Origin of the sequence: Nocardioides iriomotensis (assembly GCF_004168035.1) — a bacterium.
Taxonomy (GTDB): Bacteria; Actinomycetota; Actinomycetes; order Propionibacteriales; family Nocardioidaceae; genus Nocardioides_B; species Nocardioides_B iriomotensis.
The window spans coordinates 1-56,025 of sequence record NZ_SDPU01000007.1; the positions used below are offsets into that span (position 1 = coordinate 1).

Genomic DNA, 56,025 nt, shown 5'->3' on the forward strand with positions numbered 1-56,025 from the left:
CGAGCTCGCCCGCGGCACCGACCCGACCCTCGACCTGGCCAAGCCCATGAACGGTCACGGCCGCGAGGTCGTGCTCAACGTCCACGTCACGCCGGACGCGATCACCGACCAGCCAGGCACCCATCTCGCGCGGGTGGACAACACCCGTTCCTTCGTCGACGCCGACCAGGTCCGCACCTGGTGCGGCACCCCCGGCACCACCATCACCGTCCGGCCGGTGCTCGACCTGGCCGAGCACCTGTCCGGCACCGCCTACGAGACCCCCGACCGGCTCGCCGAGCAAGCCACCCACGTCGACGGCACCTGCGTCTTCCCGTGGTGCTCGCGACCCGCGCGGTCGGCCGACTGCGACCACGTCCAGCCCCATGCCGAGGGCGGCCCCACCTGCTCCTGCAACATCGCCCGCCTCTGCCGCCGACACCACCGCCTCAAGACCCACACCGCCTGGCGCTACGAGGCCCTCGAGCGCGGCAGCTACCTGTGGACCAGCCCGCACGGACTCAGCTTCCTCCGCGACCGCACCGGCACGATCGACGTCACCGGACCCGCGAGTCCCGATGATCGCGCTGGTCCCGGCCGACCCGCAGGCGGACACCTCCTGCTCGTTCCCGACCCGTAGCGACCGTGGTCCGGCACGACCCCTGCCGATCTGCTCACTTCTTCTACGCCGTCCGTCCGATGCTCGCCGCCGCGCGCCCGTAGTTCTGTTGGTTGGTGCGTAGCTCGGTGGGGAGCAACTCCGGGATGCCGACGCGAGCAGGGTGGCGCCGGCTGGTCTCGGCTGTCGTCGCTCTCAGCGCCTTCGGCCTCGCGATCAACACGGCCACCAGTGGCGGGGCGCACGGGCACGTGCCCTCGTGCGGCGGCCACCTCCCCGCGTTCCCCGGTGCCGAGGGCTACGGCTGCGCGACGCCGGGCGGGCGGGGCGGACGCGTGGTCACGGTCTCGAACCTCGACGACTCCGGGCCCGGGAGCCTGCGGCGGGCCCTCGAGTCCCCCGGCCGGCGGTTCGTGGTCTTCGCCGTGTCCGGCACGATCGACGTGAGCTCGCAGATCATCGTCGACGACCCGTACGTCACCGTCGCCGGCCAGACCGCTCCCGGAGGCGGGATCACGCTCCGGGCGGGGCCCGGCAACGTGAGCGGACTGGTGGACGTGCGCACCCACGACGTGGTGATCAGGTTCCTCCGCTTCCGCGCGGGTGCACCGGACGGCGTGTCCGGCGAGAACCTCGACGGGCTCAACATCTGGGAGCAGGGCAGCCACGACATTGTCATCGACCACAACTCGTTCAGCTGGGCGGTCGACGAGAACGTGAGCACCTGGGACGACGCCCGCGACATCACGTTCTCCTGGAACATCATCGCCGAGGGGCTCCGGTACGCCACCCATCCCGAGGGCGAGCACAGCAAGGGCCTGCTGGTCAGCGGCGACGCGACGCGCAACATGAGCGTCCACCACAACCTGTTCGCCGACAACACCGCCCGCAACCCGCAGATCAGCGCCCCGGGGAAGGTCCAGGTCGTCAACAACGTCGTGTTCAACTACGTCGACTCGGCGCTGCAGACCTCGAACGCGCACGGGTCCCCGCACGTCGACATCGTGGGCAACTACTTCATCGCGGGGCCGGACAGCGACCCCGACCGGTACGAGATCGACGGCTACCCCGAGGGGCCCCAGGACACGTGGAGCATCCACCTGGAAGGCAACGTCGGTCCGCACAGCCGGACCATCGGCTCGCAGCGTGACCTGGTCACCCCGGAGGACCGCAACCTGATCGTGGACACCGCCCCACCCGGGCTCCCGACCATCACGACGGTCCGGGCCGAGCAGGCGTACGACGAGGTCCTGGCCCACGCCGGCGCGCGGGTCCCCTACCTGGACTCGGTCGACGCGCAGGTCATCGAGGACGTGCGCCAGGGCCGGGGCCGGATGGTCGACGACCCCTCCGACGTCGGCGGGTGGCCGTCGCTGCCGGCCGGGAAGCCGCGTCCCGACCAGGACCGGGACGGCATGCCCGACACCTGGGAGGCGAACGCCGGGCTGTCGGCCCAGCGCAACGACAGCGGAGGGGACGTCGACGGTGACGGCTACACCAACGTCGAGGAGTACGCCAACGCTCTCGTCAGGTCGGTCGCCCCGCAGGACGCGGACCTGCCGCAGCCCCCGGCGCGGTGAGCAGGTACGACGAAGGCCCCCTCCAACAGGAGGGGGCCTTCGGCGCTGCGGGGGGAAGCGAGGGTCAGTCCTCGTCCTCGACCGCGACGTTGCGGGTCTTGTTCGGGTCGACCTGGACACCGGGGCCCATGGTCGTCGACATCGTGACCTTCTTCAGGTAGCGGCCCTTGGAGCTGGCCGGCTTGAGCCGGAGCACCTCCTCGAGCGCCGCGGCGTAGTTCTCGGCCAGCTGGGCCTCGGAGAACGACGCCTTGCCGATGATGAAGTGCAGGTTGGCGTGCCGGTCGACGCGGAACTCGATCTTGCCGCCCTTGATGTCGGTGACGGCCTTGGCCACGTCGGGGGTGACGGTGCCGGTCTTCGGGTTCGGCATGAGGCCGCGGGGGCCGAGCACGCGGCCGAGGCGGCCGACCTTGCCCATCATGTCGGGGGTCGCGACGACGGCGTCGAAGTCGAGCCAGCCACCGCTCACCTTGTCGATGAGCTCGTCGCCACCGACGATGTCGGCGCCGGCCTCGCGGGCGGCGTCAGCCTTGTCGGCGTTGGCGAACACGAGGACCCGGGCGGTCTTGCCGGTGCCGTGCGGGAGGTTGACGGTGCCGCGGACCATCTGGTCGGCCTTGCGCGGGTCGACACCCAGGCGCATGGCGACGTCGACGGTCTCGTCGAACTTCTTCTTGCTGCCCGCCTTGGCCAGCTTGATGGCCTCGAGCGGGGAGTACAGCGCGTCCTTGTCGAACTGCTCGGACGCGGCGCGGTAGGTCTTGCTGCGCTGCATGGTCTGGTTCCTTTGCTTGTGTTCCAGGTGTGGTGCGGACCAGCGCGGTCCTTCCACAGTTGCGTCGGAGTACGTCGGTGGTCGACAGGGTCGACCACCGAGGGACTACTCCGTGGTGACGCCCATCGACCGGGCGGTGCCCTCCACGATCTTCATCGCGGCGTCGATGTCGTTGGCGTTGAGGTCGGGGAGCTTCGTCGTCGCGATCTCGCGCACCTGGTCCTTGGTCAGCTTGCCGACCTTGTCCTTGTGCGGGACGCCCGAGCCCTTCGCGAGACCGGCCGCCTTCTTGATCAGCTCAGCCGCCGGCGGCGTCTTCGTGATGAAGGTGAACGAGCGGTCCTCGTAGATGGTGATCTCGACGGGGATGACGTTGCCCCGCATGGCCTCGGTCTGCGCGTTGTAGGCCTTGCAGAACTCCATGATGTTCACGCCGTGGGGACCGAGCGCGGTACCCACCGGCGGAGCAGGAGTGGCCGCCCCGGCCTGCAGCTGCACCTTGACGAGCGCTGCGATCTTCTTCTTGGGAGGCATTGCTTTTCTCTTTCTCTCGTGTGGTCCTGACGGGGGCTAGCCCCCTGCCACGTCGTGCCAGCGGGTCCTCGCGGGCGAGGACCCGAGCCTCAGACCTTCTGGATCTGGTTGAAGCTCAGCTCGACCGGGGTCTCCCGGCCGAAGATCTCGACGAGGGCCTTGACCCTCTGGGACTCGGCGTTGATCTCGGTGATCGTCGCGTGCAGCGTGGCGAACGGGCCGTCGACCACCATGACCGAGTCGGACACGTCGAAGTCGGCGACCTCGACCTTCTTCTTGGTCGCGGTGGTGCCGCCGGCCGGGGCACCGCCCTGCTCGGCAGCCGCGGCCTCGACCTCGGCCGCGATGGCCGGGGCGAGCATGCTCTCGACCTCGTCGAGGCTCAGCGGCACCGGCTGGTGGCTGTGGCCGACGAAGCCCGTCACCGACGGGGTGTGGCGCACGGCCGACCAGGACTCGTCGGTGAGGTCCATCCGGACCAGGACGTAGCCGGGGAGCACGGTGCGCTTGACCAGCTTGCGCTGGCCGTTCTTGATCTCCGCGACCTCCTCGGTCGGGACGATCACCTCGTGGATGTAGTCCTCCATGTTGAGGGAGGTGATGCGGTTCTCGAGGTTGGCCTTCACCCGGTTCTCCATGCCGGAGTAGGTGTGGACCACGAACCAGTCGCCGGGCTTGGAGCGCAGCGACTCGCGGAACTCCTCGAGCGGGTCGGCGGCCGGCGCGTCGATCTCATCGGCGGCGTCGATCTCGTCAGCGGCGTCGGCGGCCTCGTCGACCTCGGCGGCGATCTCGTCCGCCGCGTCGGACTCGGCGGTCTCGGCGTCCTCGGCCGGGCCGTCGCTGAGCTCGTCGGCGTCGTCGCCGAGAACCTCGGTGGCCTCGTCGGCCGGCGAGGCGTCGAGCTCGTCGGTGGCAGCCTCGTCGACCTCGACGGCCGCGGGCTCCTCGACGCCCTCAGCGGCGTCGACGGACTCGGCGGACTCGGCGGTCGGCTGCTCGTCGTACGACTGCGACACGGTTATCCATTCACCTTCACTGTTGAAGAACTGCGGGTTGCCCGGCGGCCGGGACCCGGCCTGCGGATCAGCCGAAGACGGCGAAGATCAGCTTTCCGAAGCCCAGGTCGAGCAGGGACACGACCGTCATGACCACGGCCACGAAGACCAGGACCACGATGAAGTACGTGACCAGCTGCTCCTGCGTCGGCCAGACGACCTTGCGGAGCTCGGCCACGACCTGCCGGTAGAAGGTGGCAGGGCTGGTGCGCCTGTCGCGCGACTGGCTGCCGCCAGACGTCGACACCGAACGGCTGTCCGCCACTGCTCTGCCTCTCCACTCGACTTCCACTCGACCACAGGTCGGGTCGTCTCCGACTCCGCTCCTCGCAGGGCACGAGGGACTTGAACCCCCAACCTTCGGTTTTGGAGACCGATGCTCTGCCAGTTGAGCTAGTGCCCTACAGGGGTCCTCATCCGTGCCCTCAGCCCCGCCGCGTGGCGCGCCGGCAGGGTGCGCTTCCGCGGATCGTGGGCATGACAGTCAAGGGTGAGATCCACCAACGGTGAAGTGTACGGGGAAGGCCGAAGGGAAGTCGAACCGAGCGATCCGGCCCGGCGACCACGGGCCAGAACCCGGGTGCCGCCGCGACGGCCCGAGTGGAACGATAGGCGCATGAGCGCATCGACCGACGCCGCACGCCCCGCCACCAGCCGCCGGATCTCCGCCCGGGTCGGCGGTATCGCAGAGTCCGCCACGCTGGCGGTCGACTCGAAGGCCAAGGCGCTCAAGGCGGCCGGGCGGCCGGTGGTCGGCTTCGGCGCCGGCGAGCCGGACTTCCCGACGCCGGACTACATCGTCGAGGCCGCCGTCGAGGCCTGCCGGGTCCCCGCGAACCACCGCTACACCCCCGCCGGAGGGCTCCCCGAGCTCAAGAAGGCGATCGCGGAGAAGACGCTGCGCGACACCGGGTACGCCGTCGAGCCGGCCCAGGTGCTGGTGACCAACGGCGGCAAGCAGGCCATCTACGAGGCCTTCGCCACCCTGCTCGACCCGGGCGACGAGGTGATCCTGCCGGCGCCGTACTGGACCACCTACCCGGAGGCGATCCGCCTCGCCGGCGGCGTGCCGGTCGAGGTGCTCGCCGACGAGACCCAGGACTACAAGGTCACCGTCGACCAGCTCGAGGAGGCGCGCACCGACCGGACCAAGGTGCTGCTGTTCAACTCGCCGTCGAACCCGACCGGCGCCGTCTACGACCGCGCCGAGACCGAGGCCATCGGGCGCTGGGCCCTCGACAACGACCTGTGGGTGCTCACCGACGAGATCTACGAGCACCTCACCTACGACGGTGCCGAGGCGCCGTCGCTGCCGGTCGTCGTGCCCGAGCTCGCGGACACCTGCGTCGTGGTCAACGGCGTCGCCAAGACCTACGCCATGACCGGCTGGCGCGTCGGCTGGGTGATCGCCCCGCAGGACGTCGTCAAGGCGGCGACCAACCTCCAGTCGCACGCGACGTCCAACGTCACCAACGTCGCCCAGCGGGCCGCGATCGCCGCGGTGTCGGGCGACCTGGCCGCCGTGGGGACGATGAAGGAGGCGTTCGACCGGCGCCGCCGCACGATCGTGTCGATGCTCAACGAGATCGACGGCGTGGTCTGCCCGGAGCCCAAGGGCGCGTTCTACGCCTTCCCGTCGGTGAAGGGGCTGCTGGGCCGAACCTTCGACGGGGTCACCCCGACGACGTCGGCCGAGCTCGCCGAGCTGATGCTCGACAAGGCCGAGGTGGCCGCGGTGCCGGGTGAGGCGTTCGGGGCGCCGGGCTACCTGCGCTTCTCCTACGCGCTCGGCGACGAGGACCTGGTCGAGGGGATCACCCGGCTCCAGAAGCTGTTCGCCTGACCCGCGTGGGGGACTCGGGAGGCGGCCGCCCGGTCGCCACGCTACCCAAGGCGCACCTGCACCTGCACTTCACCGGTTCGATGCGGCACGGCACGCTGCTCGAGCTGGCCGAGCGCGACGGCATCCTGCTGCCCGACGCCCTGGTCGAGGACTGGCCGCCGCAGCTGTCGGCGGCCGACGAGAAGGGCTGGTTCCGCTTCCAGAGGCTGTACGACGTCGCGCGGTCCGTGCTGCGCACCGAGGACGACGTGCGCCGGCTGGTGCGCGAGGCCGCCGAGGACGACGTCGCCGACGGCGGGCGCTGGCTGGAGATCCAGGTGGACCCCAGCGGCTACGCCGCGCGCTTCGGGGGCATCACCGCCTTCACCGACCTGGTGCTCGACGCGGTGCGCGACGCCTCGGCCCGCACCGGGCTGGGCATGGCCGTGGTGATCGCGGCGAACCGCACCCGGCACCCGCTCGACGCGCGCACGCTGGCCCGGCTCGCGGCGCAGTACGTCGGCCGCGGCGTGGTGGGCTTCGGCCTCTCCAACGACGAGCGCCGCGGCACGACCACGGAGTTCGCGCCGGCCTTCCGGATCGCCGAGCGTGCCGGCCTGATGCTGGCGCCGCACGGCGGCGAGCTGCTCGGGCCCGAGCACGTGCGGACCTGCCTCGACGCCCTGGGCGCCGACCGGCTCGGCCACGGCGTGCGGGTCGCGGAGGACCCGGCCCTGCTCGACCGCGTCGTGGCGAGCGGCGTACCCCTGGAGGTGTGCCCGGTGTCCAACGTGGCGCTGGGCGTCTACAGCGACCTGACCTCGGTGCCGCTGCCCAGCCTGCTGGAGGCGGGCGCGACCGTCGCGCTGGGCGCCGACGACCCGCTGCTGTTCGGGTCGCGGCTTGCCGGGCAGTACGCCACCATGCGGGCCGCCCACGACCTCGACGACTGCACGCTGGCCGAGCTGGCGCGGATGTCGGTGCGCGCGTCGCGGGCGCCGGACGGCCTGAAGGCCGAGGTGCTGCGCGACGTGGACGCGTGGTTGGCAGAATCACCCGTATGACGACACCTCCGGGCGACGAGCAGCCCGAGCCCCAGCCGGGCGAGCCGGGTCAGCCGGGCCAGCCGGGTCCGCCGGGCCAGCAGCCGGACCCCACCCAGCCGCTCGGTTACTGGGAGCAGCAGGCGCAGGGCCCGCAGGGCCCGCCCCCGGGCCAGCAGCCGCCGCCGTCGTCGGGCTACCAGTACCCGCCGCAGCAGCCGTACGGCCCGCCGCCGCAGGGCTACGCGCAGCAGGGCTACGGGCAGCCGCCGTACCGGCCCGCCGACCACCCGCGCGCGACCACGGCTCTCGTGCTCGGCCTGGTCGCGATCGTGGGCGGCCTGACCTGCGGCCTGCCGCTGGTGGTCGGTCCGTGGGCGTGGGTGTTCGGCCGCGGCGCGGTGCGTGACATCGACCGCGAGCCGCAGCGGTACGGCGGTCGCGGGATGGCCATGGCCGGCTACGTCATGGGCGTGATCGCCACGATCCTGCTGGTCCTGGGCATCTTGGCGTTCATCGCGGTCCTGCTGTTCGCGGTCGCGATGCCGAGCGGCAGCTTCTCCGAGAGCGGCGTCCGGGCCTGACGTCGATCAGGCAGACGGCACGGGCAGGTCGCACCCGACCAGCACCGGCTCGTTGACCAGCCAGACCCCGAACCTCGCGAGCACACCCCGCTGCACCTCGCCGGCGAGGGCGAGCAGGTCGGCGGTCGCGGCGTCGCCCCGGTTGGTCAGCGCCAGCGTGTGCTTGGTCGACAGCGAGACCCGGTCGTTGCCGTAGCCCTTGCCGAACCCGGCGTGCTCGATCAGCCAGGCGGCGCCGGTCTTGACGGTGCCGTCCGGCTGCTCCCACGCGGGGGCCCCCTCCGGCAGGTCGGCCGGGTCGACGAACGGGTTGGTGAAGAACGAGCCGGCGCTCCAGGTGTCGTGGTCGTCGGCGTCGAGCACCATGCCCTTGCCGCGGCGCAGGCCGAGCACGGCCTCGCGGACGTCGCGCGCCGGCGCTCGTCCGCCCGGCTCGACGCCGAGGGTGCGGGCGAGCTCGGCGTAGCGCACCGGGGCCCCGAGGTCGCCGAGCGGGAGCTGGAAGGTGACCTCGAGGACGACGTACCGGCCGGGGTCCTGCTTGAACCGGCTGGTGCGGTACCCGAAGCCGCAGTCGGCCGCGAAGAACGTCTTGTAGGCCGACGCCACCCGGTCCCAGCAGCGCACGGACGCGACCGTGTCGGCGACCTCCTGTCCATACGCGCCGACGTTCTGGATGGGCGTCGCACCGGTCGAGCCGGGGATGCCGGAGAGCGCCTCGACGCCGATCCAGCGGTCCTCGACGGCGCGGGCGACGACGTCGTCCCAGACCTCGCCGGCCTGCACGGTGACGAACGCGCCGCCGCAGGTGTCACCGGCGACGGAGATGCCGCGGCTCGCGACCTCGACGACGGTGCCGTCGAAGCCCTCGTCGGCCACGACGAGGTTGCTGCCGCCGGCGAGCACCAGCACCGGGGTGCCGGCCTCGTCGGCGGTGCGGACCGCCTCGACGAGCGCGTCCCCGGTGGTGGCGGTGACCCAGTCGCGGGCCGGGCCGCCCAGCCGCAGGGTGGTGTGGTCCTTCAGCTCGGGCACGTCAGGCTTCCAGGACGGCCTTCGGTGCCCCCAGCACCTTGTCGTCGCCGCAGGTGACCTCGAGCGCGACCTGCACGCCCGCGTCGGTGACCTGCTTGACCGTGCCGTTGACGCGCACGACCACGCCCTCGTCGTCGTCGGGGACGACGACGGGCTTGGTGAACTTGCAGGACAGCTCGCGCACCTTGCCGGTGCCGCCGGCCCAGGTGTCGAGGGCGCGGGCGGCGAGCGCCATGGTGTACATCCCGTGCGCGATCACGCCGGGCAGGCCGACGGAGGTGGCCACGCGCTGGGACCAGTGGATCGGGTTGCGGTCGCCGCTGGCGCCGGCGTAGCGGACCAGGTCGGCGCGGGTGACGGTGTAGGCCTGCTCGGGCAGGACGTCGCCGGTCTGCATCAGGCCTCGCCCCCGGTGTCGTCGTTGTCGTCGGAGGGGCCGCGGTGCACCAGCGTCGCGAACGCCGTGCACACGGGCTTGCCGTCGGCGTCGGTGATCTCGCTGCGGGTGCCGATGATGTCGGCGCCGCCGATCTGGCGGAGGGTGTCGACGGTCAGCTCGGCGGTCAGCTCGTCACCGACCACGACGGGCCGGGTGTAGCTGAACCGCTGCTCCCCGTGCACCACCCGGTGCAGCGCGATACCGACCTCGGGGTCCTCCATCAGCCCGGTCATCGCGCCGAACGCGACGACGATCGGGAACGTCGCCGGCGCCGCCCCTCCGTCGTACGACGAACCGGTGGCGGCCGCGAACTCGCGGACCCGCTCCTCGGTCACGGTGTAGGCAGCCGTCGGCGGGAAGGTCCGGCCGGCGAGCGTGGGGTCGACTGGCATGGCGACCACGTTATCGGGGGCACCCGCCGCAACGCGAAGGAGCGGCACCCCCGAAGGGATGCCGCTCCTCGACGGTGCGGTGGTCGGTGTGACCGACGACTCAGCGGGTCTCGCGGTGCGCGGTGTGCTTGCGGCAGCGCGGGCAGAACTTGCTCAGCTCCATGCGGTCCGGGTCGTTGCGGCGGTTCTTCTTGGTGATGTAGTTGCGTTCCTTGCACTCCGTGCAGGCCAAGGTGATCTTGGGGCGAACGTCTGAGCTCTTGCTGGCCACGGTGTGCCTCTTCTTCGGATCGACTGCTGCTGATGTCTCTGTTGGTAGCGGGGGCGGGACTCGAACCCGCGACACCACGATTATGAGCCGTGTGCTCTAACCACCTGAGCTACCCCGCCACAGGGACGGGCACCGCGCAGGCCTCGGCTCACGCGACTTCCTACCCAGAGCCCCTTTACGGAATCGAACCGTAGACCTTCTCCTTACCATGGAGACGCTCTGCCGACTGAGCTAAAGGGGCAACGCCGGAAGAGAATACACAGGCCTCACGGGGAACATGAAATCGTGTCACCGGTGACCGCTTTCTACCTCCAGGACGGCCCCGACCGCTTCCTCTCCCAGCCGTCGACGGCGGGCCCGTGGGGCCCCGACAGCCAGCACGGCGGACCGCCCGCGGCGCTGCTCGGCCGGGCGATCGAGGGGCTGGTCCCGGACGGCTCGCGGACCGTGGGCCGGGTCACGATCGAGCTGCTCGGGCCGGTGCCCGTCGGACCGCTGCGGGTCTCCGCGACGGAGGTCCGGCCGGGCCGGTCGGTGTCGCTGGTCGAGGCCACGCTGTACGACGAGCAGCGGGACCGGCCGGTGGCCCGCGCGGCCGCGTGGCTGTTCCCGGCCACCGAGGACGGGCCGGGCAAGGTCGTCCCGCTGCCGCACGGCCCGGCCGACGGCGAGGAGAAGCCGCGGCCGGCGAGCTGGTCGGGCGGCTACCTCGACGCCGTCGAGTGGCGGTGGATCGTCGGGTCGGTCGGCGAGCCCGGTCCCGGTGTGGTGTGGATGCGCCCGCCGTCCGAGCTGGTCGCCGGCGAGCCGATCAGCCCGCTGCAGCGGCTGCTGGCCTGCGTGGACTCGGCGTCCGGGGCGTCGGCGTGCCTGGACCCGGCCGACTGGGGCTTCCTCAACACCGAGCTCACCGTGCACGTGCTGCGGCCGCCGGTGGGCGACTGGGTCTGCCTGGACGCGACCACGACGCTCGGCACCGGGTCGGTCGGCCTGGCCACGTCGTCGGTGCACGACGAGCTCGGGCTGGTCGCGCGCAGCGCCCAGGCGCTGCTCGTCGTGGCGCGGCGCTCCTAGTAGGTCCAGGTGGCGACGGCGTAGAGCACGCCGTAGGGGTCGTCGGCGTGCGACACCTCGGTGCGGGCCGGGTGGCCGAGCCGGGCGAGCAGGCGGAACGACCCGCGGCCCTCGACCATCAGCTCCCGGGCCAGGTCGACGTCGAGAGCCGTGAGGGCGGTCGCGTCCCCCTCGCGCAGCGCGCGCAGCACGGCGTCGTCGAAGCCGAACGCCCGCTCGTCGAGCATGCCGGGGCCCTTGTCGAGGCGGCGCGCGCTGCCCTCGGCCATCAGCAGCAGCACCTCGCGACCGGGCCGTGCGGCGAGCTCGTCGGCCAGCCCGGCCAGGTCGGCGTCGGCGGCGTCGGGCGGCAGGGCGCGCAGCGCGGCCGGACCGGTCCAGCCGGCCTCGTCCAGCAGGCGGCGGCCGACGCCCAGCGCCTGGGGCAGCCCGGGGCCGGTGCGGGCGGACGTCGTACCGAAGCGGCGGACGTCGACGGGTGCGCCCTCGTCGAAGCCGGGCTCGGCCGGGCCGACCACGACGACACCGTCGGGGGCCGTCGCGAGGGCGGCGGACAGCGCGGCGGAGCAGGCGGCGCGCAGGTCGGCCACGGGGTCGGCGATCCCGCCGAGCTCGCGCAGCAGCAGCGGCGGGTGCGGGACGACGACGGCGGTGGAGATCGTCATGCCAGGCCTCGCACGACGCGGGCGGGCGGCCGGTCGCCCTTGATCGAGGCGACCATGTCGAGCACCTGGCGGGTCTCGGCGACCTCGTGCACCCGGTACACCTGGGCGCCGTGCCACGCGCTGACCGCCGTCGCGGCGAGGGTGCCGACGACGCGCTCGCCGACGGGCCGGTCGAGCGTCTCCCCCACGAAGTCCTTGTTGGACAGGGACACCAGCACGGGCCAGCCGGTCGCGGCCATCTCGTCCAGGCGGCGAGTCAGCTCGAGCGAGTGCCAGGTGTTCTTGTCGAAGTCGTGCGCCGGGTCGATGAGGATGCTGCGCCGGTCGACGCCCAGGGACAGCGCGCGCTCGGCTAGCGCGACGGTGTCGTGGATGGCGCTCGCCACCACGTCGTCGTACGACGGACGGTGCGGCGGCGTGCGCGGGACCGCGCCGTTGGTGTGGGTGCAGACGATCGCGGTGCCGGTCGCGGCCGCCACCTCCGCCAGCCGCGGGTCGTGCCCTCCCCACGCGTCGTTGAGCACGTCGGCGCCGGCGGCGACGACCTCCTCGGCCACGTCGGCCCGCCAGGTGTCCACGCTGACCACCAGGTCCGGGAACTCCGCGCGGACCTTCGCCACGAACGGCGCCGTGCGGCGGATCTCCTCCGCGGCGTCGACCACCTCTCCCGGGCCGGCCTTCACGCCGCCGATGTCGACGAGGTCGGCGCCCTCGGCGACGACCTGGCGTACCCGGTCGAGGGCGCGCTCCTCCTCCCAGGTGGCGCCGTTGTCGTAGAAGGAGTCGCGGGTGCGGTTGACGATCGCCATCACGAGGAGGGCGGTGTCGTCGAACTCGCCGCGTCCGAGCTTGAGCACGCCCGCGACAGTACCGGCGGGTCCACGGCGCGCGGGACACGAGGGACTAGTCCCAAATGAGGAGGACAAAGCCGGGCCGACAGTGCATATTTTCAGTCACGGGGTCATCGGGGGCCACCGCAGGAACACGTCCGGACTCACCCTGTCCCGGCCGTACATCTTTCGGAGGCATCACATGAAGTCTGCTTACAAGGTCCTCGCCTACCTCATCGCGGCCCTGGTCGTGGTGCAGTCCGCCGCCATGGTCTTCGCCGTCGCCGGGCTGGGCATCTGGGTCGAGGAGGGCGGCGTGCTCGACGCCGCGACGATGGAGAGCGAGCCCACCTTCACCGGGGCGCTCGGGTTCATGATCCACGGCATGAACGGGATGATGCTGATCCCGCTGGTCGCCGTCGCGCTGCTGGTCGTGTCGTTCTTCGCGAAGGTGCCCGGTGGCGTCCGCAACGCGGCCGTCGTGCTCGGGCTCGTCGTGCTGCAGGTCGCGCTCGGCCTGTTCGGTCACGAGAACGCCTACATCGGCATGCTGCACGGCGTGAACGCGCTCGTGCTGTTCGCCGCCGCCCTGTTCAGCGGTCGCGCGGCCGCCAAGGCGGACTCGATGGCGGCACCGCGCACCGCCGCGACGGTCTGACCGCTCGCGCAGCACACGAGAGCGAAACGGCGGGGCAGATGAGCAGGAGTCGACTTCGGCTGTTGCTCGCCTGCCTCGCCGCGCTCGCGATCGTCATCCCCCTGGCCTGGATGTGGCAGGCCAGCCTCGTGCCCGCGACGTACTCCGTCATGGACATGGGCACGCTCGACTACGGCGGCGGGCCGGAGCCAGCGGCCGGCGCCATGGACCACGGGTCCTCGGGCGACATGGGCGACATGGGCGACATGGGCGACATGGACATGGCCGGGATGGAGCACGGCGCCACCACCAGCGTCGCGGACCTGGTCACGAAAGCCGACGGGCCGCCGGACGTCGCGGTCGACCTGGTCGCCGCCCAGGGCGAGGTGACGCTCGCGTCCGGCCGGAAGGTCCCTGGCTACACGCTCAACGGCACGTCACCGGGCCCGCAGATCGACGCCCGGCAGGGCGACCTCGTCGAGGTCACGGTCCGCAACGAGTCCGTCACCGACGGCATGACCCTGCACTGGCACGGCGTCGACGTGCCGAACGCCGATGACGGGGTCGCGGGCGTCACCCAGGACGCCGTCGCGGTCGGCGAGGAGCACACCTACCGCTTCGTCGCCGAGCAGGCGGGGACCTACTGGTACCACTCCCACCAGGTCTCGCACGAGCAGGTCATCGGCGGCCTCTTCGGCGCGCTGGTCGTGCACCCGGCCCGGGGCTCCAGGAACGCGGCCGACAGCGACACCGTCGAGGCCATGGCCGTCGCGCACACGTACTCCGGCACCCGCACGCTGAACGGCGAGGAGGGCGACGTGCCCTTCGTGGCCGAGCCCGGCCAACGCGTCCGGGTCCGCGTGGTCAACACCGACAACGGGCCGACGCAGGTGTGGGCGGGCGGTCCGTACGTCGTCCGCGCCGTCGACGGCTACGACCTCGTCGAGCCCACCCCGGTGACCGACCGGAGCGTCACGCTGACCGGGGGCGCGCGGCTCGACATCGAGGTGGCGGTGCCCGACGACGGGTCGGCGGTCCGGCTGCACGTCGGCGGCGCGACCGCCCTCGTGCTCGGCCCCGAGGGCTCGGTGGCGCCCGAGGTCACGCAGCCGACCGAGAAGCTCGACCTGCTCTCCTACGGCTCCCCCGCCGACCTGCCGTTCGACGTCTCCGACCCGGATCGGACGTTCGACTACGACATCGGCCGCCGTCCGGGGTTCCTCGACGGCCGGCCCGGCCTGTGGTGGACGGTGAACGGGAAGATGTTCCCCGACGTGCCGATGTACGTCGTGCGCGAGGGCGACGTCGTGGTGATGCGGATCCACAACGGCACCAGCGAGGACCACCCGATGCACCTGCACGGCCACCACGCCGTCGTGCTCAGCCGCGACGGGGTCGCCGCCACCGGCAGCCCGTGGTGGGTCGACTCGCTGGCCGTCGACCCCGACGAGACCTACGAGATCGCGTTCGTCGCCGACAACCCCGGCCTCTGGATGGACCACTGCCACAACCTCCCGCACGCCAAGGAGGGGCTGGTCGCCCACCTGATGTACGAGGGCGTCGACACGCCGTACCGCGTGGGCGGGGCCCTGGAGAACCAGCCCGAGTAGCCGGACGGCCAGACCTTCCGGATTCGCCGGACACGGGTCGCGGCCGGAGCTACAAATGAGCTCCACCCCCTTCTCGGTTTGGCTGTCGCATGTCGTCTCACCAGGTCCGGCCCGCTGCCGGTCGTCGTCCGTCCCTCACCGTCACCGCGCGGGTCACCGCCGCCGTCCTGCTCGGCCTCGCCGGCGGCTGGCTCGGCCTCAGCGTCGCCGGCTCCGTCCACCACGAGGTGGGCCCGCTCACCACGTCGATGCGGATCGTGCCGACGTGGGGCGGGGGCACCGTCGTCGAGATCGCCCCGCTCGGCGAGCTGCGGCTCGCCACCCACGCGGGCCCGCTCGGCATCCACGCCACCCTCGACGGCTTCGACGTCGAGGAGGCCCGGGCCCTGGTCACCAACCCCGAGCGGCTGAGCACCCTCAAGCCCGAGGCCGTCGCCGACATCACGTGGGCGGTGAAGATGGCCGTCCTGCGCGGGCTGGCCGCCGCCCTGGTCGGCGCCGTGCTGCTCGCCGGTCTCGCGTCGCGGCGGGTGCTGTCGGCCGCGATCGGTGGCGGCAGCGTGCTCGTCGCGGCCGCCTGCTCGCTCGCCGTCGCGGTGACGGGCTGGAACCCCAACGCCCTCGCCGAGCCCCGCTACACCGGCCTGCTGACCACCGCCCCCTCCGTCGTGGGCACGGCCGAGAGCATCGTCACCGACTTCTCGACGTACGGCGACCAGCTCGCGCAGATCGTCGGCAACGTCAGCGGCCTCTACTCCGCGACGTCGTCGCTGCCGCTGCTGCCCGACCAGGACGAGGTCGTCAAGATCCTGCACGTCTCCGACCTGCACCTCGCGCCGCAGTCGTGGGACGTGATCGCGACCGTCGCCGAGCAGTACGACGTGGACGTCATCGTCGACTCCGGCGACATCACCGACCACGGCAGCCGCGCCGAGAACCGGTACGTCGAGGAGGTCCGGCGGATGCCCGCGCCGTACGTCTGGGTGCGCGGCAACCACGACTCCGCCGTCACCCAGCGCGCGATGCGCCAGGTCCCCAACGCGGTCGTGCTCGACGGCAAGCCGCGTGAGGTGGCGGGCCTGACCTTCCTCGGGCTCGGCGACCCGACGTTCACCCCCGACAAGTCGCTCGACAACGACGAGCGCAAGGTCACCGAGGCGACCGAGGACCTCGCCGCCGCGGCCGAGAACCTCGGCGGCGTGGACGTCCTGGTCTTCCACGACCCCACCGACGCCTCGCTGCTCGACGGGCAGGCGCCGCTCGCGCTGTTCGGCCACAAGCACTACCGCAAGGTCGAGCGCGGCGAGACCGGCACGTTCCTGATGACGCAGGGCTCGACCGGCGGCTCGGGCCTGCGCGCCCTGGAGCCGGACGAGCCCACCGACATCCTCCTCTCGGTGCTGTACGTCGACCGGGGGACGAGCCAGCTCCGCGCCTACGACGACATCCGGCTCGGCGGGCTGGGCAGCGCCGCGGCGTCGATCAACCGGCACGTCGTCGACCACGCCGGCGACACCACCTACGTCGCGCCGCCACCCGTCGACGGCACCGGGGGCGAGACCGGCGCCACGGCGGTGCCGGGCGGGGCGGAATAGCCGAGCCCTCTCCCTGGTTCGTATAGTTGAATCTGAAACTATTAGACCAGGGAGCAGCGATGCAGTTCGGGATCTTCACCGTCGGCGACGTCACCACCGACCCGACGACCGGCACCACGCCGACCGAGCACGAGCGCATCAAGGCGACCGTCGCCATCGCCAGGAAGGCCGAGGAGGTCGGGCTCGACGTCTTCGCGACCGGCGAGCACCACAACCCGCCGTTCATCGCCTCGGCCCCGACGACGACGCTCGCCTACATCGGCGCGCTGACCGAGCGGATCATCCTCTCGACGTCGACGACGCTGATCACCACCACCGACCCGGTGCTGATCGCGGAGGACTACGCGAAGCTGCAGCACCTCACCGACGGCCGCGTCGACCTGATGATGGGTCGCGGCAACACCGGCCCGGTCTACCCGTGGTTCGGCAAGGACATCCGCGACGGCATCAACCTCGCGATCGAGAACTACCACCTGCTGCACCGCCTGTGGCGCGAGGACGTCGTCGACTGGGAGGGCAAGTTCCGGACGCCGCTCCAGGGCTACACCTCCACGCCGCGGCCGCTCGACGGCGTCCCGCCGTTCGTCTGGCACGGCTCGATCCGGTCCCCCGAGATCGCCGAGCAGGCGGCGTACTACGGCGACGGCTTCTTCGCCAACCACATCTTCTGGCCCGCGTCGCACACCGAGCGGATGATCAACCTCTACCGCCAGCGGTTCGAGCACTACGGCCACGGCTCCGCCGACCAGGCGATCGTCGGGCTCGGCGGCCAGGTGTTCATGCGCAAGAACAGCCAGGACGCGGTCAACGAGTTCCGGCCGTACTTCGACAACGCGCCGGTCTACGGCCACGGCCCGTCGCTGGAGGACTTCACCTCGCAGACGCCGCTGACCGTCGGCAGCCCGCAGCAGGTCATCGAGCGCACGCTCGGCTTCCGGGAGTACGTCGGCGACTACCAGCGCCAGCTGTTCCTCATGGACCACGCCGGGCTGCCGCTGAAGACCGTGCTCGAGCAGCTCGACATCCTCGGTGAGAAGGTCGTCCCGGTGCTCCGCAAGGAGTTCGCCGCGTTCAAGCCGGCGCACGTCCCGGAGGCACCCACCCACGCCTCCCGGGTCGCGGAGGCCGGCGGGCCGCGCGACACGACCGTGCACGCGGCGGGCGACGACGTGACCGGCCGCTCCCCCGCGGCGGTGACCCGATGACGCGCGTCGCCGTCGTCACGGCGGGCCTCGGCCAGCCGTCCTCGTCCCGGCTGCTGGCCGACCGGCTCTCCGACGCGACCGACCGCGCCCTCCGCCTGCAGGGCGAGCGGGCCGAGGTGACGGTGGTCGAGCTGCGCGACTTCGCGCACGAGATCACCGACCACCTGCTCACCGGCTTCGCTCCGCCGCGGCTGGCCGAGGCGATCGAGGCCGTGACGTCCGCGGACGCGGTCATCGCCGTGTCGCCGGTGTTCTCGGCGTCGTACAGCGGGCTGTTCAAGTCGTTCTTCGACGTGCTCGACGACGGCGTGCTCGACGCGAAGCCGGTGCTGCTCGGCGCCACGGGCGGCACCGCCCGGCACTCGCTGGCGCTGGAGTTCGCGCTGCGCCCGCTGTTCGCCTACCTGCGGGCGTCGGTCACACCGACCGCGGTCTTCGCCGCGAGCGAGGACTTCGGGACGGCGGGAGCGGGTACCTCCCTGTCGACGCGTGCGGACCGCGCGGGCCGGGAGCTCGCCGACCTGGTGCTGCAGCGGCCTCGCACCGCGCCGACGGACCCGTTCGACAACCCGACACCGTTCGAGCAGCTGCTCGGCAGCTGACCGGCGACCGACCGCCACGACTCTCGGGAGGCATCGCACCATGGCTTCTGGCACGTACGTCGAGGACGACTTCCAGCGCGACACGGACTACATCGAGGACCGGATCACCCGCGACGGCGCGGGCGATCGGGAGTGGCCGGTCGAGCCGAACCGCTACCGGCTGGTCGCGGCCCGCGCCTGCCCCTGGGCCAACCGCGCCATCATCGTGCGCCGGCTGCTCGGGCTGGAGGACGCACTGGGCATGGGCCTGTGCGGCCCGACGCACGACGAGCGCAGCTGGACCTTCGACCTCGACCCGGGCGGCGTCGACCCGGTGCTCGGGATCGAGCGGCTGCGGGAGGCCTACCTCGCGCGGTTCCCCGACTATCCCAAGGGGATCACCGTGCCTGCCGTCGTCGACGTGCCGACCGGCCGGGTGGTCACCAACGACTTCGCACAGATGACCCTCGACCTGTCGACGGAGTGGACGGCGCACCACCGCGACGGCGCCCCGGACCTCTACCCGGAGCCGCTGCGCGACGAGATCGACGAGGTCAACGCCTGGGTGTACGCCGACGTCAACAACGGCGTGTACCGCTGCGGCTTCGCCGGCAAGCAGGCTTCCTACGAGCGGTCGTACCGCCGGCTCTTCGGCGCGCTCGACCGGCTCGAGAAGCGGCTCACCGACCGGCGCTTCCTGGTCGGCGACACAATCACCGAGGCCGACGTCCGGCTCTTCACGACCCTGGTCCGCTTCGACGCGGTCTACCACGGCCACTTCAAGGCCAACCGCAACAAGCTCAGCGAGATGCCGGCGCTGTGGGGCTACGCGCGCGACCTCTTCCAGACCCCGGGATTCGGCGACACGGTGGACTTCGCCCAGATCAAGGCCCACTACTACGTCGTGCACAAGGACATCAACCCGACCGGCATCGTCCCCGCCGGTCCCGACCTGGCAGGCTGGCTGACGCCGCACCACCGGGAGCAGCTCGGCGGCCGGCCGTTCGGCGAGGGCACGGCGCCCTCCGCACCGCCCGCGGACGAGCTCGTCCCGCAGGAAGGACGCGCAGCCTGATGCCCACCACCAGCACCGTCGACGTCAGCACCCCCGACGGCACCGCCGACGCGATCCTGGTCACCGCCGACGGCCCGGGCCCGCACCCGGGCGTGCTGCTCTACATGGACGCGTTCGGCCCGCGCCCACGCCTGGCCGAGATGGCCGGCCGCATGGCCGAGCAGGGCTACACCGTGCTCGTGCCGAACGTCTTCCACCGGCACGGCCGCGCGCCCCTGCTCGACCTCAGCGGGCTGGCCGACCCGGACCAGCGGCACGCGCTGTTCGGCACGCTCGGGCCGTGGATCCGCGAGCTGACGCCCACGATGCTGGCCTCCGACAACGCGGCGTACCTCGACCACCTGCTCGCCCTCGACGACGTCACGGGCCCGGTCGGCGTGGTGGGCTACTGCTTCGGCGGCGCCGCCGCGCTGCGGTCGGCGGCCCAGCGGCCCGAGGACGTCGCGGCCGTGGCGGCGTTCCACCCGGCCCGGCTGGCGACCGACGACCCGGACAGCCCGCACCTGCTCGCCGACCGGTTCCGGGCCGAGGTGTACGTCGGCAGCGCCGACCAGGACCCGGGCATGCCGCCGGAGATGCAGCAGCGGCTCGACGACGCGCTGACGGCGGCCGGCGTCGAGCACACCTGCGAGCAGTACGACGGTGCGCTGCACGGCTGGACGATGGCCGACACCCACGTCTACGACGAGGCCGCGACCGAGCGGCACTGGGACGCGCTGCTCGGCCTGTTCGCGCGCCGGCTGGGCGGCTGACCCTCAGGAGCGGACGACCGCCCGGAGCCGGTCCCACTCGTCGGCCAGGCCGAGGTCGGTGCCGATGTCGAGCACGGTCGCCTCGAACAGCGCGCCGCTCGTGATCAGCCCCGGGTGCACGTGGCCGAACACCTCCAGCGTGACCGTGCCGTAGATGCGCGCCCAGGCGCGCTCGAACAGCCACAGCATGCCCGGCGTCACGGGTGACCCCGTGGCCGGCGACCCGAGCTTGTGCTCGGCGTCGTCGCCGGTGAGCGCCTCGAGCACCCCGGTCGGCAGGTCGTCGTCGGCGGGCACCGGGAACTGGTACGTCACCCACAGCCGCCCGAAGATGTCGGCGAAGAACGTGCCGAACTCGCGGGCCCCCATCTCCTCCGGCGCGCAGTCGCCCAGGGACAGCAGCGGCTTGTGCGCGTTGGCCTCGGCCTCCGGCGACGGGGGCGAGGCGAAGACCAGCCGGAACTCCTCCCGGTTGCCGAGCGCCCAGGTGCGGAACGCCGCGACCCCCGCGATGATCTGCGCGGCCGGGTCGTCGTCGGGGTGCTGGTCGCGCGCCACCGTCATCGCGGCGACCACGTCGACGAAGATCGCCCGCGCCACGAGCGTCAGCAGCTCGGCGTGGCTGTCGACGTATCGGTAGAGCGCGGGAGCGGTCAGGCCCATCTCGGTGGCGACCGCCCGGATCGAGACGTCCCGGTCCTCGCGCAGCAGCCTACGGGCCACCTCGACGATCTCGTCGAAGGTCGCCTGGCGCTGGCGCTCGCGCCGGGTGGGACCCGCCCCCTGGGCCGTGCTCGTCATCTGGTGCGCCTGCCTCTCTGCCGGTTCCCGCCAGCACATCATAAACGCTTGACACCGGAGTTTACATCCTTCACTGTTATGCCCGTTAACTGAAATGACGACAGATAGCGAGCGTGAGCGATGTACACCTGGGGACGGATCGTCGCCGCACGAGCCCGGCTGGTGCTCGTCGGCGGGATGGTGCTGGTGGCCGCCGCGGCGGCCTACGGGCTGGGCGTGTTCGGCCAGCTCAGCGACGGTGGGTTCGACGACCCCGCCAGCGAGTCGTCGCGGGCCCTGGCGGCCGAGCGCGAGGTGTTCGGCGACCGCGGCGCCGACGTCGTCGCCATCTACTCGAGCGACGACCTGCGGGTCGACGACCCGGCGTTCCGCGACGCGGTGACGGGGACGCTGGACGACCTCCCCGCCGGCGCGGTCGAGCGGGTCGTCTCCTACTACGACACCCCGGACCCGAGCCTGGTCGGCGAGGACGGCCGCACCACCCGGGTCGTGCTCACCCTCGCCGGCGACGGCCAGGACGCCAAGTCGCGGAGCTGGGACGAGGTCGCGGACGCGCTTGACGCGCCCGGGCTGACGACGAACCTCGCGGGCCAGTGGGCGGTCTTCGGCGACGTGAACGAGCAGGTCTCCGCCGACATCGCGCGGGCCGAGTCGCTGTCGATGCCCATCGTGTTCCTGCTCAGCCTGCTGATCTTCGGGAGCCTCGTCGCCGCGCTCATGCCGACGCTCGTGGGCGCGATCGCGGTGCTCGGCGCCTTCGCCGTCGTGCGGCTGATCACCGGCGTCACCGACGTCTCGGTGTTCGCGATCAACGTGATCACGCTGCTGGGCATGGGCCTGGCGATCGACTACGCGCTGTTCGTGGTCAGCCGGTTCCGGGAGGAGCTCGCCGGCCAGCCCGACGACAGCCGGGAGAGCGTGCGCGCCGCGGTCGCCCGCACGATGGCGACCGCCGGCCGCACCGTGCTGTTCTCCGGCCTGATCGTCGCCGCCTCGCTGGCCTCGCTGCTGATCTTCCCGCAGACGTTCCTCCGGTCCATGGGGTACGGCGGGGTGGCGGCCGTGCTGGTCGCGATGGCGGCGGCGCTGACCGTGCTGCCCGCGCTGCTCGTCGTGCTGGGCCGCCGCATCGAGCTCGGCCGGATGCCGTGGCGCCGCCGCGCCGCCCGCCGTACCGATGACCACGGCGCCTGGGCGCGGGTCGCGCACAGCGTGATGCGCCGGCCGGTGACCTACCTCGCCGTCATCACCGTCGGCCTCCTCGCCCTGGCCTCGCCGTTCGCGAGCGCGCAGTGGGGCAGTGTGGACGAGCGCGTGCTGCCGGAGGAGATGCCGAGCCGGGTGGCGGCCGACCTCCTCGCCGACCAGTTCGGCGGCGAGACGTCGTCCGCGACGATCGTGCTGCGCGGGGCGGACCGGGCCGACGTGCGCGACTACGTCGCCGAGGTCGGCGACCTGTCCGGCATGAAGGACGTGCAGCCGGTCGACGCCGGTCGCGACGGCGGCGACGCGATGACGCTGGTGAACGCCACCTGGGCCGGCAACGGCCAGACCCAGACGTCGCAGGACCTGGTGCGCGACATCCGCGCGATCGACCCCGGCGACGGCGCGACCGCGCTGGTCGGCGGACCGTCGGCGCAGGCCGTCGACATCATCGACTCCGTGGGCGACCACCTGCCGTGGATGGGCCTCGTCGCGGTCACGGTGATGCTGGTGCTGCTGTTCGTCGCCTTCGGGTCGCTCGTGCTGCCGCTCAAGGCGGTCGTGATGACGGCCGTCTCGATCGTAGCGTCGTTCGGCGTGGTGACGTGGATCTTCCAGGAGGGCCACCTGTCCGGGCTGCTCGGCTTCACCTCCCCCGGCTACCTCGACGTGACCCAGCCGATCCTGATGCTGGCGATCCTGTTCGGGCTCTCCATGGACTACGAGGTGTTCCTGCTCTCGCGGGTCCGCGAGGAGTGGGACCGCACGCACGACAACACCGCCGCGGTGGCCGCGGGCGTGCAGCGCACCGGCCGGATCATCACCAGCGCCGCGCTCCTGCTGGCCGTCGTCATCGGCGGCTTCGCGACCAGCGGCATCGTGTTCCTGAAGATGATCGGGATCGGCATGCTCGTCGCGGTGCTGCTGGACGCGACCGTCGTCCGGGCGCTGCTGGTGCCGGCCACGATGCGGCTGCTCGGCCGGGCGAACTGGTGGGCACCCGCGCCCCTCGCCCGCTGGTGGCAGCGGCACGGGCACCGTGAGGGCATCGCGCCCGAGCCGCCGGTCTCGCCGCAGCCGCCCGCCCGGGAACCCGACCTGGTGGATGCCTGAGTAGTTTCGGAGGCATGACGGAGCCACTCGACCTGCACCACGTCGACGAGGGGGCGCCGGACGGACCCGCGGTCCTGCTCGGCGCCTCCCTCGGCACCACCCACCGCATCTGGGACGCCCTCGCGGCCGACCTGGCCCGCGACTTCCGCGTCGTCCGGTTCGACACCCGCGGACACGGCGAGTCGCCGGCCCCGGCGACGCCGTACACCCTCGAGGACCTGGCCGCCGACGTCGTGGCCCTCGCCGACCGGCTCGGGATCGACCGCTTCGCCTACGCCGGCCTCTCCCTCGGCGGCGCCATCGGGCAGCGGCTCGGCGTCGACCACGGCGACCGGCTCACCTCGCTCGCGCTGTGCTCGACCGCCCCGGTGTTCGGCACCCCGGAGATGTGGGAGGAGCGCGCGGAGACCGTCCGCAGCCAGGGCACCAAGGCCCTCGTCGACGCGACGGTCGAGCGGTGGTTCACCCCCGAGTTCCGCGCCGATCACGCCGACCAGGTGTCGTGGGTGATGGACATGTTCCGCGCGACGCCCGACCACGGCTACGCCGGCTGCTGCGCGGCGATCGCGCGGTTCGACGCGACCGACGAGCTGGCCGCGATCCGCGTGCCGACCGTCGTCGTGGCCGGCGCCGAGGACCCGACCTGCCCGCCGTCGGTGGGCGAGGCGATGGTCGAGTCGATCCCCGACGCGGACTTCGTCGTGATCGACGACGTGGCCCACATCTCCAACGTGGCCAGGCCGGAGGCGTTCAACGCCGCGATCCGGGCGCACCTCGAGAAGCACCGGTGACGACCGTCCTCGACGGCGGGCTGTCCAACGCGCTCGCCGAGCGCGGGCACGACCTCGCGGACGAGCTGTGGACCGCGCGGCTGCTGCGCGACGCACCTGACGAGATCGCGGCCGTGCACCGCGCCTACTTCGCCGCCGGCGCGACCGTGGCCACGACCGCGAGCTACCAGGCCAGCGTGGACGGCTTCGAGCGCTCGGGCCTGTCGCGTGCCGAGGCGGAGGCGCTGGTCGCACGCAGCGTCACCGTCGCCCGCGAGGTGCGGGACGAGCTGGCCAGTGACGGCACCACCCGCCTGGTGGCCGCGTCGGTCGGGCCCTACGGCGCCGTCCTCGCCGACGGCTCGGAGTACCGCGGCCGTTACGGGCTGACCCGGACGCAGCTGCGCGACTTCCACCGTCCGCGGATCGAGCTGCTCGCCGCAGCGGGGCCCGACCTGCTCGCCGTCGAGACCGTGCCTGACGCCGACGAGGCCGAGGTGCTGGTGAAGATCGTCGCCGACGTGGGCCTCCCGGCCTGGCTGAGCTACAGCGTCGCCGGTGGCACGACGCGCGCCGGCCAGCCGCTCACGGAGGCCTTCGCCGTGGCCACGGGCGTCGACGCGCTGGTCGCCGTCGGCGTCAACTGCTGCGACCCCGACGACGTCGCGCCGGCACTCGACGTCGCGGCTCGGGTGACCGGCAAGCCCGGCATCGCCTACCCGAACACCGGCCAGGGCTGGGACAGCGGCACCCACACGTGGACCGGGACGACGTCGTACGACGTCACGATGGCGCCCGGCTGGGTGGCCCAGGGGGCCGCCTGGGTCGGCGGGTGCTGCCAGGTGGGGCCGGCCGACATCGCGGCGCTGGCCGCGGTGCTGGGTCAGAAATCGAGCACGTAGGCCCGCATCCCGCCGGTCGTCACGAAGCCGAGGCGGCGGTTGGCGGCCAGAATCGCGTCGTTGCCCTCCATGTTCTGGGTGACGATGCGCACCCAGCCCGCCTCCGCCAACGCACACGCCTGCGCGGCCTTGAGGCAGGTTGCCAGCCCCTGCCCGCGTCGGTCCCGGTCGACGCCCGTGAACCAGGTGTTGAGCGCGCCATCACCGGCGCGAGGCGCCAGCACCGTCAGCCCGACGAGCCGGCCGTCGGACCAGGCCCCGAGCACCTGCCAGGGCTCACGGATCAGCCGACGCCAGAGCGCGAACGGCATCGGCTCGCTGCCTCCGGCCATGTCGGGCGCGTCGGCCATGAGCCGCACGTACGCGGCGTGCACGCCGCGCCACTCGTCCTCCGTCGCCCCCTCCGCGAGCGACGCGACACGCACGTCGCCACCGTCCGGCACCCGCGACAGCGGGCGGATCTCCTCGGCGCGCGCCAGCTCGAGCTGGCTCTCCAGGTGCAGACCGTGGTCCTCGAACCCGTGGTCCGCCAGCACCTGCTTGGCGCCCTCGTCGCCGTCGTCGACCTGCACCAGGACGCCGGGCACGCGCTCGGGCGTGCAGACCTCCAGGACGGCCTGCCAGAGGGCCCGCCCGACGCCGCGGCGACGGTGGTCGCGCCGCACGTACACGTGCCCCAGACCGCGGTGCCCGTCCCCCGCTCCGACTCCGAGTCCGTAGCCGGTGCCCACGAGGACCCCGTCGTCCTCGGCCACCATGAGCCGGCGGGGGAAGTCGCCGCTACCCAGGAGCTCGCGCATGGTGCCCTCGCCGAGCCAGCCGCGCCACCCCTCGTGCACGGCGTCGAGGTCGTCGGTCTCCGAACAGTCCCGCACGACGATGGTCATGCGGCCATTGTGCGGCGGGTCAGCCCCAGTCGAAGCGCGAACCGGTGAGGTCGAGCGAGAGGTCCCAGAGCTTGCCGGCCAGCGCCTCGTCGCGGGCGTAGCGGCTCATCCGCGCCGGCCCGACCGGGCCCCGGCTCTCGCGCAGCCGCTGCGGCCCGGTGTACGACGCCGGGCCGGCCTCGGCGACGGCGTACAGGGTCGGGTTGGCGCCGGCCGCGGCCGACTGGAAGAGCAGGCGCAGCACGGCCGGCGCGAGCGGGCGCACGCCGGGGATCGCGCCGAGGCCCTGCGGGCTCGTGACCAGGCCGGTGGCCGAGACACCGGGGTGTGCGGCGTTGGAGACCAGGTTGCTGCCGACGAGGGCCGCGCGACGCTGCAGCTCGAACGCGAAGAGCAGGTTGGCGAGCTTGGTGTTGCCGTAGGCGTGCTCCGGCCGGTAGGTCCCGCCCTGGTTGCCGTCGAGCACGTCCGGGCGGCCGCGCCAGTGCGCGATCGACGAGACCGTCGTGACCCGGGGCTGCTCGGCCGCGAGCAGGTGCGGCAGCAGCCCGGCGGTCAGCGCGACGTGACCGAGGTGGTTGGTGCCGAACTGCAGCTCGAACCCGTCCACGGTCTGCCGGTAGCGCGGCGGCGTCATCACCCCCGCGTTGTTGACCAGAACGTCGAGCGGGCCGTGCCAGCGCTCGGCGAAGCCACGCACCGAGGCGAGGTCGGCCAGGTCGAGCTCGGCCACCTGCACGCCCGTGGCACCGTCGGCGGCCATCGCCGCCACCGCCTCCTCGGCGGCGGTCACGTTGCGGCAGGCGATCGTCACCTCGGCGCCGGCCCGGGCGAGCGCGGCGGCGGTGTGCCGGCCGATCCCGGAGTTGCCCCCGGTGACGACGACGGTGCGGCCGTCGAACGACGGCAGGTCGGCGGGAGTCCAGGTCATGACCCAGACGTACCCGCGGTACGGGAAGACGAACCGTGCGGCCGTGACATGCGTGCAAGGATGCCCACCGTGCTGCACTCACTGGCGGGCCGCGCGGAGAACCCCATGCAGACGCGCATCCTCGAACGCCTCCGCGACGAGGGGCCGCTGTCCCGGGTCCAGCTCGCGGACCTCCTCGGCGTCTCGCGTACGACGATCGCGGCCGAGGTCGCGCGGCTGTCCGAGCTCGGCCTCGCCCAGGAAGTGGGACAGGCCGCCTCCCGCGGGGGCCGGCGCTCCACCCTGGTCGACCTCGCCGACGACATCCGGTTCGTGGGCGTCTCGATCGGCGCCACCGGCATGTCGGTCGGCGTCACCGACGGCCGGGTCGCGGTGCTCAAGACCCGCACCATCCCCTGCGACATCACCCAGGGCCCCGAGCCGGTCCTCGCGCTCGCGCTGAAGGAAGCCCGAGCCCTGCTCGACGAGCTCGGCATCGAGCGGCCGATGGGCGCCGGCATCGCCGTGCCCGGCCCCGTCGACTTCCACCGCGGCGTCCCGGTTTCCCCGCCGATCATGCCCGGGTGGGACGGCTACCCGGTCCGCGACGCCCTCGCCCGCGAGCTGGGCGCGCCCGCCGTGCTGGACAACGACGTCAACGCGATGGCCCTCGGCGAGCAGCACGCCGGCGTCGCCCGCAACGCCCGTGACTTCCTGTTCGTGAAGATCGGCACCGGCATCGGCTGCGGCATCGTCGTCGACGGCGAGCTCTACCGCGGCGTCGACGGCTGCGCCGGCGACATCGGGCACATCCGCGTCGAGGAGTTCGGCCCCACCTGCGCCTGCGGCAACACCGGCTGCCTGGAGGCGTTCGCCGGCGGCTCCGCCCTGGCCCGCGACGCCACCGCCGCCGCCCGGGCCGGCCGCTCCCCCGCCCTGGCCGCCCTGCTCGAGGAGCGCGGCGAGCTCACCGCCGCCGACATCTCGCTCGCCGTCGCGCAGGGCGACGCCCAGGCGGTGCAGCTGATCCGCGACGCCGGCCGGCGCACCGGCCAGGTGCTCGCGAGCCTGGTGTCGTTCTTCAACCCCGGCCTCATCGTCATCGGCGGCCGCGTCACCGGCCTCGGCCACGCACTGCTCGCCGAGATCCGCGGTGTCACCTACCGCCGCTCGCTCCCGCTCGCCACCGGCAACCTGCCGATCGTGCTCAGCGAGCTGGGCGACGAGAGCGGCGTGATCGGCGCCGCCCGGCTGATCAGCAGCTCGGTCTACGCGCCGCTGCGGGACCGGTCGTGAGCCGCCCGCTCGTCGCCGGCGTCGACTCCTCGACGCAGTCCTGCAAGGTCGTCGTCCGCGACGCCGAGACCGGCGCGCTCGTCCGGTCCGGCCGGGCCGGCCACCCCGACGGCACCGAGGTCGACCCGGCCGCGTGGTGGGCCGCCCTGCAGAAGGCGGTCGCCGACGCGGGCGGCCTCGACGACGTCGCCGCGGTCGCCGTCGGCGGCCAGCAGCACGGCATGGTCTGCCTCGACGAGCGCGGTGACGTGGTGCGGGACGCCCTGCTCTGGAACGACACCCGGTCCGCCACCGCCGCCGACGACCTGGTCTCCGAGCTGGGCGGCGGACAGGCCTGGGCGGACGCCGTCGGGTCGGTCCCGGTCGCCTCCTTCACCGTGACCAAGCTGCGCTGGCTCGCCGAGCACGAGCCCGACCACGCCCGCGCGACCGCGGCCGTCTGCCTGCCGCACGACTGGCTGACCTGGAAGCTGTCCGGCAGCCGCGAGCTCGCCGACCTCGTCACCGACCGCAGCGACGCCAGCGGCACCGGCTACTGGTCGGCCGAGACAGGCGACTACCGCACCGACCTGCTGGAACGCGCGCTCGGCCACGTGCCCGCACTGCCCCGCGTGGTCGGCCCCGGCGAGGCCGCCGGCCGCACCCCCACCGGCGCGCTGCTCGGACCCGGCGCCGGCGACAACGCCGCGGCCGCCCTCGGCCTGGGCGCCGGACCGGGCGACGTCGTCGTCTCCGTGGGTACGTCGGGCGTGGTCACCGCGATCGCTGACCGCGGGTCGCGCGACGGGACCGGCGCCGTGGCCGGGTTCGCCGACGGCACGGGGCGCTTCCTGCCGCTGGTGTGCACGCTCAACGCCGCCCGCGTCCTGGACGCGATGGCGCGGGTGCTCGGCGTCGACCACGCGCGGCTGTCCGACCTTGCGCTCGAGGCGGAGCCGGGCGCCGGCGGGCTCGTGCTGGTCCCCTACCTCGAGGGCGAGCGCACGCCGAACCTGCCCGACGCCTCCGGGAGCCTGCACGGCCTCACGCTCGGCAGCGCCCGGCCGGCCGACTTCGCACGGGCGGCCGTCGAAGGCCTGCTCTGCGGCCTCGCCGACGGCCTCGACGCACTGGTCGCCCAGGGCGTCACCCCGCACCGGGCCCTGCTGGTCGGCGGGGGCGCCGCCTCCGAGGCGGTCCGGCAGGTCGCCCCGACCGTGCTCGGGGTCCCGGTCGACGCGCCACCTCCCGGCGAGTACGTCGCCGACGGGGCCGCGCGCCAGGCCGCGTGGGTGCTGGCCGGGACCGACGCGCCGCCCGCGTGGGCGCTCGCCGACGTGGCGTCGTACCGGAGCAAGGCGGTGCCGGCGGTCCGCGAGCGCTACGCCGCCGCGCGCGCCGCCGCCTACCCGGCCGGCTGAGGCTCGGGAGCCGTCGCTCGGAGGTCCGTTATGAGCCTCTTTGTCCGTCGAACTTTCGAAATTGACTTGGCAAAGTCTGCAGCCTGAATGCAGAAAATCGCGGGGAAGGGCTTGCACGATGGCGACTGGCCCGCTTAGTTTGTGCCTCATCTGAACAAACGAGTGGTCACCGTCACATGACCGCCGTCACGCGAGGAGGTGCCCGTGCAGGACCACGAGACCCTGCTCGTCGGCACCACCGCCGCCGACCAGATGACGCTGCGCCGCTCGAACCTGGCGCTCGTGCTGCGATCCCTTCGCGACGCCGGCCCGCGCTCGCGCGCCCGGCTCGCTGCCGACCTGGGACTCAACAAGGCCACCGTCTCCAGCCTCGTGGCCGAGCTCACCGACCGCGGCCTGGTCCGCGAGGGTCAGGTCGAGCGCGGCGGCATCGGCCGCCCGGGGCTCACCGTCGAGCTCGCCGGCCAGAGCGTCTGCGGCATCGGGGCTGAGGTCAACGTCCACCACGTCGCGACCCTTGCGCTGGACCTCGGCGGGGCGGTCGTCTCCGAGCACCGGCGGTCGCTCGACACGGCGAGCCTCGACGCGGGCGTGGTGCTCGACCACCTCGCGGACCTGGTCACCCGCACCGCCGACGACGTCGCGGCCCACGGCGCGCGGCCGATCGCGCTGACCGTCGGCATCGCGGGACTCGTCGACGCCGAGCGTGCCGTGCTCACCACCGGGCCCAACCTGGGCTGGCGTGACGTGCCGGTCGCCCGGATGCTGCGCGACCGCCTCGGCAGCACGGACAGCGGTGGCTACCCGATCGTGATCGACAACGAGGCCAACCTCGCCGCGATCGCCGAGGCGACGCCCGGCGACGCCTCGCGCCGCGACATGCTCGTGATCTTCGGCGAGGTCGGCGTCGGCGGCGGGATCATCGCCGACGGACACCTGCTCCGCGGCCACCAGGGGTACGCCGGCGAGTTCGGCCACATGATCGTGGATCCCACCGGCCACCGTTGCGGCTGCGGCCGCACCGGCTGCTGGGAGACCGTCGTCGGGCTGCGAGCGCTCCTCGACGCCGCCGCCGACCCCGACGACCCGGTGCGTGACCCGAGGCTCGGCCTCGAGGACCGCCTGGCCGAGATCAACCGGCGCGCGTCGCTCGGTGACACCCGCACGCTCGCCGCCCTGGAGCGCGTGGGCGACTGGGTCGGCGTCGGTGCCGGCGTCCTCACCAACGCGCTCAACCCCGGCGTGATCGTGCTGTCCGGCTACTTCGCCGAGGTCGGCTCGTGGATGCGCGCCGCGATCGAGCGCCGCCTGCACGACGCGGTCCTCGCGCCGCACGCGGGCGGCACCCGCGTCGAGCTCTCGACCCAGGGCTTCACCGCCGCCGTCCGTGGCGCCGCGACCGTGGCGCTCGAGTCCGTGTTCCACGACCCGACCCGCGTCGAGCGCCGGGTCGGGTCCTCGATCGGAGGCACCCCGTGACCACCCAGAACACCGTGCACGACGGAGCCCTGCTCCAGATGTCGGGCATCGTCAAGGAGTTCCCGGGCGTGCGCGCCCTGGGCGGCGTCGACCTCGATGTCCGCGCCGGCGAGGTGCACTGCCTGCTCGGCCAGAACGGCGCCGGCAAGTCGACGCTGATCAAGGTGCTGTCCGCGTCCTACCAGCCCGACGACGGCACCATCGAGTGGGAGGGCGAGTACGTCTCGCTCACGACGCCGGTCGCCGCGATGAAGCTCGGCATCTCGACGATCTACCAGGAGCTCGACCTGGTCCCCGACCTGACGGTGGCCGAGAACATCTACCTCGGCCACGAGCTCAGCAAGGGCGGGTTCACCCAGCGGGCCGCCGCGGCGAGCAACACCCGAGCCATCATGGAGCGCCTGGGTCACCCGGAGATCGCGCCGTCGCGCACGGTCGGGTCGCTGTCCCCGGCCGGCCAGCAGATCGTGTCCATGGCCCGCGCCCTCTCCCACGACACCAAGCTGCTCATCCTCGACGAGCCGTCGGCGGTCCTCGACCAGGGCGAGGTGCACAACCTCTTCCGGGTCATCCGCGGCCTGACCGACGAGGGCGTCGCGATCATCTACATCTCGCACCGGCTCGAGGAGATCCGCGAGATCGGCGACCGGATCACCGTCCTCAAGGACGGCAGGACGGTGGCCACCGGGCTCGACGCCAAGGTGACGCCGACCAAGGAGCTGATCCAGCTCATGACCGGCCGCTCCATCGAGTACGTCTTCCCGCCCCGCCCCGACACCCCGCGCGACCGCGGCGAGGCCGTGCTGGAGGTGCGCGACCTCGCCCTGGCCGGCGTCTTCAGCGGCGTGGACCTCACCGTGCACGCGGGCGAGATCGTCGGCCTGGCCGGACTCGTCGGGGCCGGCCGCTCCGAGATCATCGAGACGGTGTACGGCGCCCGGAAGGCGACCGGCGGCACGGTCACCGTCGACGGCACGAAGATCAGCCGCGGCTCGGTCGTCGCGGCCGTCAAGGCGGGTGTCGGCCTCGCCCCCGAGGAGCGCAAGAGCCAGGGCCTGCTGCTCGACCAGGCCGTCTACCGCAACATCACGATCTCGTCCCTCAGCCGCTTCTCGCGCTCCGGCTTCCTCGACAGTGCGGACGAGCGACGCAGGTCCGACGAGCTCGTCACGTCGCTCGACGTACGCCCCAAGGGCGTGTCCCGCGCCGTCCGCACCCTGTCCGGTGGCAACCAGCAGAAGGTCGTGCTCGCCCGTTGGCTGCTGCGCGACTGCCGGGTGCTGCTGCTCGATGAGCCGACCCGCGGCGTCGACGTCGGCGCGCGCTCCGAGATCTACAACCTGATCCGCAGGCTGGCCGACAGCGGCGTCGCCGTCGTCGTGGTGTCCAGCGAGGTCGAGGAGGTGCTCGGTCTCGCCGACCGGGTGCTCGTCGTCCGCGAAGGCGCCGTCGTGCACGACGCACCGGCGACCGAGCTCGATGAGTCCAAGGTCCTGGACCTGGTCATGGAAGGAAGAGTGGCATGACAGACACCGCCGGTGTCTCCCCGTCCGCCTCGCAGCCGGAGCCGACGAGCGACAGCAAGAGCGTCGAGGAGGCCGCCGCCCGCGCGGGTCAGCAGCAGGGCGGCCTCGCCCTCTTGCGAACCAGCGCCGGTCGCAACCTCGGCCTGGTGCTGGCGCTGGTGCTCGTCTGCATCGCCGGCTTCGTGACGAGCGGGAGCCAGTTCGCCAACCTCGACAACGCCCTGACGATCCTGCGCCTCGCGTCGGTGATCGGGGTGGTCAGCATCGGCATGACCTTCGTGATCATCGGCGGCGGCATCGACCTCTCGGTGGGCGCGATCGTCGCCCTCGCCTCGGTCTGGTGCACGACACTGGCGACGCAGCGGATGGCCGAGGACACCCACTGGACGATGATGGTGTTCAGCGCGCTCGCCGTCGGCCTCGGCTGCGGCCTGGTCAACGGCCTCCTGATCTCCTACGGCGGAGTGGTGCCGTTCATCGCCACGCTCGCCATGCTGGCCGCGGCCCGCGGCTACGCCGAGATCCTGGCCCAGCGCCGGACCCAGCTCGTCAGCGTCTCGGAGTTCCTGGACTTCTTCCGGATCGACGTCCTGGGCGTGCCGATGCTGGTGCTGATCTTCGTCGTGGTCTCCGCGATCGGCTGGGTCGTGCTCAACCGGACGACGTTCGGCCGCCGCACCCTGGCGGTCGGCGGCAACCCCGAGGCCGCCCGTCTCGCCGGCATCAACATCAAGCGCCACACCGTGATGCTCTACGCCCTGCTCGGGCTGTGCTGCGGCATCGCGGCGCTGATGATCACGGCGCGCACCACGACCGGAGCGTCCACGCACGGCCTGCTCTACGAGCTCGACGCCATCGCGGCGGTCGTCATCGGCGGCACGCTGCTGTCCGGCGGGCGCGGCACCATCGTCGGCACCGTGCTCGGCGTGCTGATCTTCGGAGTCCTGAACAACGTCTTCGTCCAGAACGACCTCTCGAGCTCGGCCCAGGCCGTCGCCAAGGGCGTCATCATCGTGGCCGCTGTCCTGCTGCAGCAGCGGTTCGCCCGGCAGTCCAGCAGCTCACCGTGATCCGGCACGCACCCCGGCACATCTCGGACCCCATCCACACCACGAGGAGAACAACCATGTCCGTTTCCACCCTGCCGCGCCGGCGCAGGCTGCTGACCGGCGTCGCCACCCTCGCTGTCTCGGCGGTCGTGCTGACCGGCTGCACGAGCAACGAGCCCGAGCCCACCGGCGACACCGGTGGTGGCACGGAGAACGCAGCGAGCTCGAACGACGACACCGGCGAGACCGTGACGATCGGGTTCTCCGGTCCGGCCGCCGACCACGGCTGGCTCGCCGCGATCAACAGCAGCGCGCAGGCGGAGGCCGAGAAGTACGAGGACATCGACTTCCAGACCGCCGAGGGCACCAACGACCCGAGCGCGCAGATCGCCCAGGTCGAGACCTTCATCAACAACAAGGTGGACGCGATCGTCCTGCTGCCGACCGACGGTGCCGCTCTGACCGACGTCGCCATCAAGGCGATGGACGCCGGCATCCCGGTGATCAACGTCGACCGCGAGTTCTCCTCGCCGTTCGCCGCGCGCACCACGATCCTCGGCGACAACTACGGCATGGGTGTCTCGGCCGGCACCTACGCCTGCCAGCTGATCGAGGACAACGACATCGCCGACCCGGTCATCGCCGAGATCGCCGGCATCGACTCGCTGCCGCTGACGCAGGACCGCTCGCAGGGCTTCAAGGACGCCCTCGAGGCCTGCGACCAGGAGGTCGACAACCGCGTCGCGGCCGAGTTCACCGTCGAGTCCGGCAACGAGGCCGCGGCCAACCTGCTCCAGGCCGAGGACAAGATCGACATCATCTGGAACCACGACGACGACCAGGGTGTCGGCGTCAAGGCGGCGTTCGACGACGCCGGTCGCGACGAGTTCTTCTTCATCGGCGGCGCGGGCTCCAAGAACGCCATGCAGTGGATCAAGGACGGCGAGATGGAGGCCACGGTCCTCTACCCGCCGACCCAGGCCGCTGACGGCATCCGCCTCGCCCGGCTCATCGCGCAGGACAAGGGCATGTCCGACCTGGTCCAGGTCGAGGTCCCGAAGCGGATCGTGCTGAACGCCCCGGTCGTGAACGCCGACAACGTCGACCAGTACTTCGACCTCGGCTTCGAGTCCTGACCGACTGACTCTGACCGGTCGCACGTCTCGTGCCCGCCCCGGTGACCCGATCCTCCTCGGACCGGGGCGGGCACGCCCACCCACAGGAGCCTCACCAGATGAACGACACGCCCTCCGCGGGGACACTCGCGGTCGCCATGGTCGGTCACGCCTTCATGGGTGCCGCCCACTCCCAGGCCTGGCGCACGGCGCCGCGGTTCTTCGACCTGCCGCTCGACCCGACGATGTCGGTGCTCTGCGGCCGTGACGCCGGGCGCGCAGCCGCGGCCGCCTCCCGGCTGGGCTGGGCCGAGAGCGCCACCGACTGGCGGTCCGTGATCACCCGTGACGACGTCGACCTGGTCGACATCTGCACCCCGGGCGACAGCCACGCGGAGATCGCGGTGGCCGCGCTCGACGCGGGCAAGCACGTCCTGTGCGAGAAGCCGCTGGCCAACACGGTCGCGGAGGCGGAGCAGATGGCCGAGGCGGCCGAGCGGGCCCGCGCCGCGGGGGTGCGGGCCATGGTCGGCTTCACCTACCGCCGGGTCCCGGCCATCGCCTTCGCCCGGCAGCTCGTCGCCGAGGGGCGCATCGGCGAGGTCCGGCACGTCCGCGCGCAGTACCTCCAGGACTGGATCGCCGACCCCGAGGCACCGCACTCGTGGCGCCTCGACAAGGAGCGGGCAGGCTCCGGTGCGCTCGGCGACATCGGCGCCCACATCGTCGACCTCACCCAGTTCATCACGCAGGACCGGATCACCGAGGTGTCCGGCCAGCTCGTGACGTTCGTCAAGGAGCGCCCGGTCGCGGCCGAGCACTCCGGTCTGTCCGGCACCGCCGGACGTGCGGGCGAGACCGCCCCGGTCACCGTCGACGACGCGGCGGTCTTCCTCGCGAAGTTCACCGGCGGCGCCGTCGGCGTCTTCGAGGCGACCCGGTTCGCGACCGGCCGCAAGAACGCCATCCGGATCGAGATCAACGGCAGCGCCGGCAGCCTCGCCTTCGACTTCGAGGACATGAACGTCCTCCACCTCTACGACGCCACCGAGCCCGACGAGACCGCCGGCTTCAAGCGGATCCTCGTCACCGAGTCGACGCACCCGTACGTCGCCGCCTGGTGGCCGCCCGGCCACGGTCTCGGCTACGAGCACGGCTTCACCCACCAGGTGGTCGACCTCGTCACCGCCATCGCCGAGGGCACCGACCCGGCCCCGACGTTCGCCGACGGCCTGCAGGTGCAGCGTGTGCTCGCCGCCGTCGAGACCAGCTCCGACACCCGCCTGTGGCAGGAGATCCCCGCATGAGCGACTACACCCCGCGCCCGGAGGACAAGTTCTCCTTCGGCCTCTGGACCGTCGGCTGGCAGGGGGTCGACGTGTTCGGCCCGGCGAGCCGGCCGCTGCTCGACCCCGTCGAGGCGACGTACACCCTGGCCGAGCTCGGCGCCTCCGCCGTCACGTTCCACGACGACGACCTGGTACCCGAGGACAGCAAGCGCGAGGAGACCCTGGAGCGGTTCGCCAAGGCGCTCGCCGACACCGGCCTCGGCGTGGAGATGGTGACGACCAACCTCTTCGGCCACCCGGTGTTCAAGGAAGGCGCGTTCACCGCCAACAACCGCGAGGTCCGCAGGTACGCCGTCGCGAAGACGCTGCGCAACATCGACCTCGCCGCGAGCCTCGGCGCGCACACCTTCGTGCTCTGGGGCGGGCGCGAGGGCGCGGAGCACGGCGCCGGCAAGAACGTCCGGGCCGCCCTCGACCGGTACGCCGAGTCGCTCAACCTGCTCTGCGCCTACGTCAAGGAGCAGGGCTACGACATCCGCTTCGCGCTGGAGCCGAAGCCCAATGAGCCGCGCGGCGACATCCTGCTGCCCACCATCGGACACGCGCTCGCGCTGATCAGCGAGCTCGACGACCCGTCGATGGTCGGCCTCAACCCCGAGGTCGGGCACGAGGAGATGGCCGGGCTGAACTTCGCCCAGGGCATCGCGCAGGCGCTCTGGCACGACAAGCTCTTCCACGTCGACCTCAACGGCCAGCACGGCCCCCGCTTCGACCAGGACCTGCGGTTCGGCGCCGGCAACCTGCGCGGCGCGTTCTGGACGGTCGACGCCCTCGAGGGCAGCGGCACCGGTAACCGCTACGACGGCTACCTGCACTTCGACTTCAAGCCGCCGCGCGCCGAGGCGATGGACGGCGTCTGGGAGTCGGCGCGGGCCTGCATGCGCAACTACCTGATCCTGCGTGACAAGGTGCGCGCGTTCCGGGCCGACCCGGACGTCGCCGCCGCCCTCGCCGCCGCCGAGGTCGCGACGCTCAACGAGCCCACTCTGGGCGACGGCGAGTCGCTGGCCGACCTCCGCGCGGAGAGCCACGACATCGAGGCGCTCGCCGGCCGCAGCGTCGGCATGGAGGCCCTCGACCAGCTCGCCATGGAGCACCTGCTCGGCGTGCGCTGACGCCGCACCCTCCCCCGCCGTACCGGAAGGAACGAACTGAGATGGCACGACCGATCACCCTGTTCACCGGCCAGTGGGCCGATCTGCCGTTCGAGGAGATGTGCAAGCTCGCCTCGGGCTGGGGGTACGACGGCCTGGAGATCGCCTGCTGGGGCGACCACCTCGACCCGTGGCAGGCCGCCGAGGACGACTCCTACGTCAAGGCGAAGCTGGACCTGCTGGAGAAGTACGGCCTCAAGGTCTATGCGATCTCCAACCACCTCAAGGGCCAAGCCGTTTGCGACGACCCGATCGACCAGCGGCACAAGGACATCCTGTCCTCGCGCATCTGGGGCGACGGCGATCCCGAGGGCGTGCGGCAGCGCGCGGCCGAGGAGATGAAGATGACCGCCCGCGCCGCCAAGAACCTCGGTGTCGACGTCGTCGTCGGCTTCACCGGCTCGTCCATCTGGAAGTACGTCGCGATGTTCCCGCCGGCCACCGCGGAGATGGTCGCGGCCGGCTACCGCGACTTCGCCGACCGGTGGAACCCGATCCTCGACGTGTTCGACGAGTGCGGCGTGAAGTTCGCGCACGAGGTGCACCCCTCCGAGATCGCCTACGACTACTGGACCACGGTCGCGACGATGGAGGCGATCGGGCACCGCGAGGCGTTCGGCCTCAACTGGGACCCGAGCCACTTCGTCTGGCAGGACCTCGACCCGGTCGGGTTCCTCTGGGACTTCAAGGACCGGATCTACCACGTCGACTGCAAGGACGCGAAGCGTCAGGTCGGCAACGGTCGCAACGGCCGCCTCGGCTCGCACCTGCCCTGGGCCGACCCCCGACGCGGCTGGGACTTCGTGTCCACCGGCCACGGCGACGTGCCCTGGGAGCAGTGCTTCCGGATGCTCAACACGATCGGCTACACCGGCCCGATCTCGATCGAGTGGGAGGACGCCGGCATGGACCGGCTGCTCGGCGCCCCGGAGGCGCTGGAGTTCGTCCGCCGGCTCGCCTTCGACGCACCGGAGGCCGCCTTCGACGCGGCCTTCTCCACCTCCGACTAGGTCCGGCCGGTCGAGCCTGTCGAGACCCCGGACCCAGCACCACCCACAACACCAGTCCCCTCGGGAAAGGACTCACCATGTGTTACGGATACGACGGCCACGCTGCCTTGCGCGAGTCGATGGAGAGGCGCGGCGCCAGCCGTCGCTCGTTCCTCAAGGGCGCAGCCGCCTCGCTGGCCGGCGCGGCCGCGGTCGGGGCCGGCGCGCTCCCCGCGTCGGCGGCGGTACACGCCGTACGACGGGTGCCGCCGGGCAAGATCAGCATCCAGCTGTACACCCTGCGCTCCATCATGAGCGGCGACGGGATCGAGGCGACGCTCGCGAAGCTGGAGGAGTACGGCTACCCACGCGTCGAGCTCGCCGGGCTCTACGGCCGGACGGCGTCGTCGTTCCGCTCGACGCTGGACTCCTACGGCATCCGCGCCTCGTCGAGCCACGACGGGATCAGCGGGAGCACGGCCGCTCTGCACCAGAAGCTCCAGAACGCCGTCACGCTCGGCCAGAACTACGTCAACGTCCCGTACCTCAACTCCGCCGAGCTGTCGGCCTGGCAGGAGTGGGCCGACCAGATGAACGCCGAGGCCGCGGTCGCCAAGGGCTACGGCCTGCGCTACGGCTACCACAACCACGCCCACGAGTTCACGATCCGGCTCAGCAACGGCCAGACGCCGTGGGAGGTGTTCACCGAGCGGCTCGACCCGTCGCTGGTGCACCTCGAGGCGGACCTCTACTGGGTCGTCACCGGTGGTCTCAACAGCGGTGACGGCGTGGCCGACCCGGAGCAGTTCGCGATCGACACGATCAAGGCCGCGCCGCAGACCGTCCGGCAGTACCACGTGAAGGACAAGCAGTACGCACGACCGAACAGCGACGGCGACCACGTCGACCTCGGCACCGGGTTCATCGAGTTCGACCGGATCTTCGCCGCGCACACCGTCGAGGAGTACATCGTCGAGAACGACTCTCCCGACGTCACCCCGCTGCAGACCGCGGAGGTCGGCTACAACTACCTCCGCACCCTGCGGTTCTAGGGCGTGGCTCTCAATTCTGGCCGTCGCGAGCGTCGTCCGGTGCGTGCGATGGCAAGGCGCCGGAGCGAGGGCGGGCCGGCGGCCCGTCGAGTGACGGCAACGCCGCCAGCGTGCGTGTCCGGGCGGCGCGCAGCAGGCCAATGGAATTGAGAGACACGCCCTAGGCTCCGATCAGCTCCAGCACCGCGGAGGTGGGCCGCACGTCGCCGAACGAGCGGTACACCACGTGGAGGCTGGCGTTGTGGTCCTGGTCGTCGACCGCCGCACAGGCGTCGGCGACCAGGACCACGCGGTAGCCCAGCGTGCTCGCGTCGCGCACGGTCGACTCGCAGCACACGTTCGTCACCGTGCCCGTCACGACCACCGTGTCGATCCCGCGCTCGGCCAGCAGCTCCGGCAGGGGCGAGCGTCCCGGGAAGAACGCGCTGGCTGCGGACTTCTCCACCAGCAGGTCCGTGTCCTCGCGCACCTCGAGCTCGTGCCAGAGCCGGTCGCGCAGCGGGCCGCTCCCGCCGGACGCGCTGTAGGCAGCCGCGACCTCCTCGCCGTAGAACTCCCGGTCGACCGCCGTACGACGGGAGGGGCCGGGCACCACCCAGGCCACCGTGCCGCCGGCGTCGCGCAGCGCCGTCGCGAGCGCGTTGACGCGCGGCACGAGGCCGAAGGCGTACTCGTTCTGCTCGACGAAGAACGGCACCACGTCGACCACGACGAGCGCCGTCCGGCGGGGGTCGAGCTGCTCGAACGCGTGCCGCCGTCCGCGGCGTGACTCGTGCCGGGCGTACTGCCGCTCGTCGATCCGCCAGTCGTGGGTGCGCCGCTGCATCGGGCCAGTCTGGCCCGCGGGTCAGCCGAGCCCGAGCACCCGGACCGCGCGCGTCGCCATCCGGGCCTCGCCCAGCGCGTTGGGGTGCACCACGACCGGGTTCGTGCCCTGCAGCACCGGCTCGACCCAGCGCACACCGACCGGCTGGCAGGCGTCGTGACCCTCGGAGACCTTGTTGAGGTTGACGTACGTCGTGCCGGTGGCGGCGGCCGCGCGCCTCACCGCGTCGTTGAGCACCCACTGGATGTGCCGGACGTAGGGGACGTCACCGGTCGCGACCGGCATCCGGTCGAAGCAGCCGACGGCCTTCGGCATGATCCACGGGTAGCCGAGGATCGCGACCTCCGCCCTCGGCGCGCGACGGTGGACCGCCTTCAGCGCCTTCACCAGGTCGGGGTACGTCGTGGTGCGGATGGTGTCCGCGAAGGACGAGCCGTACCTCTCCTTGCAGGGGCTGCCCTGCCCGAGCGTGCTGAGGCCGGCCACGCCGCAGGACTGGATCGTGCTGATGAAGACGCCGCTGTCGTTGCCGCCGATCGTCATCGTGACCAGGTCGGCCTGCTTGGAGAGCGCGTCGAGCTGCGGCGCGACCCCGGGGTACTGCGACTCGAAGTAGTCGCTCGTGTCGGCTCCCCCGCAGGTCACGTCGACCAGCGCGGCTCCGGTCCGCTGGGCGATCCGGTGCGGGTAGTTGCTCGTGGAGCGCGCGCACTGCGGCGCCGCCGTCGGGTCGGGCGGCAGCACACCCGAGGCAGCGCTGTAGGAGTCGCCGAGCGCGACGTACCTCAGCGGGTCCTCCGACGCGGCCTGCGTCGGGGCGGCGAGCGCGGCGGCAGCGATCAGCGCGGAGAGGACGGGGACGAGCAGGCGGACGCGCACGGAGTACTCCCTCGGTCGGTTGTCTGCACAGTGCAACTGGGAGTGACAACGCGCAAGACAGGACGAGGTCACGGGGCACCACTACGGTGTGCGGATGTTCTCGCGGCTGCTCGGCTCGTTCCCCCGCTCCGACGTCCCGGGGCCGGAGGACGCCGGCCGTCCGCCGAGCGGCGTGCGAGCCGTCGTGGGAGAGCTCGCCGGCGCGACGCTCGCGGACGGCCTCTACCGGTTCCACACCGCGGCCTCGGCCGCCCGTGCGGACGCGATGGTGCTCGAGGCGTTCCCCGGGCTCGCCGGCCGGGTGGCCTGCTTCGGGTTCGACTGGCTCGGCCATCAGCTCAGCCTGGACCCCACCCGCGGCGCGGACGACGACCCCGAGGTGCTGCTCCTCGACGTCGCGTTCGGCGAGGTGCTGGAGGTCCCGGTCCCCTTCTCGCGGTTCCACGACGAGGAGGCGGTCGACCACGCGGACGCCGCCCTCGCGTCCGACTTCTACGCCGAGTGGCGGGAGACGACGGCCCAGCCCCTGGCGTTCGGCGAGTGCGCCGGCTACACGACACCGGTCTTCCTCGGCGGGGAGGACGACGTGGAGAACCTGGAGATCACCGACCTGGAGGTCTACTGGTCACTGACGGCGCAGCTCCGGCAGGGCATCTCCTAGCCGGTGGCCGGTGCCGCGATGAGTTCGCGGGCCCCCGGCGGTCGTACCTGCACCAGACCCCTGAGGAGGACCCCATGACCGAGCCGACCACCCACCAGCTGTCCCGCCCCGGCGTCACCCTGACGTACGACGTCCGCGGCGACGTGGCGGACGCGACCCCTGACCGCCCGGTGCTCGTGCTCGTCGGCTCACCGATGGGCGCCGCCGGGTTCACGACGCTGGCGTCGCACTTCACCGACCGTCCCGTCGTGACCTACGACCCGCGCGGTGTCGAGCGCAGCGTGAAGGACGAGCCGGCGTCGGAGTCCACGCCCGAGGAGCACGCCGACGACATCGCGGCGATCATCGACGCGCTCGGCGTCGAGCACGTCGACCTGATGGGCAGCAGCGGCGGGGCCGTCAACGGCCTCGCCCTGGTCGCCCGGCACCCGGGCCGGGTCCGCACGCTCGTCGCGCACGAGCCGCCGGCTGTGGTCAACCTCCCTGACGCCGAGTGGGCGCTCGCCGCGAACGACGACATCGGCGCGACGTACCAGAAGGAGGGCATGGGCCCGGCCATGGCCAAGTTCATCGCGCTGGTGATGCAGCAGGGCGAGATCACCCCGGCCTACCTCGAGCAGCCCGCGCCGGACCCGGCGATGTTCGGCCTCCCGGCGGAGGACGACGGCGACCGCACCGACGCGCTGCTCGGCCAGAACAACCGCAGCTGCGTGCGGCTGGTCCCCGACGTCGAGGCGATCCGGGCGAGCGGTACCCGCGTGGTCGTGGCCCGCGGCGTCGAGTCCGGCGAGCAGCTCGCGGCTCGTTCGGCGGGCGCGGTCGCGGCCCTGCTGGGGCAGGAGGCCGTGTCGTTCCCGAGCGACCACGGCGGCTTCCTCGGTGGCGAGTACGGCCAGCAGGGCGACCCCGACGCGTTCGCGTCGAGGCTGCGCGAGGTGCTCGACGGGGCGTGAGTCAGCCGGCCCGCCGGCGGCCCTTGCGGACTCGCAGGTAGTCGGCGACGACGTACTCGCCGAGCCGCGACAGGTCGGGGGTGAACACCCGGCCGCCGGCGCGGCGTGCCATCGCGTCGACGAACCGCTCCAGCCCGGGGTCGTTGCCGAGCATGAAGAAGTTGATGCCGGCGCCGTACCGCGCGAGCTCGTCGACCTGCCGCACTGTCGCGCGGACGGTCTCGTGGGTCGGTGGCCAGTTGAAGACCGGGTAGCCGTCGGCGGTGAGGTGCGCCGTCGGCTCGCCGTCGGTCACGACCAGCACGACGGGCTCGGCGTCGGGGTGCCGGCGCAGGTGTCGGGCCGCGATCATCAGCGCGTGCTGCAGGTTGGTGCCCTGCACCCACTCGGGCTCGACGTCGGCGAGCTGCACGGGGTCGAGCCGTCGGGCGGTCCGGTCGAAGCCGATGATCTCGAGGGCGTCCTGCCGGAACCGGGTAGCGACGAGGTGCGAGAGCGCGAGGGCGGTCTGCTTCATCGGCCCCCAGCGGCCCTCCTGCACCATCGAGAAGGACAGGTCGACGCAGAGCGCGACGGCGGCGGAGGTACGACGCTCGGTCTCGACGACCTCGAAGTCGTCGACGTGCAGCCGCGCCGGGATGCCGGCGCCGCGGCGCAGCGCGTTGCCGACCGTGCGCACCGCGTCGATCGGCAGCTCGTCGCCGAACTCCCAGGCCCGGGAGGAGCCGGTGAGCTCGTCGGCCGACCCGGTGCGGTGGTCGGCGTGGTCACCGGAGGAGGCGGCGTCGATCTGGGCGAACACCCGCTTGAGCGCGGTCTCCCCGAGCCGCCGGACGGCCCGCGGCGTCAGGCGGACCCCGTCGTCGCCGCGGGTGACGTATCCCTGGCGCTCGAGCTCGCGCTCCAGCTCGCGCAGCGCCTGGAAGTCGGCGGCCGCGGACGAGCCGAGCTGCTGCTCGAGCACCTCGACGTCGACGTCGTCCAGGGTGCCGCCGGGGCGGTCCATCGCGAGCGCCTGCTCCAGCGCCTCGAGGTCGGCGAGCTCGGCGACGGCCTGGACCGCGTCGCTGTAGCCCATCGGCTCGCCGCCCTCGCGCATCTGCACCGGGCCGCGGTCCATGCCGGGTCGCAGCGCGCGCAGGTTGTCGGAGAGCTGGGCCATCTGCGAGGCGAGGTCGGGGTCGGACAGCGCGTCGCTCATCAGCTGGCCGAGCTGGGCGCGCTGCTCGGGCGACAGCGACGCCATCATCCGGTCGGCCGCGGCCTGCCGGCGGGCGAGCGCGTCGATCAGCTCGTCGACGTTCTCCGGCTGCTCGGGGAACAGGTCGCCGTGCTTGTCCATGAACTCGCGGAACTTGTCCTCGGTGTCCTCGCCGCGGGCGTGCGCCGCGAGCAGGTTGTTGAGGTCGGCGAGCATGTCCTTGACCGCCTGCATCATCGCGGGGTCGGGGTCCTGCAGGGCCTGGGCCATCCCGGCGAACTGCGCGTCGAGCACCTCGCGGCGCAGCATGTCCTGGATCGAGTCGTAGGTCTGCTTCGCGGTCGGCGAGTGCCACTGGTAGTCCGCGAGCGCCCGCACGGCTCCTGCCGTGTCGTCGGGGACGGTCGCGAGCTCCATCTCGGCCCAGCGGGCGTCCTCGCCGTCCTCGGCCGCCAGGGTGTCGCGCTCGTCGGCCAGCGCCTGGTCGAGCGCGGCCCGGACCTGGTCGAGGGTGCCGCCGAGGTCGCCCCGTCGGCGGGCGGCGTTGCGCATCCGGCGGGCGCGGGCGGCGAGCTCGTCGAGGCCGCGGCGTCCGTCGAAGCCGCGGCGCAGCAGGTCGGCGAGCGCCTCGCGCATCGAGCCGCCCGCGAGCACGTCGCGGCCGACCTCGTCGAGCGCCGCGCGTACGTCGTACGGCGGGGCGAGCGGGTCGGGCCCGCCGTGCCACGGGCCGTAGCGGAAGCGGCCGGTGCCGTGGCCGTGGCGTGGCACGTCAGGCTCCGTAGACCGACCGGCCCGAGCCGTCGTGGGCGGGCGACTTGTCGATGCGGCGGGTCAGGTGCAGGCCCTCGAGGACGAGCTCGACCGCGGCGGCCACCTGGCCGGGCCCCGGCGGGTCGACGTCGCTGGTGACGTCGCCGTACCCGAGCCGGTCGAGGACCTTGGCGAGGCCGGGCACCGTGCCGACCTGGCGCAGCAGCTCGTCGCTGGTGACGAGCTCACCGGTCTCGACCGTCGCGCCCTCGGCGAACAGGTCCGTGAAGCCGGAGAGGTCGAGGCCGTGCAGCCGCTCGCGGAACGTCTCGGCGACCGCGACGCGCATCAGGTGCGCGACGACCTCCTCCTCGCGGCCCTCCTCGCCCATCTCGAACTCGACCTTGCCCAGCAGCGTGGGCAGCACGCCCGGCAGGTCGCAGACGCGGGCGACGGCGTCGTCCTCGCCGGTGCGGGCGCTGCGCCGGAGCGCCGAGGCGGCGAGCGCCTCGACGGCCGCGATCGCGAACCGCGCGCTCACGCCCGAACGCTGGTCGACCGACGGGGACTCCCGCAGGCCGCGGGTCAGCCGGGCGACCACCTCGATGAGGTGGACCGGCACGTCGGCGACGACCTCGGCCTCCTGCGCGACGAGCACGATCTCCTGCTCGACCTCGTCGGGGTAGTGGGTGCGGATCTCGGCGCCGAACCGGTCCTTGAGCGGCGTGATGATCCGGCCGCGGTTGGTGTAGTCCTCGGGGTTGGCGCTCGCGACCAGCAGCACGTCGACCGGCAGCCGCAGGCTGTAGCCGCGCACCTGGATGTCACGCTCCTCGAGCACGTTGAACATCGCGACCTGGATGCGTTCGGCGAGGTCGGGCAGCTCGTTGATGCCGAAGACACCGCGGTTGGTGCGCGGCAGCAGGCCGTAGTGGACGGTCTCCGGGTCGCCCAGCGTGCGGCCCTCGGCGACCTTGACCGGGTCGACGTCGCCGACGAGGTCGCCGACGCTGGTGTCGGGGGTGGCGAGCTTCTCGACGTACCGCTCGTCGCGGTGCCGCCACGCGATCCTCAGGTCGTCGCCCAGCTCGTCGGCGAGCCGGCGGCAGCGCGAGCAGACCGGGGCGACCGGGTCGTCGTTGATCTCGCAGCCCTCGACGTACGGCGTCCACTCGTCGAGCAGCGACGCGAGGGTGCGCATCAGGCGGGTCTTGCCCTGGCCGCGCTCACCGAGGAGCACGAGGTCGTGGCCGGCGAGCAGGGCGCTCTCGAGCTGCGGCAGCACGGTGTCGTCGAAGCCGACGATGCCGGGGAACGCGGGCTCGCCCGCGCGCAGCTTGGTGAGGAGGTTGTCGCGGATCTCGGCCTTGACGGGCCGGGAGCGGTAGCCGGTGTCGCGGAGGGCACCCAGCGTCGTGGGTCGGCTCATGTGAGCGAACCTACGCCTGACCGGCAAGCGGTCACGAGCCGTGGCGCGGCCTCCGCAGCACGACCAGGGACCGGTCGGACACCTGGAACTCCACGCCGGGCAGCAGCGTGGTCGCGTCCTCGAAGATCGAGACGCTGCCGGCGGTGTCGTCGGCCGTGTCCAGGGCGACCAGCCAGCCCTCGCCGTACACCTCGTCGGGGAGCGTGAACGTCAGCGGCTCGTAGTGCCCGTTGAAGGCCACCAGGAAGGAGTCGCCGAGGACCTTCTCGCCACGCTGGTTGGGCTCGGGGATGGCCTCGCCGTTGAGGAAGACGAGCATCGAGCGGGCGTGGTGGTTCTGCCAGTCCTCCGAGCCCATGGTCGTGCCCGAGGGTGTGAACCAGGCGATGTCGGCCGGCTCACCGTGCTGCGGCGGCTCACCGGCGAAGAAGCGACGACGCCGGAACACCGGGTGCTCCTGGCGCAGCGCGACGACACGCCGGGTGAACGCGAGCAGCTCCTCCTGCGACGGGGACAGGTCCCAGCCGACCCAGGAGGTCTCGTTGTCCTGGCAGTAGACGTTGTTGTTGCCACCCTGGCTGCGGCCGAGCTCGTCGCCGTGCAGGATCATCGGCACACCCTGCGAGAGCAGCAGCGTGGCGAGGAAGTTGCGGTGCTGCCGGGCGCGCAGGGCGTTGACCTCCTCGTCGTCGGTCTCGCCCTCGGCGCCGCAGTTCCAGGACCGGTTGTGGCTCTCGCCGTCGTTGCCGTCCTCGCCGTTGGCGTCGTTGTGCTTCTCGTTGTAGGACACCAGGTCGCGCATGGTGAAGCCGTCGTGCGCGGTGACGAAGTTGATCGAGGCGATCGGCTTGCGGCCGGAGTGCTCGTAGAGGTCCGACGAGCCGGTGATGCGCGACGCGAACTCCGCCAGCGTCGACCCCTCTCCGCGCCAGTAGTCCCGGACCACGTCGCGGTACTTGCCGTTCCACTCGGTCCACAACGGCGGGAAGTTCCCGACCTGGTAGCCGCCCTCGCCGACGTCCCACGGCTCGGCGATCAGCTTCACCTGGCTGACGACCGGGTCCTGCTGGACCAGGTCGAAGAACGCCGAGAGCCGGTCGACCTCGTGGAACTGACGGGCCAGCGACGAGGCGAGGTCGAACCGGAAGCCGTCGACGTGCATCTCGGTGACCCAGTAGCGCAGCGAGTCCATGATCAGCTGCAGCACGTGCGGGTGCCGCATCAGCAGGGTGTTCCCGGTGCCCGTGGTGTCGTAGTAGTGGGCCTTGTCGTCGTCGACGAGTCGGTAGTAGGCGGCGTTGTCGATGCCCCGGAAGCAGAGCGTCGGCCCGAGGTGGTTGCCCTCGGCGGTGTGGTTGTAGACCACGTCGAGGATCACCTCGATGTCCGCCTCGTGCAGCGCCTTCACCATCGCCTTGAACTCCTGCACCTGCTGGCCGCGCTGGCCGGAGGCGGAGTACGCGTTGTGGGGCGCGAAGAAACCGATCGTGTTGTAGCCCCAGTAGTTCGCCAGGCCCTTGTCGACCAGCGTGGTGTCCTGCACGAACTGGTGCACCGGCATCAGCTCGATGGCGGTGACGCCGAGCTTCTTGAGGTGCTTGATCGTCGCGGGGTGGCCGATGCCGGCGTAGGTCCCGCGGATGGGTTCGGGCACGTCGGGGTGCCGCATGGTCAGGCCCTTGACGTGGGCCTCGTAGATGACCGTGTCGTGGTACTCGTGGTGGGGGTTCCGGTCGTTGCCCCAGTCGAAGAACGGGTTGACCACCACGCCGAGCATGTTGTGGCCGCGGCTGTTGCGCCGGTTGAACTTGTCCGGGGCGCCGAACCGGTAGGAGAACAGCGACTCGTCGCCGTCGATCTGGCCGTCGACCGCCTTGGCGTAGGGGTCGAGCAGCAGCTTGGTCGGGTTGCAGCGGTGGCCCTCGGCCGGCCGGTAGGGGCCGTGCACGCGGTAGCCGTAGCGCTGACCCGGCTGCACGCCCGGCAGGTAGACGTGGTGGACGAACGCGTCGGTCTCCGCCATCTCGACGCGCCGCTCCCGGCCGCCGTCGTCGATCAGGCAGAGCTCGACCTTCGTCGCCACCTCCGAGAAGAGTGCGAAGTTCGTGCCCGAACCGTCGTACGTCGCACCCAGCGGGTACGGCCTGCCCGGCCAGATCTCCATGCGTTCCCTCTCCCTCGCGGCTGCGTGCTCGCACCGTACCCACCCCTGGTGACGATCACGTGTCGCGTCCGCCACGACCCAGGGCGACGGATTCCGCACTTTTCTCGGGCCCGGATGCGTGGAAGCCTGGGCCCATGGCCATCTCCACCACCGATCCCCGCACCGGCGAGGTGCTCCGCACGTTCGACGAGCTGACCGACGAGCAGCTCGAGGACCGACTGGCCCGGGCCGCGGCCGCCGCCGCGTCGTACCGGCTCACGTCGTTCGCCGAGCGGGCCGGCTGGCTCACCGCCGCGGCGCAGATCCTCGACGACCGGGTCGACGAGCTCGCCGCCCTGATGACGCTCGAGATGGGCAAGACCAAGAAGGCCGCCGCCGCGGAGGTCGGCAAGTGCGCGTCGGTGCTGCGCTACTACGCCGAGCACGCCGAGTCGATCCTCGCCGACGAGCCGGTCGACGCGTCGAAGGTCAACGCCAGCAAGGCCTACGCCCGCTACCTGCCGATCGGCGTCGTGCTCGCGATCATGCCGTGGAACTTCCCGCTCTGGCAGGCGATGCGCTTCGCCGCGCCCGCCCTGGCCGCCGGCAACGTCGGGCTGCTCAAGCACGCCAGCAACGTGCCGCAGACGGCGCTGTTCATGGAGGACCTGTTCCGCGAGGCCGGCTTCCCCGACGACGTCTTCCAGACCTTGCTCATGGGCAGCGGCAAGGTCGAGGCCGTCATCCGGGACGACCGCGTCGCCGCGGCCACGCTGACCGGCTCCGAGGGCGCCGGCGTCGCGGTCGGCCGCACCGCGGGCGAGTCGCTGAAGAAGGTCGTCCTCGAGCTCGGCGGCTCCGACGCGTTCGTGGTGATGCCGTCGGCCGACCTGGCCCAGGCGGCGAAGGTCGCGACCACCTCCCGCACCCAGAACAACGGCCAGTCCTGCATCTCCGCCAAGCGGTTCATCGTGCACACGGACGTGTACGACGAGTTCCTGGCGCACTTCGCCAAGGAGATGTCCGCGCTCGTCGTCGGCGACCCGATGGAGGAGGGCACCGACGTCGGCCCGCTGGCCACCGAGGGCGGCCGCGAGGACGTCGAGACGCTGGTCAAGGACGCCGTCGACAAGGGCGCGACCGTGGTGCTGGGCGGCGAACGGCCCGAGGGCGGCGGCTGGTGGTACCCGCCGACGATCCTGGCCGACCTCACCGAGGACATGGACCTGTACGACGAGGAGGTGTTCGGCCCGGTCGCGTCCGTCTACCGCGTCGCCGACATCGACGAGGCGGTCAGCCTGGCCAACGGCACCCGCTTCGGCCTCGGCTCCAACGCCTGGACCAACGACGCCGACGAGCAGGAGCGGTTCATCCGCGACCTGGAGGCCGGGCAGACGTTCGTCAACGGCATGGTGGCGTCGTTCCCGGCCCTGCCGTTCGGCGGCATCAAGGCCTCCGGGCACGGCCGCGAGCTCGCCGACCACGGCATCCGGGAGTTCTGCAACATCAAGACCGTCTGGATCGCCTGAGCCATTCCACTCGACCACACGGCCCGGACCGGTCTGGTCCGGGCCGTGTCGCGTATGACCCGTTTGGCCCATGTCGTCCCCCTGCGTCCGGCCCTACTCTCGGGGAACTGTCGTCGTCAGGGGGAGGCGCGCGCATGCGTCGTGGTCGTACGTCGTCGTTGCTGGTAGCTGGTTCTCTCATCGGGCTGGCGCTGGCGCCACCCACCGCGCAGGCCGCCGTGAGCAGCGGACTCTTCCAGCCGCACGTCACCCAGGCGCTGCCCGCATCCGTGCGCGGCGTGGCGTTCGGCGACGTGACGGGCGACGGGCGCGCTGACGTCGTCGCGACCACCGACACCAGCCTCGTCGTGATGGCGCAGTCCGCCGACGGCTCGCTGGCCGCTCCGGTGTCGTACGCCCACGCGGCCGCGGCGACCTCCGCCAACGAGCTGGCGATCGGCATCTCGGACCTGGACGGGGACGGCGACAACGACGTCGTGCTCACCAGCAAGGCGGGCGTGCAGCTCTGGGACCAGGTCGCGGGCGGGACTCTTCGCTACGACTGGTCGTTCCTGCCGCCCGGTGCCCGCGACCTCGAGGTGGTCGACGTCAGCGGCGACGGTCAGGCCGACCTGGTCGTGAACACCGGCGCCGGGATCCGGGTGTACTGGCAGATCTTCGGCGACCTGATGTCGGCCAGACCCACCGCCGAGGTCAGCACCGGCAACGCCACGGAGGTGGAGGTCGGCGACGTCACCGGTGACGGACTGCCCGACATCGTCAGCGCCCTCGGCCGGACCGTCGAGGTACGCGCGCAGCAGCCCGACCTCTCGTTCGCAGCGCCGGTCACCTACCTGTCCGGCGGCGTCTCCGGGTGGGAGACGGTCAACGGCCTCGCCCTGGGCGACACCAACGGTGACGGCCGGCTCGACGTGCACGTGACGACCGGTGGCAACTCCCCCACCGCGCGGGTGGTGACCCGGGAGCAGACACCGAACGGCGTGCTGGGCGCCCCCCAGGCCCTGACCAGCTACGACATCCCCGAGACGATCGAGGCGGCCGACGTGACCGGTGACGGCCGGGACGACCTGTTGGTGCTGCACGGCGGCTGGAACCGGCTCGGCGTCTACGACCTGACCCCCGGCACCAACCCGGCGGAGACGTTGTTCGCCATCCCCTACGCGAGCCACTACCCCGTCGACGGCCTTGCCGTCGGCGACGTCAGCGGCGACGGGCAGGCGGACGTCGGCATCGCGGACTACAACCAAGGCGTCGTGCTGCTGCGGCACTCACCCGCCGGCACCGACGCGACGCCCCCGCAGACGACGATCACGAGCGGCCCCTCGGGAGGCACGCCCGACCCGACGGCGACCTTCACGTTCACGTCGAGCGAGGCGGGCAGCTACGAGTGCCAGTTCGACCAGGAGCCGCGGTTCACGACCTGCACGAGCCCGAAGACCTACAGCGGGCTGACCGCCGGCGCCCACTCCTTCCAGGTCCGCGCCGTCGACCTGGTGGGCAACGTCGACCCGACGCCGGAGTACCAGGGCTTCCAGGTCAGCGCGCCGGACACCGTCATCACCGGCGGGCCGACCGGCACGGTGCGCTCCGACACGGCGTCTTTCGCGTTCGACTCCGGTACGACGTCGGCGGCCGGTTTCCAGTGCCAGTGGGACGGCGGCCTGTGGACCGCGTGCACCTCACCGGCCACGAAGTACGGCCTCGCGGCCGGGCCCCACACGTTCGGCGTCCGCGCCGTCTCGACGTACGGCGTCGCCGACCCCTTCCCCGCGACCCGCTCCTGGACCGTCGAGACACCGGCCGACGTGGCCGTCAGCACGACCGGGCCGGCAAGCGTCAGGAAGAACGGCACGATCACGTGGACGACGGTGGTCTCGAACCCCGGTCCGGCCGGCGCGACCGGTGTCGTCCTCGCGCAGACCGTGCCGTCCGGCGTAACCTCGGCCAAGGCCACCGGCTGCACCGGGTCGACCACGCTCACCTGCCCCGTCGGCACGCTGGCAGCCGGCACGAGCCGGACCTTCACGATCACCGGCAAGGTCACGGCCACGAAGGGCACGCTGACCTCGACCGCGACGGTCACGAGCACGTCGTGGGACCGGAACACCGCCAACGACCGGGCGACCGCTACCAGCACGGTCGGCAGGTAGCGACTCGACTCAGAACAGCGTCGGGTCGGGCTCCGGCTGCTTCGGCAGCGGCGGGAAACGGGCGGCCGACCGCGCCCGCGGCGGCCGCCAGGCGGTGTCGACGTCGACCGGGCGCGGCTCCGGCGGCTCGGCGCCGGTGAGCGCCCGGACCAGTGACGGCGTGCGCAGGTCGAACCGCGCCAGCACGCTGCGGACCTGTTCGAGGTCGAGCGGGAGCCGGCCGACACCGCGCGGGATGTCGAGGCCGAGGGGCACGTCGCGGTGCATGGTCATCACCGCCCGGTTGAGCTGGAACGCCGCCCGGGCCTCGCTCGTCGCGAGCGTCGCGGCGAGCGCCTTGCCCACGGCCGCCCGGCAGCGCTCGCCGTCGGTAGCGGCCTCGGTGAAGGCCTCCTCGGCGGTGGCGAACGCCGCCAGCAGCTTGGCCGCGGTCTTGGGACCGAAGCCGCGCACGCCGGGGAGGTTGTCGGAGGCGTCACCGCGGAGCGCGGCGTAGTCGAGGTACTGCTCGGGGCGGACCCCGGCGACGAGGGTCAGCCGGTGCGGATCGAGCATCGGCGAGGCGTCGACGCCGCCGTTGAGGATGCGCAGCATGCGGGTGTTGTCGTCGATCAGCCCGAACGAGTCGCGGTCGGACGTCGCGATGACCGTGCATGCGCCGACGCTCGGCGCCCACGCGGCGGCCGAGGCGAGCACGTCGTCGGCCTCCAGCCCGTCGGGACGGACGACGACGACGCCGAGGTCGCGCAGCACGTGCACCGCGGTCTCGAGCTGCTCGTCGAGCGTCGCGGGCTTGGGGTCGCGGTGCGCCTTGTAGATCGGCCAGCGGGTGCGGCGGTGGCTGACGTCGGGGTCGTCGAACCCGACCACGACGGCGTCGGCACAGGCCCGGTCGACGGCGGCGCCCAGCATCGACAGGAACCCGCGCACCGCCCAGGCCGCCTGCCCGTCGGCGGTGCGGAACCCGGTGCGCGCCGAGGCGTGGAAGCACCGGTGGAGCACCGAGTTACCGTCGATCGCGAGCAGGGTGGGAGCCATCGGGAACAGCCTAAGGTGATCGACCGACAGCCGGGCGGAGGGTCGGACGCCAGGCGGTGCTGCCTAGGATCGCGATCATGACCAGCGAGATGGAGGTCGGCATGACCAACGCCGGTGGCGCGTTCACGGAGTACCTCGGCGTCCGGTTCGAGGAGGCCACCGGCGACCGGGTGGTCGCGACGTGGACAGCGACCGAGGCGCTGCACCAGCCGTTCGGCATCGTCCACGGCGGCGCGCACGCGGGGGTCGTCGAGACGCTGGCCAGCGTCGGCGCGAGCGTCTGGTGGGGCGACCGCGGGAAGGTCGTCGGAGTCAACAACAACACCGACTTCTACCGCGCGGTCAGCGAGGGCGAGCTCACCTCGACCGCCGTGCCGCTGCACCGCGGCCGCTCCCAGCAGGTCTGGGTGGTCGAGACCGTCGACGCCGAGGGGCGGACGGTCGCGCGCGGTCAGGTCCGGTTGCAGAACCTGACCGGCTGACGACCGGCCCCGAGCAGCCCGCGAGGGCTCAGACGGAGACCGGGTTCGACGCCGAGCCCGGCTCGCGCTGCTGCGGGAACACGGAGACGTACGGCGACAGCAGGCCGGTCAGGCCCTCGCTGGCGATGCGGCGCTGGTACTCCAGCTGCTGCTGCTCGGAGGTCACGACGGCTAGGTCCTTGGCCTCGGCCCAGCAGTCGGCGTGGTAGGAGTTCTCGGCGTTGGCCGGCCCCGCCGTGGCGTGGTGGGGCTTGATCCGGTTACGGCAGTGCGAGCAACGATCCACAGTGCAGGCCTTTCTCAACACCGGTGACAGTACCGGAGCGATCGCCTCCCAAGCACCGCTTCGGCCGTACCGGTCCCGTCGAACCCTGTGAACTCCCGGCCCCCGCCGGATCCGCTGGATCTCTGCGTCCACCTGACATGAGACATATCGGTCGAACGGGAGGACCGACTCAAGGGCGACCCGAGGATTTGACCTATTTGTTTACCTTGTGGCCCAGATGCCCGAGGTCCCGCGCCGGTGGCTCCCGATGAGATGGGTGTCCACGATGCCGACGGCCTCCATCAGGGCGAACATCGTCGTGGGCCCGACGAAGACGAACCCGCGGCCGCGCAGCGCCTTCGCGAGGGCCTTCGACTCGGCGGACTGTGTCGGCACCTCGTCGTACGACGCGGGGGCGGGCGTCGCGGGCGGCCGGAACGACCACACCAGGTCGGCGAGGCCGCCGTCCTCGCGCAGCGCCACCGTCGCGCGGGCGTTGGTGACGGTCGCCTCGATCTTGCGCCGGTTGCGCACGATGCCGGCGTCGGCCATCAGCCGCTCGACGTCGCCGGCGTCGTAGGCCGCCACCCGGTCGGGGTCGAAGCCGTCGAAGGCGGTGCGGAAGGCCGGCCGCTTGCGCAGGATCGTCGCCCAGGACAGGCCGGACTGGAACGCCTCGAGGCTGAGCCGCTCGAACAGCCCCTGCTCGTCGCGGACGGGCATCCCCCACTCGGTGTCGTAGTAGTCGCGCAGGAGCGGGTCGGTCGCGGCCCAGGTGGGCCGGGCCAGGCCGTCGTCGCCGATCACGAGCATGCGGGTGAACCTAGTACGGCCCGCCGACCACCCCGGTGACCACCTAGCCGCGCGGTCGGGCGCGGGCCTCCTCGATGCCGTCGAAGGTCAGCACCGCCGCGGGGGCCGGGCGCGCGAACAGGTAGCCCTGCGCCAGCTCGCAGCCGAGATCGGCCAGCCGGTCGCGGGCCGCGGCCGTCTCGACGCCCTCGGCGACGACCCGCAGGTCGAGCGAGCGCGCCAGCGTCAGCGTGGACTCGACGATGGCCGCGGCGCGCTGGTCGTCGACGAGGTGCGTGACGAACGACCGGTCGAGCTTGAGTCCGGTGATCTCGTGCAGGTCGCGCAGGTAGCCGAGCGAGGAGTAGCCGGTGCCGTAGTCGTCGACCATCATCCGCACGCCCAGCCAGCGCAGGTCGCGGATCACCCCGCGGGCCCGGTCGGGGTCGGCCATGAACAGGTCCTCGGTCAGCTCGAGCTCCAGTGACTGGCCGGGCAGTCCCTCGGACTCCAGCAGCATCGCGAGCTGGTCGGGGAAGGCGACGTCGAGCAGGTTCGTGACCGAGAGGTTCACCGCGACGGTCGCGTCATGGCCGAGGCGACGCCAGTCGGCGGCCTGCCGGACGGCCTGGCCGAGCACGTTGAGGGTGAGCAGCCGCATCAGCCCGCCGCTCTCGGCGAGCGGGAGGAAGCCGGCCGGTGGCACGAGCCCGAGATCAGGGTTCTGCCAACGGCACAGCGCCTCGAACCCCTGCACCTCGCCGCTGTCGAGGCGGACGATCGGCTGGTAGTGCAGGACGATCTCGTCCGCCTGGATCGCCCGGCGGATCCGCTCCACGGACTCCAGGCGCACCAGGTTGGCACGGTGCGGCTCGGGCCGGTAGAGACTGTGCCCGACGCGGTTGACCTTGGCCTCGTACATCGCGAGGTCGGCGTGCTGCAGCAGCTCGCCGGGCTCGGTCCCGTCGCCGGGGAAGACCGCGATGCCGACGCTGGCGGACACGTCGAGCTCTCGGCCGGCGGTCGGGAACGGGCGCCGCATCGCGAGGGTGATCCGCTCCGCCGTCGCCAGCGCCACCTCGGCGTCGGCGGCCTCGAGCAGGATCGCGAACTCGTCGCCGCTCATCCTGCCCAGCCGGTCGGCCGGCCGCAGGACGTCGAGCAGGCGGTCCGCGACCTGGCGCAGCACCCGGTCCCCGTGAGCGTGCCCGAGCGCCTCGTTGACCGCCTTGAAGTCGTCGACGTCGAAGATCAGCAGGGCGAGCGGCAGCTGACGTGACCGGCCGCGCAGGGTGCGACCGAGGTGCTCGTGGAAGGCGCGTCGGCTCTGCACCTCGGTGAGCTCGTCGACGCGGTCCTCGCGGCCCGCGGCCACGCCCACGACGGTGCGGAACGTGAGCGTCGTCCGCGCCAGCACGACCACCAGCGCGAGCCCGATGAGCACGCTGGCCACGACCAGGGCGTCGCTCACGGCGGCGTACACGAGGGCGGTCACGCACAGCAGCGCGAGCGCGCCCGGCACGGCGAGGGTCGGCAGCAGCTCGCGCCGGACCGCGGGCCGGGACGGGAGGAAGCCGGCCGCGGCGAGCACGAAGTTGGTGAGCAACGTGAACCCGACGAGCAGGGTGCCCGGCCGCCACGTGCCGGCGGTGATCTGCGCCAGGAACACCGTGTCGACCACGACGAAGCTCAGCACGCCGGCGAAGAGCGCCCAGATCGGGAGCGGCGGCTGCCAGCGGTACGCCGCCAGCACGGACGCGACGACCATGAG

53 protein-coding genes and 3 tRNA genes (1 of these 56 only partly in view) are annotated in these 56,025 nt (G+C 72.3%); 31 read left to right on the plus strand and 25 right to left on the minus strand.

Annotated features, from left to right (window positions below; genetic code table 11):
* Positions 1-619, plus strand: a 619-nt coding sequence (locus tag ETU37_RS23005; protein WP_165372350.1) for an HNH endonuclease signature motif containing protein, incomplete at its 5' end; no start/stop codon positions are given.
* 125 nt (positions 620-744) lie between these two features.
* Complete coding sequence (locus ETU37_RS01395; protein WP_129985091.1) at positions 745-2,178, plus strand: pectate lyase family protein; 1,434 nt, start codon at positions 745-747, stop codon at positions 2,176-2,178.
* Between the two features lie 64 nt (positions 2,179-2,242).
* Here ETU37_RS01395 and rplA read toward each other — a convergent pair whose 3' ends face one another.
* The 5 genes from rplA to ETU37_RS01420 all read right to left on the minus strand — a co-directional run bounded on the left by rplA (position 2,243) and on the right by ETU37_RS01420 (position 4,951).
* On the minus strand, positions 2,243-2,956 hold the full coding sequence (gene rplA, locus ETU37_RS01400; protein ID WP_129985092.1) for a 50S ribosomal protein L1: 714 nt from the start codon (positions 2,954-2,956) through the stop codon (positions 2,243-2,245).
* Positions 2,957-3,061: 105 nt separating this feature from the next.
* Positions 3,062-3,490 carry a 50S ribosomal protein L11 gene (rplK, locus tag ETU37_RS01405; protein ID WP_129985093.1) on the minus strand — a complete coding sequence of 143 codons (429 nt, stop codon included), beginning with the start codon at positions 3,488-3,490 and terminating at the stop codon, positions 3,062-3,064.
* A gap of 89 nt (positions 3,491-3,579) precedes the next feature.
* Positions 3,580-4,515, minus strand: a complete 936-nt coding sequence (nusG, locus tag ETU37_RS01410) for a transcription termination/antitermination protein NusG (protein ID WP_420819090.1) — start codon at positions 4,513-4,515, stop codon at positions 3,580-3,582.
* Positions 4,516-4,576: 61 nt separating this feature from the next.
* A complete protein-coding gene (gene secE, locus ETU37_RS01415) occupies positions 4,577-4,795 on the minus strand; it encodes a preprotein translocase subunit SecE (protein WP_165372352.1) in 219 nt (72 codons plus the stop codon).
* Between the two features lie 83 nt (positions 4,796-4,878).
* Positions 4,879-4,951: transfer RNA gene (locus tag ETU37_RS01420), tRNA-Trp, on the minus strand.
* A 213-nt stretch (positions 4,952-5,164) separates the two neighbouring features.
* Here ETU37_RS01420 and ETU37_RS01425 point away from each other — a divergent pair.
* Genes ETU37_RS01425 through ETU37_RS01435 form a run of 3 tightly spaced genes read left to right on the plus strand, consistent with a single transcriptional unit; the run spans position 5,165 to position 7,997 of the window.
* Entirely contained in the window at positions 5,165-6,391 is a 1,227-nt protein-coding gene (locus ETU37_RS01425) for a pyridoxal phosphate-dependent aminotransferase (RefSeq protein WP_129985095.1), read from the plus strand.
* A gap of 5 nt (positions 6,392-6,396) precedes the next feature.
* Positions 6,397-7,434, plus strand: a complete 1,038-nt coding sequence (locus ETU37_RS01430) for an adenosine deaminase (protein ID WP_129985096.1) — start codon at positions 6,397-6,399, stop codon at positions 7,432-7,434.
* The gene (locus tag ETU37_RS01435) at positions 7,431-7,997 is read left to right on the plus strand and encodes a DUF4190 domain-containing protein (RefSeq protein WP_129985097.1); all 567 of its coding nucleotides are present in this window, start codon (positions 7,431-7,433) and stop codon (positions 7,995-7,997) included. The genes ETU37_RS01430 and ETU37_RS01435 overlap by 4 nt, the downstream gene beginning before the upstream one ends.
* Before the next feature lie 6 nt (positions 7,998-8,003).
* Here the strand turns inward: ETU37_RS01435 and ETU37_RS01440 are convergent, their stop codons facing one another.
* The 6 genes from ETU37_RS01440 to ETU37_RS01465 form a co-directional block, all read right to left on the minus strand.
* Positions 8,004-9,032: a UDP-N-acetylmuramate dehydrogenase gene (locus ETU37_RS01440; RefSeq protein ID WP_129985098.1), complete on the minus strand. Its 1,029-nt coding sequence runs from the start codon at positions 9,030-9,032 to the stop codon at positions 8,004-8,006.
* A gap of 1 nt (position 9,033) precedes the next feature.
* Positions 9,034-9,429 (minus strand): MaoC/PaaZ C-terminal domain-containing protein, encoded by a 396-nt coding sequence (locus ETU37_RS01445; RefSeq protein ID WP_129985099.1) that lies wholly within the window; start codon positions 9,427-9,429, stop codon positions 9,034-9,036.
* On the minus strand, positions 9,429-9,863 hold the full coding sequence (locus ETU37_RS01450; RefSeq protein ID WP_129985100.1) for an FAS1-like dehydratase domain-containing protein: 435 nt from the start codon (positions 9,861-9,863) through the stop codon (positions 9,429-9,431). The genes ETU37_RS01445 and ETU37_RS01450 overlap by 1 nt, the downstream gene beginning before the upstream one ends.
* A gap of 100 nt (positions 9,864-9,963) precedes the next feature.
* Complete coding sequence (gene rpmG / locus ETU37_RS01455; protein ID WP_129985101.1) at positions 9,964-10,134, minus strand: 50S ribosomal protein L33; 171 nt, start codon at positions 10,132-10,134, stop codon at positions 9,964-9,966.
* 42 nt (positions 10,135-10,176) lie between these two features.
* Positions 10,177-10,253, minus strand: a tRNA-Met gene (locus ETU37_RS01460).
* 49 nt (positions 10,254-10,302) lie between these two features.
* Positions 10,303-10,375: transfer RNA gene (locus tag ETU37_RS01465), tRNA-Thr, on the minus strand.
* A 53-nt stretch (positions 10,376-10,428) separates the two neighbouring features.
* Between ETU37_RS01465 and ETU37_RS01470 the strand changes: the two genes are divergently transcribed.
* Positions 10,429-11,208, plus strand: coding sequence for a thioesterase family protein (locus ETU37_RS01470; RefSeq protein WP_129985102.1), 780 nt, complete (start codon positions 10,429-10,431; stop codon positions 11,206-11,208).
* Here ETU37_RS01470 and ETU37_RS01475 read toward each other — a convergent pair.
* Positions 11,205-11,873: a class III extradiol ring-cleavage dioxygenase family protein gene (locus ETU37_RS01475; RefSeq protein ID WP_129985103.1), complete on the minus strand. Its 669-nt coding sequence runs from the start codon at positions 11,871-11,873 to the stop codon at positions 11,205-11,207. The two genes, ETU37_RS01470 and ETU37_RS01475, sit on opposite strands and share 4 nt — an antisense overlap.
* Positions 11,870-12,730 (minus strand): dihydropteroate synthase, encoded by an 861-nt coding sequence (folP, locus tag ETU37_RS01480; protein ID WP_129985104.1) that lies wholly within the window; start codon positions 12,728-12,730, stop codon positions 11,870-11,872. The genes ETU37_RS01475 and folP overlap by 4 nt, the downstream gene beginning before the upstream one ends.
* 175 nt (positions 12,731-12,905) lie before the next feature.
* On the opposite strand from folP, the gene ETU37_RS01485 reads away from it, so the two are divergent.
* The 7 genes from ETU37_RS01485 (at position 12,906) to ETU37_RS01515 (ending at position 20,158) form a co-directional block, all read left to right on the plus strand.
* Entirely contained in the window at positions 12,906-13,361 is a 456-nt protein-coding gene (locus tag ETU37_RS01485) for a DUF6220 domain-containing protein (RefSeq protein ID WP_129985105.1), read from the plus strand.
* Between the two features lie 38 nt (positions 13,362-13,399).
* A complete protein-coding gene (locus ETU37_RS01490) occupies positions 13,400-14,950 on the plus strand; it encodes a multicopper oxidase family protein (RefSeq protein ID WP_129985106.1) in 1,551 nt (516 codons plus the stop codon).
* An 89-nt stretch (positions 14,951-15,039) separates the two neighbouring features.
* Positions 15,040-16,545, plus strand: coding sequence for a metallophosphoesterase family protein (locus tag ETU37_RS01495; protein WP_165372353.1), 1,506 nt, complete (start codon positions 15,040-15,042; stop codon positions 16,543-16,545).
* 59 nt (positions 16,546-16,604) lie between these two features.
* Entirely contained in the window at positions 16,605-17,750 is a 1,146-nt protein-coding gene (locus tag ETU37_RS01500; protein ID WP_129985108.1) for an LLM class flavin-dependent oxidoreductase, read from the plus strand.
* Positions 17,747-18,352 (plus strand): FMN reductase, encoded by a 606-nt coding sequence (locus ETU37_RS01505; protein WP_129985109.1) that lies wholly within the window; start codon positions 17,747-17,749, stop codon positions 18,350-18,352. The genes ETU37_RS01500 and ETU37_RS01505 overlap by 4 nt, the downstream gene beginning before the upstream one ends.
* 40 nt (positions 18,353-18,392) lie before the next feature.
* The gene (locus ETU37_RS01510) at positions 18,393-19,406 is read left to right on the plus strand and encodes a glutathione S-transferase family protein (protein WP_129985110.1); all 1,014 of its coding nucleotides are present in this window, start codon (positions 18,393-18,395) and stop codon (positions 19,404-19,406) included.
* Complete coding sequence (locus ETU37_RS01515) at positions 19,406-20,158, plus strand: dienelactone hydrolase family protein (RefSeq protein ID WP_129985111.1); 753 nt, start codon at positions 19,406-19,408, stop codon at positions 20,156-20,158. The genes ETU37_RS01510 and ETU37_RS01515 overlap by 1 nt, the downstream gene beginning before the upstream one ends.
* Positions 20,159-20,161: 3 nt before the next feature.
* On the opposite strand, the gene ETU37_RS01520 is transcribed toward ETU37_RS01515, so the two are convergent.
* Positions 20,162-20,959: a TetR/AcrR family transcriptional regulator gene (locus ETU37_RS01520; protein ID WP_129985112.1), complete on the minus strand. Its 798-nt coding sequence runs from the start codon at positions 20,957-20,959 to the stop codon at positions 20,162-20,164.
* A gap of 120 nt (positions 20,960-21,079) precedes the next feature.
* On the opposite strand from ETU37_RS01520, the gene ETU37_RS01525 reads away from it, so the two are divergent.
* From ETU37_RS01525 to mmuM, 3 genes are read left to right on the plus strand one after another with little or no spacing between them, the layout of a single operon-like run.
* A complete protein-coding gene (locus tag ETU37_RS01525; protein ID WP_206053627.1) occupies positions 21,080-23,275 on the plus strand; it encodes an MMPL family transporter in 2,196 nt (731 codons plus the stop codon).
* Between the two features lie 14 nt (positions 23,276-23,289).
* On the plus strand, positions 23,290-24,066 hold the full coding sequence (pcaD, locus tag ETU37_RS01530; RefSeq protein WP_129985113.1) for a 3-oxoadipate enol-lactonase: 777 nt from the start codon (positions 23,290-23,292) through the stop codon (positions 24,064-24,066).
* Positions 24,063-24,947: a homocysteine S-methyltransferase gene (gene mmuM, locus ETU37_RS01535; protein WP_129985114.1), complete on the plus strand. Its 885-nt coding sequence runs from the start codon at positions 24,063-24,065 to the stop codon at positions 24,945-24,947. Before pcaD ends, mmuM begins: the two co-directional genes overlap by 4 nt.
* Here the strand turns inward: mmuM and ETU37_RS01540 are convergent.
* Together ETU37_RS01540 and ETU37_RS01545 are read right to left on the minus strand one after the other, a co-directional pair.
* Complete coding sequence (locus ETU37_RS01540; protein ID WP_129985115.1) at positions 24,929-25,834, minus strand: GNAT family N-acetyltransferase; 906 nt, start codon at positions 25,832-25,834, stop codon at positions 24,929-24,931. The two genes, mmuM and ETU37_RS01540, sit on opposite strands and share 19 nt — an antisense overlap.
* Positions 25,835-25,853: 19 nt before the next feature.
* On the minus strand, positions 25,854-26,765 hold the full coding sequence (locus tag ETU37_RS01545) for an SDR family NAD(P)-dependent oxidoreductase (RefSeq protein ID WP_129985116.1): 912 nt from the start codon (positions 26,763-26,765) through the stop codon (positions 25,854-25,856).
* 69 nt (positions 26,766-26,834) lie between these two features.
* On the opposite strand from ETU37_RS01545, the gene ETU37_RS01550 reads away from it, so the two are divergent.
* From ETU37_RS01550 to ETU37_RS01595, 10 genes are all read left to right on the plus strand, one after another.
* Entirely contained in the window at positions 26,835-28,040 is a 1,206-nt protein-coding gene (locus tag ETU37_RS01550) for an ROK family transcriptional regulator (RefSeq protein ID WP_240755471.1), read from the plus strand.
* Positions 28,037-29,440: a xylulokinase gene (xylB, locus tag ETU37_RS01555; protein ID WP_129985117.1), complete on the plus strand. Its 1,404-nt coding sequence runs from the start codon at positions 28,037-28,039 to the stop codon at positions 29,438-29,440. The genes ETU37_RS01550 and xylB overlap by 4 nt, the downstream gene beginning before the upstream one ends.
* A 204-nt stretch (positions 29,441-29,644) precedes the next feature.
* Positions 29,645-30,919, plus strand: coding sequence for an ROK family transcriptional regulator (locus tag ETU37_RS01560; RefSeq protein ID WP_240755473.1), 1,275 nt, complete (start codon positions 29,645-29,647; stop codon positions 30,917-30,919).
* The gene (locus ETU37_RS01565; protein WP_240755474.1) at positions 30,916-32,445 is read left to right on the plus strand and encodes a sugar ABC transporter ATP-binding protein; all 1,530 of its coding nucleotides are present in this window, start codon (positions 30,916-30,918) and stop codon (positions 32,443-32,445) included. Before ETU37_RS01560 ends, ETU37_RS01565 begins: the two co-directional genes overlap by 4 nt.
* Complete coding sequence (locus tag ETU37_RS01570) at positions 32,442-33,515, plus strand: ABC transporter permease (RefSeq protein ID WP_129985118.1); 1,074 nt, start codon at positions 32,442-32,444, stop codon at positions 33,513-33,515. The genes ETU37_RS01565 and ETU37_RS01570 overlap by 4 nt, the downstream gene beginning before the upstream one ends.
* 56 nt (positions 33,516-33,571) lie before the next feature.
* The gene (locus ETU37_RS01575; protein WP_129985119.1) at positions 33,572-34,630 is read left to right on the plus strand and encodes a substrate-binding domain-containing protein; all 1,059 of its coding nucleotides are present in this window, start codon (positions 33,572-33,574) and stop codon (positions 34,628-34,630) included.
* A 98-nt stretch (positions 34,631-34,728) separates the two neighbouring features.
* Positions 34,729-35,916, plus strand: coding sequence for a Gfo/Idh/MocA family protein (locus ETU37_RS01580; protein ID WP_129985120.1), 1,188 nt, complete (start codon positions 34,729-34,731; stop codon positions 35,914-35,916).
* Entirely contained in the window at positions 35,913-37,073 is a 1,161-nt protein-coding gene (xylA, locus tag ETU37_RS01585; RefSeq protein ID WP_129985121.1) for a xylose isomerase, read from the plus strand. The genes ETU37_RS01580 and xylA overlap by 4 nt, the downstream gene beginning before the upstream one ends.
* A gap of 41 nt (positions 37,074-37,114) precedes the next feature.
* The gene (locus tag ETU37_RS01590) at positions 37,115-38,122 is read left to right on the plus strand and encodes a sugar phosphate isomerase/epimerase family protein (RefSeq protein ID WP_129985122.1); all 1,008 of its coding nucleotides are present in this window, start codon (positions 37,115-37,117) and stop codon (positions 38,120-38,122) included.
* A 77-nt stretch (positions 38,123-38,199) separates the two neighbouring features.
* Positions 38,200-39,153, plus strand: coding sequence for a sugar phosphate isomerase/epimerase family protein (locus ETU37_RS01595; protein ID WP_129985123.1), 954 nt, complete (start codon positions 38,200-38,202; stop codon positions 39,151-39,153).
* 160 nt (positions 39,154-39,313) lie between these two features.
* On the opposite strand, the gene ETU37_RS01600 is transcribed toward ETU37_RS01595, so the two are convergent.
* Positions 39,314-39,979 carry a cysteine hydrolase family protein gene (locus ETU37_RS01600; protein ID WP_129985124.1) on the minus strand — a complete coding sequence of 222 codons (666 nt, stop codon included), beginning with the start codon at positions 39,977-39,979 and terminating at the stop codon, positions 39,314-39,316.
* 21 nt (positions 39,980-40,000) lie between these two features.
* The gene (locus tag ETU37_RS01605) at positions 40,001-40,858 is read right to left on the minus strand and encodes an SGNH/GDSL hydrolase family protein (protein ID WP_206053630.1); all 858 of its coding nucleotides are present in this window, start codon (positions 40,856-40,858) and stop codon (positions 40,001-40,003) included.
* Positions 40,859-40,952: 94 nt separating this feature from the next.
* Between ETU37_RS01605 and ETU37_RS01610 the strand changes: the two genes are divergently transcribed.
* Both ETU37_RS01610 and ETU37_RS01615 read left to right on the plus strand, forming a co-directional pair.
* Positions 40,953-41,519, plus strand: a complete 567-nt coding sequence (locus ETU37_RS01610; protein ID WP_129985125.1) for a T6SS immunity protein Tdi1 domain-containing protein — start codon at positions 40,953-40,955, stop codon at positions 41,517-41,519.
* 74 nt (positions 41,520-41,593) lie between these two features.
* Positions 41,594-42,472, plus strand: coding sequence for an alpha/beta fold hydrolase (locus ETU37_RS01615; protein ID WP_129985126.1), 879 nt, complete (start codon positions 41,594-41,596; stop codon positions 42,470-42,472).
* A gap of 1 nt (position 42,473) precedes the next feature.
* On the opposite strand, the gene ETU37_RS01620 is transcribed toward ETU37_RS01615, so the two are convergent.
* Genes ETU37_RS01620 through glgX form a run of 3 tightly spaced genes read right to left on the minus strand, consistent with a single transcriptional unit; the run spans position 42,474 to position 48,019 of the window.
* The gene (locus ETU37_RS01620) at positions 42,474-44,444 is read right to left on the minus strand and encodes a vWA domain-containing protein (protein WP_129985127.1); all 1,971 of its coding nucleotides are present in this window, start codon (positions 44,442-44,444) and stop codon (positions 42,474-42,476) included.
* Position 44,445: 1 nt separating this feature from the next.
* A complete protein-coding gene (locus tag ETU37_RS01625; protein ID WP_129985128.1) occupies positions 44,446-45,855 on the minus strand; it encodes a sigma 54-interacting transcriptional regulator in 1,410 nt (469 codons plus the stop codon).
* Between the two features lie 31 nt (positions 45,856-45,886).
* The gene (gene glgX / locus ETU37_RS01630; RefSeq protein WP_129985129.1) at positions 45,887-48,019 is read right to left on the minus strand and encodes a glycogen debranching protein GlgX; all 2,133 of its coding nucleotides are present in this window, start codon (positions 48,017-48,019) and stop codon (positions 45,887-45,889) included.
* Between the two features lie 134 nt (positions 48,020-48,153).
* On the opposite strand from glgX, the gene ETU37_RS01635 reads away from it, so the two are divergent.
* A complete protein-coding gene (locus tag ETU37_RS01635; RefSeq protein WP_129985130.1) occupies positions 48,154-49,527 on the plus strand; it encodes an NADP-dependent succinic semialdehyde dehydrogenase in 1,374 nt (457 codons plus the stop codon).
* A 134-nt stretch (positions 49,528-49,661) separates the two neighbouring features.
* A complete protein-coding gene (locus ETU37_RS01640) occupies positions 49,662-51,677 on the plus strand; it encodes an FG-GAP-like repeat-containing protein (protein WP_129985131.1) in 2,016 nt (671 codons plus the stop codon).
* A gap of 9 nt (positions 51,678-51,686) precedes the next feature.
* Here the strand turns inward: ETU37_RS01640 and ETU37_RS01645 are convergent, their stop codons facing one another.
* The gene (locus tag ETU37_RS01645; protein ID WP_129985132.1) at positions 51,687-52,715 is read right to left on the minus strand and encodes a 5'-3' exonuclease; all 1,029 of its coding nucleotides are present in this window, start codon (positions 52,713-52,715) and stop codon (positions 51,687-51,689) included.
* A gap of 77 nt (positions 52,716-52,792) precedes the next feature.
* Here ETU37_RS01645 and ETU37_RS01650 point away from each other — a divergent pair, with 77 nt between their 5' ends.
* Entirely contained in the window at positions 52,793-53,197 is a 405-nt protein-coding gene (locus ETU37_RS01650; protein WP_206053631.1) for a PaaI family thioesterase, read from the plus strand.
* A 28-nt stretch (positions 53,198-53,225) separates the two neighbouring features.
* Here the strand turns inward: ETU37_RS01650 and ETU37_RS01655 are convergent, their stop codons facing one another.
* The 3 genes from ETU37_RS01655 to ETU37_RS01665 all read right to left on the minus strand — a co-directional run.
* On the minus strand, positions 53,226-53,483 hold the full coding sequence (locus tag ETU37_RS01655) for a hypothetical protein (protein WP_129985133.1): 258 nt from the start codon (positions 53,481-53,483) through the stop codon (positions 53,226-53,228).
* 201 nt (positions 53,484-53,684) lie between these two features.
* Positions 53,685-54,275 carry a DNA-3-methyladenine glycosylase I gene (locus tag ETU37_RS01660; RefSeq protein ID WP_129985134.1) on the minus strand — a complete coding sequence of 197 codons (591 nt, stop codon included), beginning with the start codon at positions 54,273-54,275 and terminating at the stop codon, positions 53,685-53,687.
* 43 nt (positions 54,276-54,318) lie between these two features.
* Positions 54,319-56,025 carry the 3' portion of a putative bifunctional diguanylate cyclase/phosphodiesterase gene (locus ETU37_RS01665; RefSeq protein ID WP_129985135.1) on the minus strand. It continues 552 nt past the right edge of the window, so only the last 1,707 of its 2,259 coding nucleotides appear in the window; its start codon lies off the right edge, out of view — the gene reads right to left on this strand; its stop codon occupies positions 54,319-54,321.

Excerpts from the sequence above, each read along its gene's own strand:
- ETU37_RS01485 (WP_129985105.1), top strand. The coding sequence starts at position 12,906 with ATGAAGTCTGCTTACAAGGTCCTCGCCTACCTCATCGCGGCCCTGGTC.
- ETU37_RS01625 (WP_129985128.1), bottom strand. The coding sequence starts at position 45,855 with ATGAGCCGACCCACGACGCTGGGTGCCCTCCGCGACACCGGCTACCGC.
- ETU37_RS01570 (WP_129985118.1), top strand. The coding sequence starts at position 32,442 with ATGACAGACACCGCCGGTGTCTCCCCGTCCGCCTCGCAGCCGGAGCCG.
- pcaD (WP_129985113.1), top strand. The coding sequence starts at position 23,290 with ATGACGGAGCCACTCGACCTGCACCACGTCGACGAGGGGGCGCCGGAC.
- rplK (WP_129985093.1), bottom strand. The coding sequence starts at position 3,490 with ATGCCTCCCAAGAAGAAGATCGCAGCGCTCGTCAAGGTGCAGCTGCAG.
- ETU37_RS01445 (WP_129985099.1), bottom strand. The coding sequence starts at position 9,429 with ATGCAGACCGGCGACGTCCTGCCCGAGCAGGCCTACACCGTCACCCGC.
- ETU37_RS01610 (WP_129985125.1), top strand. The coding sequence starts at position 40,953 with ATGTTCTCGCGGCTGCTCGGCTCGTTCCCCCGCTCCGACGTCCCGGGG.
- ETU37_RS01635 (WP_129985130.1), top strand. The coding sequence starts at position 48,154 with ATGGCCATCTCCACCACCGATCCCCGCACCGGCGAGGTGCTCCGCACG.
- ETU37_RS01645 (WP_129985132.1), bottom strand. The coding sequence starts at position 52,715 with ATGGCTCCCACCCTGCTCGCGATCGACGGTAACTCGGTGCTCCACCGG.
- ETU37_RS01540 (WP_129985115.1), bottom strand. The coding sequence starts at position 25,834 with ATGACCATCGTCGTGCGGGACTGTTCGGAGACCGACGACCTCGACGCC.
- ETU37_RS01475 (WP_129985103.1), bottom strand. The coding sequence starts at position 11,873 with ATGACGATCTCCACCGCCGTCGTCGTCCCGCACCCGCCGCTGCTGCTG.
- ETU37_RS01640 (WP_129985131.1), top strand. The coding sequence starts at position 49,662 with ATGCGTCGTGGTCGTACGTCGTCGTTGCTGGTAGCTGGTTCTCTCATC.
- ETU37_RS01520 (WP_129985112.1), bottom strand. The coding sequence starts at position 20,959 with ATGACGAGCACGGCCCAGGGGGCGGGTCCCACCCGGCGCGAGCGCCAG.
- ETU37_RS01650 (WP_206053631.1), top strand. The coding sequence starts at position 52,793 with ATGACCAGCGAGATGGAGGTCGGCATGACCAACGCCGGTGGCGCGTTC.
- ETU37_RS01615 (WP_129985126.1), top strand. The coding sequence starts at position 41,594 with ATGACCGAGCCGACCACCCACCAGCTGTCCCGCCCCGGCGTCACCCTG.
- glgX (WP_129985129.1), bottom strand. The coding sequence starts at position 48,019 with ATGGAGATCTGGCCGGGCAGGCCGTACCCGCTGGGTGCGACGTACGAC.
- ETU37_RS01495 (WP_165372353.1), top strand. The coding sequence starts at position 15,040 with ATGTCGTCTCACCAGGTCCGGCCCGCTGCCGGTCGTCGTCCGTCCCTC.
- ETU37_RS01395 (WP_129985091.1), top strand. The coding sequence starts at position 745 with ATGCCGACGCGAGCAGGGTGGCGCCGGCTGGTCTCGGCTGTCGTCGCT.
- ETU37_RS01525 (WP_206053627.1), top strand. The coding sequence starts at position 21,080 with ATGTACACCTGGGGACGGATCGTCGCCGCACGAGCCCGGCTGGTGCTC.
- ETU37_RS01545 (WP_129985116.1), bottom strand. The coding sequence starts at position 26,765 with ATGACCTGGACTCCCGCCGACCTGCCGTCGTTCGACGGCCGCACCGTC.
- ETU37_RS01580 (WP_129985120.1), top strand. The coding sequence starts at position 34,729 with ATGAACGACACGCCCTCCGCGGGGACACTCGCGGTCGCCATGGTCGGT.
- ETU37_RS01510 (WP_129985110.1), top strand. The coding sequence starts at position 18,393 with ATGGCTTCTGGCACGTACGTCGAGGACGACTTCCAGCGCGACACGGAC.
- rplA (WP_129985092.1), bottom strand. The coding sequence starts at position 2,956 with ATGCAGCGCAGCAAGACCTACCGCGCCGCGTCCGAGCAGTTCGACAAG.
- ETU37_RS01575 (WP_129985119.1), top strand. The coding sequence starts at position 33,572 with ATGTCCGTTTCCACCCTGCCGCGCCGGCGCAGGCTGCTGACCGGCGTC.
- ETU37_RS01435 (WP_129985097.1), top strand. The coding sequence starts at position 7,431 with ATGACGACACCTCCGGGCGACGAGCAGCCCGAGCCCCAGCCGGGCGAG.
- ETU37_RS01590 (WP_129985122.1), top strand. The coding sequence starts at position 37,115 with ATGGCACGACCGATCACCCTGTTCACCGGCCAGTGGGCCGATCTGCCG.
- xylA (WP_129985121.1), top strand. The coding sequence starts at position 35,913 with ATGAGCGACTACACCCCGCGCCCGGAGGACAAGTTCTCCTTCGGCCTC.
- ETU37_RS01490 (WP_129985106.1), top strand. The coding sequence starts at position 13,400 with ATGAGCAGGAGTCGACTTCGGCTGTTGCTCGCCTGCCTCGCCGCGCTC.
- ETU37_RS01600 (WP_129985124.1), bottom strand. The coding sequence starts at position 39,979 with ATGCAGCGGCGCACCCACGACTGGCGGATCGACGAGCGGCAGTACGCC.
- ETU37_RS01500 (WP_129985108.1), top strand. The coding sequence starts at position 16,605 with ATGCAGTTCGGGATCTTCACCGTCGGCGACGTCACCACCGACCCGACG.
- ETU37_RS01660 (WP_129985134.1), bottom strand. The coding sequence starts at position 54,275 with ATGCTCGTGATCGGCGACGACGGCCTGGCCCGGCCCACCTGGGCCGCG.
- ETU37_RS01515 (WP_129985111.1), top strand. The coding sequence starts at position 19,406 with ATGCCCACCACCAGCACCGTCGACGTCAGCACCCCCGACGGCACCGCC.
- ETU37_RS01505 (WP_129985109.1), top strand. The coding sequence starts at position 17,747 with ATGACGCGCGTCGCCGTCGTCACGGCGGGCCTCGGCCAGCCGTCCTCG.
- ETU37_RS01425 (WP_129985095.1), top strand. The coding sequence starts at position 5,165 with ATGAGCGCATCGACCGACGCCGCACGCCCCGCCACCAGCCGCCGGATC.
- ETU37_RS01450 (WP_129985100.1), bottom strand. The coding sequence starts at position 9,863 with ATGCCAGTCGACCCCACGCTCGCCGGCCGGACCTTCCCGCCGACGGCT.
- ETU37_RS01595 (WP_129985123.1), top strand. The coding sequence starts at position 38,200 with ATGTGTTACGGATACGACGGCCACGCTGCCTTGCGCGAGTCGATGGAG.